This window comes from Paenibacillus assamensis DSM 18201 (assembly GCF_000422445.1).
GTDB classification, from domain to species: Bacteria; Bacillota; Bacilli; order Paenibacillales; family Paenibacillaceae; genus Paenibacillus_B; species Paenibacillus_B assamensis.
The window spans coordinates 57,672-115,342 of the sequence record NZ_AULU01000009.1; the positions used below are offsets into that span (position 1 = coordinate 57,672).

Consider the following 57,671-nt stretch of genomic DNA (forward strand, 5'->3'; position numbering starts at 1 on the left):
ATAATATTGAGCGAATAGTCAACAAAATCCAATGACTGCTGTAGCAGCTCACGGATGAAATTATTTTCTTCCTTCAACCGATTCAATAGGCCATTCAAAGATCGCTGCGCTTCTTGCAACTGCAATCGCTCTTCCGGCTGGAAGACCAGACGAGAAAGCTCTGATACCGTCAAACGAAGATTCGAGCGAATCCCCTTCTCTTGGACAAAAGCTAACGATGCCGCCACTCGCTCATCATCAGCTTCCGTTACAAGCTTCAAAATTCTATTTTCCTTCGAGGTTAAGCTTGCTAGCGCTTGAACATCGTTGCGAGTAATAACACCTTTCTTCTGTTCAGCTATTTCTAATAACTGTTCATGCAGCACGCGCAACGTGTCCAATGCTGTGATAACTCGCTGTATACTCATATCATCACCTATTTCTTCATATCGCGACTAAATATCGGCAGCAACTTCTCTGCAATTTTGTTCGCATCAACATGGTATGTTCCAGTAGAAACAGCTTGCTTAAGCTCCTGAATGCGCTCCGCTTTGCTGCTATCCTGCGTACGAGTGTTGGCGTCTAACAACTGCTTCGCTTCTGTAGAGATTGTAACCTCATCTTTGCGTTTAGCAGGCTTAGCTGTATGGGAAATCGATTGCTGACGCTGATATTGTTGAGCCGCTCCAATTCGCTGTGTATCATTTATTTTCAACGTAGTCACCTCATTTCAAATCAAAAAGCCGACGACCTTTACTAAGATTATCGGCTTGATGTCAACAATTATTTAGCTATCCAAAAAAAGAAAATTCACATTGCAGGATAAATATAGCTTGTTAGAAGCAATCTACTACGCTTTATCAATGATTCGATACGTCGCTCCACTGTTCTTATTCACAGCATTCGCTTGTGACTCTGTCTCGTTTTTCGCCTGGGAAAGATCATTAAGTAAACGGCGACGACAGCTCTCGCACATATGCCCCTCTTGAATAAAGCCTCCGCATACTTCACATGGATAAGAAAGATTAGGCATATTCAATACAGATATACGTCCCTCACGAATAAATTGAGTAATCTGCCGCACGCTAACCCCTGTATCATCCGATAGTTCGGTCATCGTCGCTTGTCTATGTTTTCGCAAATAATCTGCGCAAAGCTTGTAATCCGCTTCGATGTCTTTTAGGCAGTTGGGGCATATATCTTTATATACTTTCGCGAACAGTCGCCCGCAACGATTGCAATTGCTTAATTCCATCTTCGACACCTCTTTACCTTTATCTGATTCCATCATAACGCATGTTGGAACAGATGACGAGAGGAGCTTTTTAAACAATATTGAAAAATGTCGATCTCTGTTGGGATAAGACGGATAGAATGATATTTGCCACACCTACATAAGTAAATGGGACTGGACAGGCAAGTGAAATTGTTCCCACCCAAACAACGATTTTCAGGCACGTGCCCATGTGTAACTGCAAATAATTGATGAAATTCCATAGTTACGGAGAGCTCCCGTCAATGCTCCTGCACAAGCCCGAACAGTACTTCCCGTTGTATATACGTCATCTACGAGTAGGATATAGAGTGGGGATTTGTTTGACGTATTTATATTTACGCAAAGTGTTTGCAGAGCCTGGGTATGGCAGCAGTAAGCGCCTGATAGCGCTAGTTCTCTACCACTGCGCCCCAGATGGCTCTGCCTTCCTTGATCGGTCATCCGTGTGAGCAAAGGCATGACCGGGCAGTTCCACGCTGTTGCTAGCAGCGTAGCAAGTCGTTCTGCTGGGTTAAAGCCGCGATCTATCAATCGCTCTACCGTGGATGGAACAAAGGTGACGACGTCCGGATATGGGACAGACGGAAGCTGATACAACCAGCGCCGTAGACGCTCATAAAGAGGCAATGGCGGAACAGTGATCTGATGATGAAAGTTGGAAATTGTTGCAGCTAGCAGCTCATAACGTTGCAGCATCATGCCCGCCATGATAGCAGCATAGCCTGTATCGCCTTGAAATTTATAACGATGAAGCCATGCTTTCATCGCCTCGCTATAGGCAACGGCACTTCGATTTGCCGTAAGACCATGAACAAAGAGTGGATGTCGCTCGCAATCCGTGCAGCGAACTGCTCTCCCACAATGCGGGCAGCCAATTTGTTCAATATAAGATATGGATGATCGACATAATGCACACAATTGCCTACTCCACGATCTAACAGAATATGTCGAGGATCTGTGCGATCGACTTCTACTTTCTAGCTCCTTCTCAGTATTTCGTGCCGACACATACGGAATCTTCACCTCACAACCTATACATATACCAAAACGGGGCATACTTACACCTTCATACCAGCCTTTTGGCGCATTCATGTTGCATCTCCACCCCTTCATTCATGGATCATATCATGCATATAAGGTCTTTTTTATTTTAATAATCTCAAATATGTAACATAGAGCATGATCATCATTCCAAGATGCTAGATGCTATTTGAGATAGTAGATGACCGGTTATTCCATATTTCACAGCGCGCCCTCCGTTCTTAAATAACCTCCGCGCTTGGCAAGTCTATTCATTCGTTTAATCTGAGCCACTGCCTCTCGCTGTGGCTTAGTCCATTGTGGAGCTGCAAAATAAACGAGACCGTGCGGATCATCCTTAGACCGTCCAGCGCGACCTGCCATCTGTACAAGTGAGGATGCATCAAATAATTTGTCATCTGCATCCAATACAATAACATCACTTTTAGGGACAGTAACACCACGTTCCAAAATGGTTGTCGTGACTAACAATGTAATGGCTCCATTACGAAACTGTTGCACTTTTTCTGTCCGCCCCTCATCAGCAGCAGACGTGCCTTCAACAGCATATCCAGGCAACGCAGCACGCAGCAGGTGTACGATGCCCTCTATATGGCGAATGCGCGCAGCAAATATAAATAGCTGCGCGCCCCGCTCCAGCGACTGGTGTATCACCTTCACCAGTCGCCCATGCAGCCGCCCACCTGCAATCTGGCGGGCCACTGCTGGCATCGTGAGCCGCTCCGGCACAGGCAGCGGCTCACGATGATACCGCACAGGTACAATCGCCTGTGCGAGTCGGTTCCGCCGCACGGCGCGCTGCATCGCCTTCGGCGGCGTTGCCGACAAATACACAAACGCTCCGCCAGGCGCGCACGCCTGCCTGGCGGCTTGCTCAAGCATCGGGTTGTTGTGGAACGGAAACGCATCCAGCTCGTACACCACAACCAAATCAAACGCCTCGCGAAACCGCATCAACTGATGCGTTGTCGCAAGCGTCACCTCGCCCAGGTCCCACCGCTCTTCGCTGCCGCCGTAGAGCGTTACGACCCGTACATTTGCAAATGCTTTCGCTATACGGGGCTTTAGCTCCAGCACAACATCACGCCGCGGCGTAGCAATGCAGACGCGTCCGCCTCGATGAAGCGCATGCGCAACAAGCGGATACATCATCTCCGTCTTCCCCGCCCCCGTTACTGCCCACAGAAGAAACTCTCCCTTAGCTTCTCGCTCAAGCTGCCAGTGCTTCTCCAAGTATCGAAGTGCCAATTGGCTCGCATCACGCTGAGCAGGAGCAAGCCCAAAGCGCTCAAGTAGTTCTTTGATATACAACTCCTCCGTATCATGACTAACGGCGGCCGCTGCGACCTGATCATGTAAACGCGCGTCCTTTCGTTTTCCAATAATCAGCAACCCACATGTTCGGCTTCGTCCTAATTGCAAACAACCAAGACAGGTATAGCATCTGTCGGAACCACATCTTTCGCAGTTTGTGCCCCTCAGCTGCTCACCTCTACTACCACAGCGCCGACAACGCTCTGATCGTTGAATCAACCCCGGTCTGCCCTGTGCAGGATTAGAACATATAGCAGAAACCATTTTTCTAAACTGCCTACTCAGTGCACTTTTAGCTCCACCCTCATCACTATCGCTTCCAGTTACTCCATTTGTCAGTTCAATGTGCCCGTCCAATGCACCTTGCTGCAACAAACCTAACAGTTGCTCATCACTTAACACAAATTGATGATGCTCGACCACGCTTCTTATTTCACTTTCAAGCAGTGCTTTCCCTGACAGCAAGGACATGAAGCGATCATATACAGACATCTGACTTTCCAATGTTTCGCCTACAGCGCGCACACGTATATGTGCACCTCCATTTTTTCCAAACTCTAAGTGCTTACTACGCAGCAACTGCGCAGCCATCGCTATCATTTCACCATTGGTAAATATCCTAGCCTTAAGACATACATAACCGTTCAATCTTTTTAATTGTTCACCAAATGAGTTTACTAATGCCTCACCATACATGTTCCAACTATCTTCATCCCAACGATCCATCCCCGATTGCTGCGTAAACTTTGCCACGGCATATAAAGCTACATCAATAGGTACTTTTGAATACCACATCACTATTTTGTAATCGTCCAAGCAAACTGTCTCCTCACACGAAGTAGTTCCCCAATGACATACATCCACTCGCCAATCCAATGAAAATCTCAGTTCCCAACGTCCTACTAGCTTAATTGCGTATAGCCATAACATATGTGTTACCTCCTTATTTAGCAAAGTCATCTGAGTAAAATAAAAAAGCACACTCGCTCTGATTGCCATCAGGGCGATGTGTGCTTCACATCACTTAAATATTCAAGATATCCATACCAAATGCTCAAGTATGAGATATAAATCTCAACTACCGATTTAACTGGAGTATTCCACCATTCCAACAATTCGTATGTTATTGCGATATGCTTCTAGCTTGAAAGCATCCATTCTGCTCACATTCAATCGACCGTATGAGCAGATGCATGCTTTCATTGCAACTTGAATCCGCTCTCATCGACGCCTGCGGCGTACCCAACGACGCCAGCGCCGCCTACACCGTGCTGCCAGCCAAAAAGGGAAGCTTCCGCCAATCATCTTGACGGTGCAAATAAAGAATGATTTGCGTCTCCTCTGCTTCTTTGGCTTGCTGTAACTCCACGACACGTTCATCACGTGCCTTCACTGTTGATTCGTTCATAACATGACAAACGACTCCATATCGCCCCATCATGCGATTGACAATCAATAGAGTCTCATCCGTCGATCCGCCATCCAATACCGATATCTCCAAACGCTTGCCTTTGAACCAAGCATACCAACAGTAAGCACGTATAATCCATTCCAAATGACGCTCATCATTTTGCGCAACAATAACAACATGTATCCAAGGTTGCGGACGATTTCCCCGCAGTTTCTTCGTAAGCCGGTGTGCTAGATGAACAGCCACTGCCGCCAATCCGTAGCACAATACGATCCAACCCAACATCGTGATCATGCGGCCCACCTCCTTACTACCAAGTGTATGCCGCGAAATGCGCTACGGTGACGGACAAGCGTCGTCATTTTTCACTTTTTTTCTAGAAGTTGTACACCGCAATCGGAACTACTATCATTTGTTTCCTTTGCCCGCCAATTCTAGAAGTGAAATAAATGCATGATACAATGAAACCTCATTCTTAATTTCAGTACATATAATGGCGTGTTCCTGCCTCTTATCATCGTTCATACGTAACAAATATGTATCGACGATTACATCACATAACCTGCTTCACTTACAATGTCACCCAACCATTTTTGATCGAGTTTATAACGGCCTGCGTCCGATCATCAACTTCCATCTTCTGCAGGATGCTACTCACATGGTTTTTGACCGTCTTTTCACTAATAAATAAATATTCACCAATCATCTTATTGCTCTTTCCTTCCGCCATAAGACGAAGGACTTCAGCTTCTCGACGTGTTAGCGGATTACCTTCAATATGATTAAGTCGAACCCCAGACTCTCTCACAACATCTTCATCCATAATGCCGCGCTCATCCAACAACGTCATACGACGCAACTGCTGAATCAACTTACCTGTCACTTTTGGGTGAATAAAAGCATGGCCTGCAACAACGGAGCGAATAGCATTAATGAGTGAATCGGCTTCCATATCTTTAAGCAGGTAACCGGTAGCACCTTTGCGGAGCGTTTCGAAGACATAACTTTCATCATCGTGGATCGATAAAATAATGACCTTAACATTAGGGAATATATCTTTCATTCGTTCCGTTGCAACTACTCCATTTTCAACAGGCATGTTAATATCCATCAATACTACGTCCGGCACCTCGTGGTTGCAAAACTCTAATACCTGTATCCCATCACCGCACTCCCCAATTACTTCCAAATCATCTTCCATATTGAGAATGCGTTTCAATCCTTCACGGAACAGCTGATGATCGTCAGCAAGGAGTACTTTGATTGTACTTCTACCCGTCTTACGACTCTCCATACACTTACTCCTCTCTCTTTTCTACATTTATTGGTATAAAAAATGATAGTTGAGTTCCCTGATCTCTACTCGATCGAATCTGCATGCGGCCTTCCAGCAACTTTACGCGCTCTTTCATACCAATGATGCCGAAATGGCCTTGTTCTTTAGAAATAGACTCCAACGATTCCACATTGAACCCTTGGCCGTTATCTTCAACAACAAGTTGAACCTCATTCTCCTCGTAGGTCAGTTTACACGACACATAAGAGGGATCGGCATGCTTAGCAGCATTCGTAAACATTTCTTGTACCAATCGGAAAATAGCGGCTTCCATAGCCGACTTTAGGCGACGTTCTTGCCCTTTCACTTCCAATATCGTCTTAACTTTCATCTTCTCTTCAAAATCATGCACAAATTTGCGCAACGTTGGGACTAACCCCAGATCGTCCAACGTCATAGGTCTTAAATTGAAAATAACTTTTCGAATCTCTTCAAGACCGCCACGCAACTGTGACTTCAAATCTACTATTTCGTCCTGAACCACTTCAAATTCCTGCTTCGACAGCATTCTTTCTACAATTTCCGTCCTAAGAACTACGTTGGCCAGAGACTGAGCAGGACCGTCGTGTATATCACGAGCGATACGTTTACGCTCTTCTTCCTGGGCCAATATAATCTGAAGTCCTAGAAGCTGACGATTTTTGGCTGATTCCAAAATTCTTGTCACCTGTGTCAGATCACCAGACAAGTAGTCAAGAACTACACTCATTTGAGAACCAATCGTTTCTGCTTTCTCTATGGAAGCATCGACATTGCGCATTCGTTTGGACAGATCATCACGGCGCGTCTTCAAATAGTTCTCTTTCTCACGAAAAATCATCAACTCAACCTGATATTGAGTAGCCTTTTCATAAGCGTTCTTGCTGTCTTCCTCGCTGAATTTGGAGAAGTCACGACTAACTTCAGTTAAACGCGAACGAGCCAGACGAAATTTTCGTTCCAGCTCGTCTACCTTATCACAAATGCGGGCCGTTTCTTCCATCAGCTCCGTCATTTGATATTGAAGATTAGCAGCCTCATCACGAGCCGCCTTTAGAATTTCATAGATTTGATATTGACTATCCTGCATGACTTTCGTGGCATTCTTTATGACACGATCGATTTGGTCGACTTGATGGTCCACGCGTTCTCCGTCTCCTTGCCTTGAAAAGGGTAGTTGGATCTATCGACCTTTATCATACCATATCAGCGGATAGTAATGGACTTCGACTTTGGTTCCCAATTTACGGATAGGCCTAATTGTTCGGAAACAAGTCTTAGCGGGACTAAAGTCCTGCCACTTCGAATGATTGGAGATACTTCCGCAAGCTTACGTTGTCCATTGCTGAAGTATGACTTTTCATTAACCGTTAACTCCAAATAATCGTCTCCACGAAGAACTGTCACTTTCTTGGCTCCGTTATCCCAAGTAGCCCGGCCCCCGAATTCGTCCAATATTACTTTGACCGGTACATAGGTTGTACCACTCAACACAAGTGGAGACACATCAATTGTCTTCTTCTTGCCATTCACTGTAATCTGTTTGCTGCCAACTGTCAGCTTCATATCTGCCTTCGGCATTGAGATTGTACCGGCTGGCAGCATAGCTTTCATATTATCAAAAGCAACTTCGCCAACGGAAGCACGCTGCTCTTGACCATCTTCAAGATTAACGACATACAGACGCTTTAACGTATAAGGGCCACCACTCTTAATCTCAGACAAATCAACCTTAAGGCTCTTCCATCCATTCCAGTTCAATGTCTTAGCTACATCGACCATATGTGCTTTACCGCTGCCATCAATGACTTCAGCACGCAGCCAATTGCTGCTATTATCACTGTACACGTCAAGCGTAAATGAAGTAGGTGCTCCTCCAAGTGAAATACCCTTGCTGCCATTTACAACGGAATAGGCAAATTTATTGCCAGCACCATTCGTCATATCATAACTAAGTTTTAACACCTTGTCCGATGCACTACGTCCGTCATAACCGCCTACAACAGACGTTTGGCCTGCTGTAGTTGCTTTTGGCAATCCAGCAAAGCTTGGAGACAAGGTGGAAGCGTTAAAGTTCTCAATCAGTGTTTCCGTGCTCTCGGACAATGGAATCATCGTTTTTATACCATCGTAGCTGGCAAACGCATAGCCGATTTTCGCATTCTTATCCACAGCTGTTACATTCAGCACTCCATTTTTCACATTGCCTTGGAAGCCTTTGAATTCCCACTTAATAGATTCTGCTGGTACATTCACCGTACTTCCGTCTTTAAGCTTCGCACGTACAGGTACTGCAACTGAAGTTCCTGCTTGCAGCGGTGCCGTTGAACCAGCAATATACAACGCCTCTAGATCAGTGGCTCCGATAACATCAACGGACAGTGTTTCTTTTGAATTGCCGGATTGTGCGATAACTTGTCCTTTGCCTGATTTCTTCGCTTCAAAGGATTCTCCGTTCCATGCGAGCACGCTATTTCCAGACTTCCACGCAGCATTAAGATTCGTTGCTTCAACCGGATTGTAATATTGGTCATACGCTTTTACCGAATAACTTGCTTGCTGACCAATAAATAATTTCTTGGAACCTGAAAGTACCATACCTTTTACTTCACCTTGAGGCGCTGTTGTATACACGCCAATACCGTTAACTACATTTCGCTGAGTTTGGCCGTATTCCGTATTATGCGTCAACGTAGTGCCCTGTTCAGCTAATGGACGATGTACCATCGTTGTTGATCCGCCACCATCCAAGTTAACTGCCTTCCAACTTCCTAAGCTTACTAGAACATCTTGCAGCTCTTTAAGTGTTAATCCTTTGCTAGAATCGCTTTTCTCCGCAGTTACCATATAAACAAATCTTCCATCCTTGGAGTAGCCAATAGCAGTTCTCGCACGAGACGAGCTACCACTTATATTAGCAATTTCACGAGTATAGCCAGATGCAGCTCCATTCTCCACTAATAGTGTGTGACCGCCTACCATCATGTCGAACTGATTTGGATTAACCTGCTGGCCCGTTGTCTTAGAAAGCAAATGATAGTCTGCTTTGACTGTAGCACCAACCTGCATATGCTCTCGCATATAGTCTGCTGCTTTTCCGTGTCCGCGGATAATAAATCCGTCCTCCGGCACAACGATAGGCAAACCACCTTTATCGCCGAATTCCACTACAACCCCATCGCGCACAAGCGCTTCTGTTGCGGTTGTAGAACTGTTTTTAGGTCGCTCCTTATTTTTCCAAGCACTCGTGTAAATGTACATTTTGTTTACGTGACTGTACGAGTTATCCGGTTCCATCATATATGTTGTTTTATTTATACCTGCAAGTGGGAACGTGGCACCACTGTCGCTTGTAACGTTACCCTCGAACGTATAATGATCAATACTCGGCTTACGATCTTTGGACAAGCCAAAAGCGTACATCCCAATAAGCTCAGATGGACTGGTAATCATCTGGCCCCCAGAGATTTGAGCGCCCATTGGTGCCCCTTCTCTCTTCATATCGTAATAGTCGCCATTAACAGCGGCAACCGCTCCATTTTCCTTCGCCATACCCGATACATTTTGATGGGTATTCAATTTATTCTCTTTTCCGGTCATGACATCAAGCTTCACATATGGATTGCTCAAATCAGCACGCAAGACATGAATGTTCGTCTTGGACTTGTATTTATATTGCTGGCGCAGCACACCTGAAGTTACAATCTCTTCAGACGTTTTAGTCATGGATGAATTTGCTCGTAATGGTTGAGTCTGATACTGCTCTTCTGTTGGACTATCTGCATACGCAGTCAACCCAGCTGCTCCATTCATCGTCACTAGCATGGCTGTACTGATAAGGAACACCATCCATTTTGAATGACGAGTTGTGCGTACTTGCGTTGTTGCTTCTGTCACTTTCGATTCACTCCCCAAAGTAGTCGCGGCTTCTCCCATTCTAAATTACGCTTGAGCCACTCATTTCGATTACCTTTTAATCCTCTTTCTCCTGCCAAGAGTATTCAGTTATATGTATACTCTACTATATTCATAGTTATAGACTCCTAAATTCCATAAAAAGTTTCGTCTACTTTTCTGTATTTACTAACCATATCAATATGAATCTAGCAAAAATGCACAAAAAAGCTAGCAGAATGAAAGGGCTTCAAACTGCTAGCTTTAGTTGGCTACATGTATTGTATTTTCTCAAGCATACGTCTGATCATCGATGTAGCTTGTGCACGAGTCGCTTTCGTACGAACTCCGAACGTATTTTGGCTCATTCCTTGAATGATACCTGCCTCCAACGCCTGAGCAACGGTATTTTTGGATTTGGAAGCGAACTGACCACGATCACTGAATCGAGCGAAATAGCTATCTACAGACTTCGAGAGCTGTTGTGTATAGCCTGCCGTCTTCATCGCACGGATCATCATCATGGACATGTGCTCACGAGTAATTGGATCATTTGGTTTAAATGTTCGATCTTCATATCCTAAAATGATGCCTGCTTTAACTGCTGCTCCTATGTAAGGTGCATCAGCATGGTTTCTGGATACATCCTTGAAGCTACTAACTTGGTTCGGATCACCTTTTAGACCTAAGCCCCGCGCAATCATTACCGCAAACTCAGCACGAGTCACGCTTCGATCTGGTTGGAACTGGTTGCCTGAAGCTGCATCCGCTATAAATCTCCCGGCTAGTGCATTAATATCCCCTGCAGCCCAATGTCCAGCTGTATCTGAGAATGATCTCGTACTGTTAACAACAGCAATACGCTCATTGCTTGGTGCTTGGCTTTGAAGAACATGAGCACCTTGCTCAGACTTAATCTGAGTTGGCACATAGCCTAAACGCACGGCTAGAGAATCAAGCATAACTGCAATCGTTTTATTTTTATCAAGTGCAGTACTAGAGCGATAGTTAATGTGTGTTTTCACTTGAACATCAATCGCCTTAACTGATGGAACAGTCGTAAACGCAGATACATTGAAATCATGTACCCCTGTCACATCCTGCCCAGACTCTTTCGTCAACCAGCTTGAATACAACGAAGATTGACCTGTTTGCTTCTCAACTTGAAGCAACAACGTTGCACTTGAAGCAGAAGTATTCAGCTGATTCGAAATAGTTTGCATCGGCAGATCACGAAGTGCAATGGTGTACATCCAGTCTCCGTATCGCACACCAATTTTAAGATCTTTACCCGCACTCATGACTTCCTCAATTGGCTTGAGCGGAATTGCTACCATTGCTGCTTTCTCACTTGTCGGCACATCAACTACAACCGTATTCAATCCTTTTTGGATCGCGTACTCCATAGAGGACTTCCAGTGGTCCTGCTTGACTGTATATTTGTTTGTGTGCTGCTTATTACGTGACATATCTATGTTCTTAGTTGTTGCTTCCGTCTTAACTAACAACACTTTGGATAAGAACAATGTATAAGCAGCTTCTTCTGTGTTTGCAGGCTGACCGGCAGACGGAGAACCACCATTCCCACCACTAGTGGACCCTAGACTTAGATCAAAATTAGAGAAACTACGAATTTTATTTCCGCTCATGTCTGTGAGTGGGTATGCATATGGAGCACTGTACGTTAATTTAATGGATTGTGCATTACTAATTGCACTAAACAACGTTAGGGTTACCGTCGTGTTGTTAACTCGAACCGAACGGATGGACTCCGTCTTGTTATCTACACGCAGCGAGAAACTCGTTTGTGCCGGTACAGAGAGATTATCCAACTGCTTAGAGAATTCCAATGTCACGGTATCTCCGCTCACATAAGCTTTGTTCAGCTGAGGCTGACTCGTATCTGTTTGATTCCCAACTTTAATAACGCTAAACTCTGGTGCCTGATTACCTGCCAAATCCACAAGCCTTACCAGACCAGGTACATACGATAAAGTGACTAGGTCATTACGATTGGAAACAGATGACTTTAACGTCAAAATAACCTGATTACTTCGAACTTCAATTTTATCAACATAGCGAGCTTTATCATTAACCAGTACCGAGTAATGGCTCTTCATCGGAAGCATATCCGGTCTTAGCCCTTCATTATAAGTAAGAATAACTTTTCCACCATCTACATGAGTAGATACTAGAATTGGAGCCTTAGTATCAACCGCATTACGTAAATATAGCGGACCAAATCCTGCAATATTCGCATCGTACTTATCTTTAAGCGGATAGGTTCCTGGCTGATATTCTACCGTTACAACTTGTCCATCCGCGACAGAAATCCCAAGCGTTAATATTAATGTTGAGCTAAGTCCACCTTGGATAGAAGTTGGGGTGTACGCAATTCCATCAACGATAACTTTAAACTGAGATGTTGCTCGAGAGTCAATTTCTTTTAGTGATTCATTAAAGTTAATCTGAATAATTGCCCCTGTAACAGTTGCGCCCGAAATTCGAGACATTGATTCTTCTATCTTGTTAGTAACATCTCGATTGGAAATACTAGCTACACGATTTCCATTCCGATCTCTTAGCGGAATAATTCCTTGCGTGTAGGATACTCTAATAACTTGTCCAATAGCCACTCCACTCTGAAGCTGAATGTTTACCTTGTTTCCGTATATTAAAATTCCCGATATTGGACGAGCTTCATCATTGACCATCACCTTGAAGCTATCTACGTAAGGTGTGCTGCTGCTGTCCAAATCTTTATTATAAGTCAATTCAATCGTATTCGACTTCGACATTACGATAGATTCCAACGTTGGTGCTACCGTATCTGGAACCAATGTAGTAAAGCGCCATGCATTTGAAATGCCTGGATATGAATTCCCGGCCAAGTCTTTTACCGCATCCTTACCAACATCTACAGTATAGTTGGTACCAGAAGCTAAGAGAGAACGTGGTTTAATCCGAACTACACGTTTGTTAGCAGAATCAACACGAACATCAATAGGTACACTATAGCTACCGCTTCGTTTTAATGTGATACTTCCGCTACCCAACTGAACATCCTTACTCATCGTCATCACAAGCTCTGTATTCAACGGAACATTCCGTGACTGGTCACTTGGAGACACATAAGAAATCGCAGGTGGACTTGTGTCAGCTGATACCTTAAACGTCCATGTGTTTCTAGTATGAATACTAGCGGATGGTACATCATTTACATCCCGGAATGCCCCCTGCGGCATCAATATATAATAGCTTTCATTATCAGCCAATGCATTCTTTAAATGTATCTGGATTGTAGCAGTTCCCCCTCCTGTTATAGAGGAAGAATGCACACTGATATCCTCAATGGTTTTATCATCACTTAATCTCATAACAGAAATCGAACTAGATCCTGGATAGACCGGTCTATTAAATGTCAAACTTAACTGTGTCCTGGTAGATATGCCGCTACTTCCATTGGCAGGCATATATTGAATAACTGATAATGCGGAGGAATCTTTACCTGCCTCAGTTATAAAATTCCATACATTCGATGTAAGTATACCTTCATAAGGTACTCCATCTACATCATAAAAAACGCCTTTACCCATTAATACATAATACTCTGTATTAGGTTGTAAATCATTCACACGTACACTTACATTACGACCAGCTACCGTAACATCATTGGATTGGACATTTATCGTCTTTGTATCGTTATCACGAAGTCGCTTCACATGTATATTCCCCGACCCCTTAGTAACTTCTTCATTAAAAGAAAAAGTTATCACCGGGTTAACCGAGACTCCACCTGCTTTGTGTTGAGGATTTGTAGCAGTTAAGGTAGGAGCAACATTGTTAGCCGATACAGTGCGGAAGCTCCATTGCCCATCGACTAAACCAGCATAGTCTTGTCCGTTACCATCTTTAAGAGCACCAGGTGTAATCGTCACATGGTACGTCGTGAAATTTTTAAAATTAAACGGTCCTGCGACTCTAATCTGGCTAGTGCCTAATTGAGTGACACGCGGACTTGTTATAGCAATCGTTTCAACGGTTGCACCATTTTGATCTTTAATCACAATATGACCTTGATTGGCAAATACGACCTTATTAAAAGTAAGCTCTAACGATGTGTTTACAGGTACACCAATGCCACCATTTGCAGGAGATTGTGCTGACACTGTAATTGGACCAGTATTAGCATCTCCGCTTGTCTTAAAACGCCATTGATAGGCACCTTGAATACCCGCAAAACTCCCACTACTACCTTCAAAGGTTGCTGAATCTGTTTGAATATAGTAGTAGGTATTCGCTTGTAAATTAGGGATCCTGAACGATGCCACAGATTGATGAATGGTGACATCCTTCTTCTCAATCTTCCCTACTGCTTTGTTATCTTGCGCTTGATAAACCATAATGAACCCGTTATCCTTCATTACCACAGGTTCTGAAAATGTGATTGAAAAAACGGCATCCTTTTGTACCGCTTCATTCCCTGAGATGGGTGAATAACTAATTACTTGAGGACCACTGTTGAGAATCGTAACTTGGCCCGATTGTGCTGCTGCATATGAAGTAGTTAGATATGCCAAACTTCCTTGCAGTATAAGCATTATGGCTAGTATTGCTGATAAGTATCGTTTCATGTATTTTATCCCTCCGAAAAAAGACACTCGTACATATATTTTCGGACAAATACATCTAAATGTTTAGAGTTATGACAAGTAAGGCTATAAAAAAGAGCTTTGGACAATGTCCAAAGCTCTTTAATCATTATGATTAATGAAAAATTGCGGGTGTAAATATTATAGACCTGCTTGCTCGCGCAATGCTTCAGCCTTATCAACTTGCTCCCAAGGAAGCTCAACATCTGTACGGCCAAAGTGACCGTAAGCAGCCGTTTGCTTGTAAATAGGACGACGCAAGTCGAGCATGCGAATGATGCCAGCTGGACGCAGGTCAAAGTTGTTCTGGATAAGCTCAACAAGCTTCTCTTCTTCAACCTTGCCTGTACCGTACGTATCAACGTTTACGGATACGGGTTGTGCTACACCAATTGCATAAGCCAATTGGATTTCACACTTATCAGCAAGACCTGCTGCTACGATATTTTTCGCTACATAGCGCGCTGCGTATGCTGCAGAACGGTCAACTTTTGTAGGATCCTTACCGGAGAATGCACCGCCACCATGACGAGCATAACCACCGTACGTATCAACGATAATTTTGCGGCCAGTAAGACCCGCATCCCCTTGAGGTCCACCAATAACGAAGCGACCAGTTGGGTTAATGAAATATTTAGTCTCGCTGTCCAACCATTCAGTTGGGACAACAGGTTTAATAACATGTTCTAAAATGTCGGATTGAATTTGTTGAAGAGTAGCATCCTCAGCATGTTGAGTCGATACAACAATTGTATCTACACGAACTGGCTTGCCATCTTGATATTCAATCGTTACTTGCGTCTTACCATCTGGACGAAGGTAGCCAAGCGTACCGTTCTTGCGCACTTCGGACAAACGACGTGCAAGACGGTGAGACAGAGCGATTGGAAGCGGCATTAACTCCGGCGTTTCGTTCGTTGCAAAACCGAACATCAAGCCTTGGTCGCCAGCGCCGATATTATCGCGCTCTTCCTTAGCATCTTCTGTACGTGTTTCGATTCCTTCGTTAACCCCTTGCGCAATGTCAGGAGACTGTTCATTAAGGGAAGTCAAAACTGCACACGTATTGTAATCGAAACCATATTTCGCACGTGTATAACCGATATCTTTAATCGTGTTGCGTACGATAGATGGGATATCAACATAATCGGCTTTAGTGCTAATTTCTCCGATAACAAGAACTAATCCTGTCGCGACGGATACTTCACACGCTACCCGAGCATTCGGGTCATTAGCGAGAAAGGCGTCCAATACCGCATCTGAGATTTGGTCACAGATTTTATCTGGATGACCTTCAGTAACGGATTCGGAAGTGAATAAGTGGCGTCCTTTAATAGACATTGGACTCAACCCCCCATACCAATAATGTAGGCTATTCTCTTAGGAATGCCTATAACAAAAAAAGTACCTTTTCCACTTGGAAAAGGTTGTTATACCAGCCTTCGAGAAATCATATTACTTCATTTAGGGGGACATGTCAATCAATGTTGACAAATTTCATCTTCCTTATATTACTTATTAATTATAATTGCCCATAAAGTGTTTTCTCAGCTTGTTGAATAAGTCGTTTTGTTATCGTCCCACCAACAGAACCAGCATCTCTTGAAGATAAGTGGCCCCAGTTGTCATGCGAAGAAATTCCATATCCCGAAACTGGGATTGCCCCTAATTCAGAGCTGAACTCAGTGTCCCCCAATCCACTCTGAATGCCGTTATAAGATACAGGAAGCCCTAACTCAGCTGCAATTTCATACTTCATTCGATATAGTGCATCCTTACTTGCAGGAACCAACTTCTTTTTGTTAGCCATCAAAATTCCCTCCTTATTAGTGTACGGTGTTCACCATAAACATCAGTTGATTAGATGGTCATAGTATGTGCTGTACTTACGCATACACTCGAAGGAATCATTTCTGGTTCTTCCTATAATAAGAAAGAGCGGCATCGCTGCCGCTCTTCATTACATGTAGTACTAAAACTTTGTCATTGTCAGCATCAGAATCAAGTACTATGCGCTGTATTTAAGTTATTTTCCTGTTGATTGCTCCGTCGACTCCTCGACAGGAGCTTGCTTAACTTCATAGCCACCACGCACAGCAACGACAACTTGATTTTTAGGTGTTTCAGATGCAGTAATACCACGGCCATCTCTTGGGAATAACAATAAATGATTATTGGCTACCGTCATTCCATTCGTTAAGTCTTTACCATCTGTTAAGTCAGATACGCCACTTGCATCTGAGCTATAAACCGTTGACTTTCCAGCACGGACTACGAATTCAGCACCAGCCTTACCGACTAACATCTGACCAGACTTAATCGTTACAATTTTTAGAGATTCATCCTCAGCTTCAGGTTTGTTAGTTTCTTCAGAAGGTTTAGTACCTCCTGTTGTGCCGGAGCCATTACTACCCTTGCCTAAATCCTCCTTTAACTCCTGAATCTGTTTATCGACATAACTTTTGGTAACCAGCGGATCTTGAGAATTGCCTGGTTGGGCACTTAGTGCATTAAAGCCACCAACAACCAACATACTCGCACCTAGACATACGGTAAATATTAAGCTTTTTTTCAATCTTGTCTTATTGGACATCGTTGTACCTCATAAAGTATAGTTTTTATTTAACATTATAAGCGCGATGTTCTAACAAGAGCTTCTTAGCACCATTTACTTCTTCGTAAAGACGCAAGTTGAATCCAGATTGCCCAATACCCTTCATCGCTGGATTATCAATCGTAAAGGATTGTGGTACCTTCTCTCCAACTGCCAGGTTGCCCTCACCTAATTCAAATGACTTTGTAAATTTATTACCGTTATACTCAAGTTCAAATAGAATCTTTCTCTTCTCCAATACCTCTTCAAATGGATTATGTTCCGTCAAATTATATTCAAAGTTAAATGTAGACTGACCATTAGTATCTTCAGTTGCATTAACTTTATTGAATTTAAACGTATACGGACGCAATTCGATAGGATCTAGGATATAATCTTCTACTTTCGTCTGATTGTCTCCTAAAATTAACAATGCTCCATTAACATAACTGTCAGCTGTTTGAGTACCGGATGCATATTTGCCTTCAGTAATTCCTTGACCAACAAGAATTTTCAAATCGCTAGCTTTATATTTTTTAGGTATATCAGCCGTTACACCAACCAAATTCACACCGTCAGGAGTAACCTCTTTGTCAGTGAGCGTTATTTTCGCTGGAATCTGTACACCATTGGCTGCATCATAGTAGTATGCCACTACTTGAGGCATTTTCGCAAAGCGCCCACCTGTATTACGGTAAGAGACCAAAGTACGGATCGTGTTCGTGTTGGTTCCTTCATACAAACTCGTTTCCAGCACGTTCATTTGTGCTTCTACACCCGGTTGTTTCAATGTGTAGTAAGCCGTTGAGGCAGGGTCATACGACGGAAGCTCAGCATCCACAGCTTTAATCATAAAGTTACCCATTGTGCTTACAGGCTTGTCATTAAGCATTTCGCTTAATGTAATTTTAGCATTATCAAATTTCGATGATGCCGATACTTTTGATGTCGCAATAAATTGTGCCGACTCTCCTGGTTTGAGTCCGATAGCGCCGTCTACTTGCAACATTTGAATTTCTTTACTATCTACTTTCACGCCACTCAACCATGCATTCATTGCAAACTTCGGCAATGGTTGCGTATCTTTACCCGTGTTCTTAATCTTAATTGATGTATTAATAATATCTTTCGAATCCCAAGGTAAGCGCTCAAAGTCTCCTACGGTCACTTCATACGTACCTTGCTTATTAACATAAGTTGCTTTGGAATCCGTTGTAATCGTCGTTGTATCTGGAACCATGTATTGAGCTAACAAATAGTCATTACTCTTATCTTCATCAGCCACACGTTTTACCGCCAACTTCATATTCGTCAAAGACACACTGGCTGGAATAGAAGCTGTAATGGTTGCTTCTTCACTTACTCCAGGAAGCAAGTTCCCCTCAGGCTCTCCAACTTGTACCGGATACGATGTATCTACATTCGTTAATAATTCGAATTGCAATTTAGGTTTCTTAATCGCTGATTTACCGATATTTTTCATTGCATATGAAATAGTAACGTTATGATACTCAGAGTTCGTATCAACCATCATATTTGTTATCTTTGTATCCACATACTGATTGTCAATTAATAGCTTGTACGACTGTCCTTTAAGCGTAACAGCACCTCTAGTATCATTTGCTTTTAAATGACTATATGCGACAGGGAGATTTGCTTTTGACGCCCCCGTCCCTGCTCCATCTCCTGTTCCCGTTGGCGCTGCTCCTGATTCCTCAGCAATAAATAGTTGGTACGTTGCTTTTTTCAAGTCAGTAGGTAACTTCGAATAGAATTTAACTTGAGCAGACTCCCCTGGTAGCAGAGATTTCTTAGCCTGAACAGAATCTAAAGTATAGTATCTATTGGTATTTGTACGCAAATAGAATTTTAGTGACTCAAGATTCACTGCACTATTCGACGTATTTTTGATATTCACTGTTAATGATGCTTGAACATGATTACCCACATTCGTTAAATCTAGGTTGGACGACGAAATGACAAGTGTGTTTGGACCTTGCTTAATTTCACGTGATTTTCCCACTGGAGTTATGTAGGAATAATTTTTCGGGATATTAACAGATCCAATAACTCTTTCAAAGCCACCATTGGACATTGAGAAATCCCATTTAATAACGGATAACTTCAAATCACTAAGATTGAGCTTGCTGTCCACTTTGGCATGTATTTTAAAAGTCTTCTTTGATTTCGCTGGAACGATATTATCTTTCTTCTCAGTAAGACCCATAAGTTGAATAGGATACTTATTACCCATAGTAGAACGAACAGAGAACCAATAATCCATTAAGCTCAAAGAGCGATTACCTTCATTGTGGACCGTTACGGTGAAGTACACGTTCTTTTCACCTTCCACATGGTAGAACTGTACATCATTGACTTTCAGATAACTGCTAGATGTCAGTTTAACTGGTTTAAGGTCGGATGCCTTAAACAAAGCATTATTACTAACCGTTTGGCTCTTTGCTGGGGCCGCGGCTGCTTCATTGCTATTTATAATAGATCCATATGTAGAGACTAGTAGTGTAAGTGATAACGTTGTAGCAATAATTCGTTTTTTATTAGTCAACTATTTTCAACTCCTTAATTCAATCATATCATTGCATATACTAATACTTTACCTTTAATTGTATCAGCTGGATAGTTAAAAATAATTAATACTTTATGATTTTATTGTGATAAACAAAAAAAGTGGCTAACAGGAGACCCTGTTAACCACCTTTAATTTAGATATTATTACTCAACTACGGAGATTACCAAGTCAATACGCTCACCATGAACTGCAACAGTTGCATAGATGTAGTCGCCTTTTGCAAGGGAACCTGTAGCAAGTGTTACGTTCGAAGTGCCTTCGCCATTGAACTTAACTGTCTTGTCAGCTGCTTCAACTTTGTTGATAACAATTGCAGTAGCTGGAACAGTGTTCAGATGACCTTTCAAGCCATATTGATCTTCAGCTTTAAGAACAGAAAGGATTTCGTTGAACGTGAAGCCTGCTTTAACTTCGATCAATTGACCGTCAACTTTTTTCACGTTACCTTTAACTGCATCTTTATCTGTTTCGATCTTCTTAACAGTTTGAGCTTTGTTAGATACTGTAATTGTTTGCTCAAGTGGCACGGAGTTTACTTCGTTACCTTTAACAAGAACTTGCAATTTCACATCTACAGACTCGTTATCTTTCAAGTTAACTTTGTTAGCTTTAAGTGTTTTACCGTTCTCTACAGTGATGTAGTTAGAATCAGCAACAACAACGTAGTCAGATGGGCTCAATACTACCTTAGTACCGTTTGCACGTTTACCAATTACTTCAAGATCCTTGGAGTAAGTAGCACCCGTTACACCGAAGATGTTAGTGTCGCCAGCAAACAAGCTGCCCACAGCTTTAACTTCGTAAGAGCTGATGTTTCCTTTGTCAACTACACTTACAGCAGCAGTTGTTTGAGAATCAGGGATGATTGTGAATACGCCTTTGTCATCCTTTTTGTAAAGAGCCAACTCGAAACGAGCGTCACCTTTGTTTACAGTAGTGAACTTGATTTCAGCGTTAGATTTACCGTTGAAGAACAATTTTCCATCTACTTCATAAGTAGTACCAGTTACAGTACCTTTATCAAGTTGATTTCCTTTGTCAAGAGCTGCGTAGTTCTCGATAGCGATGTAAACATCGTCTGCAAGTTTGTCAGCTTTGATTTCACGGGAATACTGATCGATTACATCGATGCTACCTGGCTTGATTGTGAATGTAGCATTTGTACCGTAAGCAGTGTTGAACTCTTTATCGAATCCTTTAACTGCATCAGCATGAGCTGCTTTCTTAACATCAATTGTGATGGAAGAAGTACCAGCAGTGTTGTTTACTTGAGTTGCGTAAAGTGCTACGCGTCCTTCTGCTGTAGGAACTGCGAACTCGAAGTAACCTTCACGAGTCTTCTTATCTTCTTTAAGTTCCAAGTTGGAGCTTAGTTGAAGAGTTTTATCAGTTTTAACATATTTGTTCAAGTCAGCAAATTTAGTAACTTTGTTACCTTTTGCATCGTATGCTTCAAATGGAATCTTCGCAGTTCCATCGCCAGCAGCTACTTCAGCTTCAGGTTGAAGTAGTTTAAAGGATTTCAATTCAGTACCTTGACCAACAGACACCTTGTGGGAGAACTGTTTGCCGCTACCGAATGCAGTCACTTTAATTTCTACATCGCCTGTAGTACGGAACATGCTGCTACCAGGGTTTTTGAATTTGATAGCGAAGCTATCGCCATTCTTACCTGTGTCGATTACTGCTTTGTTATGAACATCCAACAACATAGGGTTGGAAGATACAACCAACAAGTTGTCTGCTACATCTTTCTTCTCAATGCGGTTACCGTATTGATCTTTAACGTCGATCAAAAGGTAGAACTCATTTTTCTCGAAATCAGTAGTGGAAGTAATCTCAGTTGCACCATCGATGTTGTAGATTTCTTTGAATTCTACTTCAGATGCACGAGCTGGGAATCCAACGTTAACTGTTTTGTTTTCAACGATACCAGCGTTATTATCATAGACCATGATAACGATTGGCTCATTGTACATGAACTTGTTGTCAGTAGGAGCAGCAACAGTCAAAAGACCATCTTTAGCTTGCTTCAAAGAACCTTTGGAAATAGTCCAGTTCAAGTTAGCAATTTTGGAAGCATCTTCACCATATTGGTTCAATACTTTGTATCCAATTTTAAGCTCTGTGTAATCGTTGTTTGTAGCAGCTTTGTCGCCAACGATTTCGATGTCAACAACTTTTTCTGCTTCAACTTTAGCTTTAGCAGAGACAGTTTTGTCGCCTACTACCAAGTTGATTGTGTACTCACCTTCGGAAAGCTTGTTGGAAGCTTCAACACGGTAAGTCAATTTATCTTCGGAGTAAGTAGCAGTTTTCACGTCGATAGCCGTGGAACCACGCTTAACTTCGAATTTAGCTTTAGCTGTATCAACTGTACGGTTTAGCTTAACTTCGAAAGTTTTAGCACCTACAGTTTTAGCTTCGATTGCAAGAGCTTGCAATGTAACTTTAACTTGGTGTTTAGCACCTTTATGTGTAACTTCTACAGTAGTCTCTTTACCTTCTACAAGAGCAGTGTCAAGAGTATGTTTTACAGTTTCACCGTCAGTGAACTTAACTTCGATTGTTTTCTCGTCGATTACTTTAACGGAATCAACTTTAACAGAAGTTTTTTGCTTAACATCGTAAGCAGCTTCTACCAATACAGAACGTTGAACTGCAACGTTCCATTTACCGTTTACGGAGAAGTCAAAGCCAGCTGCTTTGATTGCTGCAACGTAGCCGTATGCCCATTTGGACACGCCTTCTACTGCTGGAGCATCTTCAACTTTTTTCAAGCCAAGAGCCAATGTGAAAGCTTTAGCCATTTGCTCGCCTGTTACTTTACCTTTAAGGTCGAACTTATCTTGACCTACGCCGGACATGAAGCCAGCTTTAGTAACAGCTTCGATGTAGCCTTTAGCCCAGCTAGTGCTGTAGCCTTTGTCTTTGAAGGAGTTGCCTTCTTCTTTGGACAAACCAGCAGTAAGAGCCAAGATCTTAGCGAACTGTGCACGGTCAGTGTGCTCGTTAAGTTTTGGATCGATGTTACCATCTTTGTCTTTAACGCCAGCAAAGATACCATCTTTAACCAACGCTTCGAATTTTTCTTTAGTTGTGAGTTGTGCTTCAGCACCGAATGCTACGTTTGCGAACATAGAGAACGCCATAGCAACGGAAAGCAGCATAGCCAATCTTTTCTTCATAACCTTTTTTTCTCCTCCTCTAAATTGCTTCGGTTGTTGAGAGTGTTGCTCTGAAAGATTTCTCATTTCCCTCATCGCCGATTCACCCCCTTCCTATAAGTAGAGCGAAATGGTTTATAAAAATGAAGTCTGTAACACACGAGATGTGTCACAGAAACTCGTAATCGAATTGGGATTAAATAGAGATAATTCTTCCACTCTAGACATTATACATGTACCAAAGCCTAGCGTAAAGCATATTTTTGTGAAAAACAGGGAAGACTAATAAATTATTTCCGCTTGTTTTTCGACTTCATGTAATTAAACGCGCTAGTTGCAAAAAAGTTGCGGCTAGAGCAAAAAAACTTTTAATTTTTCGAAAACCTCTGTAACTATCAGACTTTTGGCTCTACATGACAGCCTCTTCAAACTAATCCCAACACTATACAAGTCAATGTAATTACATAATAAACCATAGTAATTATTAAACTTATGAATATTTAATCATCCTAATACAATAATAAAAATCCTTTTATAATTACTAGAGAGCCGAAGCAACTAACACTTCGACTCTCCATTAAGTCACTCCTAATCAATCTATAAAAGCAAAAAGAAATCACTAAACTTTTAAGACATCTTAGGCAGTTTCTTCAAATCAATCATGACACGCGCGATTACAACTGCAGCATCACCACGCAACATGTTCGCTTCGGGATTGAACATAAAGCCCTTCTCTGGATCAGATGGATCTACTGGCATACCTTCAATAAGGCCCTTCTTCGCAATAGCTAGCACTGCTGGTTGAGCATAGTAATCGATCTTGTCAGCATCCTTAAAGAACTTCAGCAAGTCTTTGCGAATCTTAGAACGATCTGTTTCCATCTTCAAGTTCATCGCTTTTGCGAGCATTACACCAGCATCTTGACGAGTCAAATTGGAGTCTACGCCGAATACGTTTGGTGAAATACCACGCACGATCCCTTCACGAGCTGCCGTCTCAATATATCGAAAATCCCATAATCCCGCAGTATTTACTTGACTCAAGTCCTGGTCAGAAGGCCAATCTGCATCATCAAAGTGACGCGGCCCCTCATAATTAAGAGGCAAATCAAGAGCTCTTACGATCATACGAGTAAACTCTGCTCGAGTTACATACATATCTGTTCCGAATGAGGTCAACGGTTGTTCAGGGTTCATTACCCCTTTTCCAAGAACAGCTTCAATATAATTACGTGCATATGGATGTTGTACAACATCGTTATAAGATGAACCCAACTTAGCTACAACATAGTATCCAAACTTACGGAACGGGACTGTAATCGTACGTTTCTTATCATCAACAACACCGCCGATATTTTCCCACTGTTTCAATTCTGGGTCGAAACGGAATACAGTAACAAGCTTACCTCCGTCTTGCGCCATGTTCTTGTCATAAGACAACGTCAGCTTTCCTTCCTTAGAAGGCACTAACTCCCGGTCCATCGTACGGTTATAGAACATACTGACAGGAGAGTTCGGGAATTGATACGGATCACTACCGTGCTCAATAGGATCAAATTGTTTCTTCGTCATCAGATCATCCGCTAGTCCTGGATCGATCCAATAAACGGGGCTTGCTTTGATAAAGCTTTCTGGGAAACTGCCACGGAATACGTTACCCGCTTGATTCATCTCTAAGTCAAAGTTCGCTGGAAGTTGGTCCGCTTCAAAGTCATACTGATTTACACGGCCATTTTCCGGGTTAGCAATAGAAAATAGCATTTGGTTACCAGAGTATACTTGATGCTTAAACTCCTCAGACTTAGTTGCATCGCGACGTATGAGTGATGTTCCTTTTGCAAAAGTAAGTCGTAGACTGTTATCAAACGCTTTATGAGAAGACTTCATCGTTTCCATGTACTGTGCACCCGGAATACTTGTTGGTACGTACTTGACCATAATATGAGCCTTTTCAATATCGTCACCACGAGTAATGGTAAATTCAATCTTATTCTCACGATTTGGCTTCAAACCTGTAACAACCGTACGGAACGCATCTTCATAAACAATTCTTCCGTCATAGAAGCGATCGAACTTTTGTCGCTTTGCTTCTACTTTATTAATAACTACTTTATCAGCTCCTGGAGAGTGAATAACGACTTCCAAGAAGTTTTGGTTAATTGTACGAACTTGGTCTACAGGCTGTACAATCATGTACGGTACGTTAATTGGAACAACTTCAATCCGATATGTCGCTCTCGGACCACCTTCACCGTTGTTGTAAGCAGTAATATTCAATACGACAGGGCTTCCGTCGATCGGAATATTCATGCCCTTGATTTTGAAAGCAAAGCTCTCGGTCTCTACAATGTACTGCACTTCAACATTAGTTGCAGGAGCATTAGCCTTGCTAGGTACATCCATTATCTTAATTCCATTTTCAATAACCTGGAATTCATTACTTAATGTCCATGTCAATTTATCTTTCAAATTTGGAGAGCTAATAACAATCTTGTATTTATCAGAATTGTCATTCGAGTTTCTAAGCTTATCAATCTCCGATGAAATTTGTGCGCCTGTTTTACCTAAATCGTAAAAATCAAATGTACCGTATACATTCATCTTACTCTCACGTGTATAGAAGATATCGCCTTTTTTCTCGAACTTAGCTTTCTCAGGCTTAGGAATCAACACATCTTGATTCACGCTATACGGAAACACTCCATCCGTCTTAGGAACTGGAATAACCGGAATGTTAAGCGGAATGATTGTAACTGTTGTTACCTTTTCATAGATAGCTTCCTTCGTCCGATAAACGAACTTGATTTTGTTTTCACCGATGAACAGCGCTTTAGTCGCAGCATCAACGCTGGCTGCATCAAGTCTAAATTGCGTCTTATCTGTACCGTTTTGCTCCAATATAAGCTCTGTATTATTCAAGTAAAGGAACACATTACGCTTCTCTGTAGCTGAAACATCCTTATAGCGGATAGAATTCGGATCAGAGACATTCAACAATGAGCCTTCAAAGTTTTTAAAGAATGTATCCAGTGTAATGATATCTTGCAAATTTCCTGTTGTAGTATCAAATGGGATCGATCTTCCATCGTAAACCGTATCGAACTTCATAAACGGACCATATAGCAATGTTACCGTTGCAAAGTAAGATGTACCTCCAAGATCGAACTCAATTGTCTGCTTACCGCTGATCGGCAATGAGTTCAGCTTGTAAATAACGCGTGTAAGCGTAGTCGGTACACCGTTAATGTTTTCAACTACAGTACCGCCCACAATTTTCCCAGCTAGGTCTACTTTTTGCAAAGGATTATTTGCAGAATCTTTAATACCTTTAATAGCAATATCTTGAGAACCATAGTTTGCTACTAAGAATTCAATAGCCGTTGGCATAGAGGACAGTTCAGCTTTATCCAACTTGCTGCCTGAAAGATTCAATACATCGCTATCTGACATACCGTCACGATAATTCCCTAAGTAACGAATTTCATGAATAATAGGCATACTCGCATCCGTCAATGTAAAGCTCATAGCTGTTCGATCTTTGGTACCAGAGACCAGATTCGTCCCAGCCAACTCCAAACGAAGCAATTGATTCAGCTTGGTACCTAATTGACCTGTTAGATCAATATCAAATTCTACGTGAACATAGTCATCTATAATTTGTTGATTTCTAATTGTGATAGGTGCCGGAGCAGTCATTCCTGTTAACGTGTATTCTAAACTCACAACAGGATTCGTTGTTCCTTTTTGAATCGGAATAATTGCTTTACCATGAATGACTTCGCTTCCTAGGTTTAGCGTTGGATTGGATGAAAGATCGATCTTATCCGAACCATTCAAAAAATGAACGTCGTAGAAAGTAACTGTATTGTTATACAGCGCCACTTCACGTACGGTTTCTACAACTTGCGTACCGTTCAAAGCACGAATTTTAACTATATTTTTACCCTTTGTTAGCAAAATAGGAGAGGCAAAGAACTCCCAATTGTTATTTTTCGAGACGTTAAACGTCCAACTGTTGTTATTTACGACAACTTGAACTTTCTCTGCATTCTTGGCTTTACCTGTAATACTAACCGAAGCTGTGTTGCTATTGTTTGGAGACTTTGAATTGACGATCGTTGTCTCTAATTCTTTCAATTCTTGACGGGCGCCGTTCAAGGATACTTGCAGATCGGAAAGTGTTGGTCCATTACGATACTCAACATAAATGGAATCGTACACTTCCGTAGAACCTTGCAAACCTTTGAACGTAATACGGTTCAAACCTGAAAACAATTGAAGATTAAACACTTTCAAGTTTGTACCGTTCACAATAATATTCGCCGTTTGCTCATCACGGGAAGTGACCACATGCTCTTGCCCGCCTGGCGTTATCGTAATTTGTTGCACGCTATATGAGATTCCCTTTGCGCTCACACCGTTAATTGAGCCGTCCAAGGTGATACGTTCGTCACTAGTAACTCTAGCGCTTTTTGCGTCATACTGCTCATTTGGGAATACGAAAAATCCCCCGCCCGCAGCTTGAGCTACCGAACCAAATGGCAGTGGCACCATCGTGATGAGAAGGGCTAATGTCAGCATAATCGCTAAGCATTTCTTCAAAGCGGGTGTCTTTCTTAGTGCTATCATTATCTTCGCTCCTTACCTAATAATTTGTGTACTCATGTTATCGGTTAGAAACGTCGAATTGTTTAGATTCGGATGTAAGCCGATTACAAAAAGCGACAAAATACAGTAATAAATAGCACCTAAGAACTACATAGAAAACACAAAAAAAAACCTCCTCTCACTAGCTGTTCACTAGGAAAGGAGGCTGTACGTCTTAATGGTTATCAATCTTAATCTGAACGCGACTCAACTTTAACTCGAATACGATGAAGCATATCCAACATCGGTCTTCGTTTCTTACTTACAATACCGATGACTTCAGCTCCCAACTGCAACGCAACCAACAGAATGCAGATGACTACAAAAGTAACCCAGTTCGCATGATGCGAAGCAGCAACGGACTGAACAATAGCAAGTATACCGAAGAACGTTGCGATACCGTAAATAATGAGTACCGTCTTGCGATGACTAAAGCCTAATTCACGTAAACAATGATGCAAGTGGCCTTTGTCAGGTGCAAAAATTGGCTTCTTCTGCAACCAACGACGAACGATGGCAAAGAACGTATCAGATAATGGCACTCCAATAATAAGAAGCGGTGTAACGAAAGATACGATTGCAACTTGCTTAAATCCTAACATAGATAAGACCGCGAGACTAAAGCCTAAAAATAATGAACCCGAGTCCCCCATAAAGATGCGGGCCGGATGAAAGTTAAAGAACAAAAATCCAATAATACTGCCTAGCAGCAACGCACATAATAGAATGACTACTGGATTACCCATAAATACAGCCATCACAAGCAGCGTAGCAATTGAAATACCAGATACGCCAGCGGCAAGCCCGTCCAATCCGTCAATCAAGTTGATTGCATTTGTCACACCAACAATCCAGAAGATAGTGAGTGGAATTGCAATCCAATCATCGATAGACAAATATTGATTGCCAAAAGGTACATTTACGAAGTTGACCGTAAGGTCGAATCCAAATACAACTACACATGCTGCAATAATTTGTCCAAGGAGCTTAACTTTAGCAGACAACTCATAAAGGTCATCCAATGCTCCAATCAATACGATAATCGAGCCACCAGCTAGAAGACCCCATACGAGGTTGCTGTCTCGCTCGGTAGATAACAATAGGTCAGGTGCAACAACCATTAAGCCTAACAGTGTTATTACAAATGCACCGAAAATGCCGAGTCCACCCATGCGAGGCATAATCCGAGTGTGTACTTTTCGAGCATTAGGTACATCAACTGCTCCGATCTTAATAGCAAAAGCTTTAACTAACGGTGTTAAGCCAGTGGCTAAAAGCAATGCCAGCAGCCCACCAAGTACATATACGGTTACCATCGGTTATTATCAACCTCCATTTGACTCCGGATTGAATTATACTCCGTTCGAAATGGAAACACCAGCGCCCAAATCAGCAGGAAAATAGGCGAAATCTTGAGATTATAGGCGAATTCATTACTTTTTCTTCACCTTTCCTTTGTCACGCACCACTTTCCACACAAATCTAGGAAGCGCAAGCATTCGCTTATAGCGCCAAGGTTCTTTAATTAAGCGATAGAACCATTCTAGACGTAAAGAACGCATCCATTTCGGAGCTCGTTTCAACTTTCCAGAGATAACATCGAAGCTTCCGCCAACACCCATCATAATCGGAACATTTAACTGTTCACGATAGCGGGCAATCCACGGTTCCTGAGTTTCAGCTCCCCTAGCGACAAATAGCAAATCAGGTTGAGCCTGTATGATCTCGTTAATGACGGCTTCATCTTCCTTTTCAGTAAAGAATCCATCACGGCATCCAACGATCTGTATACCTGGATACAGCTGCTGCAATCGACTGGCAGCGGCCTCGACCACTTCTGGAGCTGCTCCAAGCATATATACTTTCCAACCCTTTTCATTACCCTGCTTCATCAGTTCATAAAGCAAGTCAAATCCTGTAACTCGCTCCCGCAAAGGATCTCCGATGTAATCAGCTGCCCATACGATACCTGTTCCGTCAGCTACAATAATGTCCGCTTGCTCCATAATCCGCATATGACGCTCATTTTCAATTGCATTCATCAGAATAATCGGATTCGCAGTAATGACATGAGTAGGTCTCCGCTCTGCAATAGCAGAAGCCATCCAGTCAACCGTTTCCTGCATCGTCATTTTAGAAAATGGCACTCCATATATGGAGACTGTTGCATAATCCCTTGTCGGGTTCATCATATCACCTAGTTCGTTTGACGCAGTAACTGCACCACTTGTTTCGCTGGCAGCTCTGCTTCTTGTATAAGTTGCTGAATAACCTCTTGATGCTGCTCACGCCATCTTTCTGTATTGCTTAATATAGAAGACGCTTGTTCTGCCGCATGCTGAGGATGAAGCTGCTTCGTCGTTCCGATCGCTTGCTCACCTAAGCGATTAAGAAATTGGTCGATCTTAGGGTCGTAGGATATTCCCAATACAGGTACGTGCTGAGATGCTGCATAAATGAGCGAGTGCAGCCTCATACCAACAAGTACACGGCAACGACTTACTTCCTTTAGCATGTCCAAAGGATGTGGATATATCGGACTGATGCTGACAGCCGAGCCATGCTTGTCTACATTGCTAAGACGATCCATGACATAACGGGATGCCGCCTCATCCGATTGACCATGGAACGGAAGAAAACGAATATGCAATTGCTGTTGCTCCATCCACTGCTGCAGCATTTCCGCAATGCGATCCATATCCGAACGATCCTCATTCCAAAAACGAACGGACACACCGACAATCGGTCTTCCTTCTTCATCCAATCCAGATGATTGTGGTGTGCCAGATGGAAGTCGCATTCCCATAACAGGATCAGGCACAACTTCAATAGAGCTCTTATTGAGACCCATTTTCTCCAGCAAAGCAGCAGACTCTACATCACGTACAGAAACATACGCAGAACGTGAAAATACATTTTTGATGAACGGATAGAACAGCTTGCGCTGAACGGGTCCGATTCCTTGTGCATATATAAATGTCGGCTTGCCTAGCCACTGTGCAAGTTTAATAACTCCAAGGTAATAAGGAATCGTCTTCGCACTAGTTGCATCTTGGAGCAAGCTTCCGCCCCCACTAATGAGGGCGTGACTGTTCTTTAACGCTCGTCTAACTTCACCAATCTTCATACGATGTACAGCACGAACGCCATACAATGCTGTCGTAGCAGCAGGATCTCCAGATAACACAACAGGTTCAATGCGAATTCCAGCCTCCCGACCTGCACGCTCCAACGCATTCAGGATCGAGTTAAGAACTGCTTCATCTCCACTGTTATTGAAGCCGTAGTAGCCAGATATGACTACTGTTCGAACTTCGGACGCCATGCCTCCCAACACCTTTCTACCACAGTCCAAATTACAATTGCAATGACGCCGATAATTAAGCCCAGCCCCATGCCAAGCAGCGTACGCGCCAACGAAATCATAACCGGAGTATGAATGTGGGCGAAAGTATCTACCATGGACAATTGCCCAATTACCGCGATAATAAATAAGAACGAACCCCAACGATAACGAAGTGCGATAAACGCACCAGCTAACAACATCGGGTGTGCCAATAAAAATTCTTTGTTACGTGGACGGACACCAAATGTACTTTCAAGGAAAGTACGGAATGCCATCTCGAGAGAGCTTACTGAACCTGCGTTACCTGTACGAGACAAGTAGTACATCCCGATAATACCAATTACGCCTAATGACAATACCCAAAGGACGGTAATTGGCATAGCAAGCCAACGCTTCGCCTCCTTGAATACGGACTCGCCACGATAGAGGAATACATACAAAGCTGTCAATGCTATTGGTGCAAGATGCAATAAACTTACGCCGCGGAACTGGTTGAGCACGAGACTGTAAGTAATATTGTTCAGCAATGCAATGACGAAAGGAACTGCAATTAACGATATAAGCGAAGTTCGTACGAACAAAGCAATCGCCAAGCCAAGTCGACGACCAATTGAAGTGACTCGTGGCGACATCTCGATACGTCGTATCGCCAATATCATTGCGATAGTCGGTGCACTAATTGCTGCACCAAGCGCCAAGGCCTGTTCCAGCAATCCTGACTTCTTCAATACAAACAAGCCAGCGGCTCCTACTAAGCCTAACACGAATGCAGGCAGCATAACAAATGGAACAAAATATGAAAGGAGGAGCGCAATTAGCGCTACAGCACCTACAACAACAAGTGCTTTTGCATACCGCTGCCAACTAGCATCCACAACTTCAAACGGAACTGCTTGTCCAAATGAGAATCCGTCTTCTGCAATCATAGCCAAACCTTTACCCGGTTCTTGCATCGAACGAATCAAATTGTCTGTAGAATCAATAACGATGTTCTTCTTTGCGTCACGCTTCACCATCGCGTTCAAATAGAACATACGAATGTTGCGATCCTTAACAGCAAGTGCCATACGATCCCCTAGCACTTCTGGCTCATTGAAAGATTCTGATTCTCCAATGGAGTGAATTCGAACTACATTATAGTCAATCAAGAAAGCCAGACGATTAAAACCTTTCTGTGGAGCTTTCAAACCTTCGATCGTAGCAATACCAATCTGATGCTTCTTCAAAAGTTCAGCAAAGTTCGCCAAACTTTTCTTCTCTACATCATCCGTGAATCCTTTTACCGATTCACCATCGAATAAAATTCGCTTCACACCTAGCTGCGCAAATTGTTCCAACTGCTTATCCACTTGCTCCGCATCGTATGGAATAGAGTCAGATAAGCGAGGCACAATTGTAAATCCTTTACTTGCCAGTAATTCCAACGCTATCGGATCATGCGGCAATGCTTGCAACGTTGCAAATTCCATTGGCGTTTCAAGAACAAGACCCACTTTGTCCTCCAGCTTCCAATCGCGGACCGCCACCTCAAGCTGAGTAAAGGTGCTGCGAATCATCGGAGCCAGTTGCTTCGCCTCTTCTTCGCTGTTAAATAACACATAAGTATAGTTTTCAGTCATAGATGGCAGCTTGCCTTGAAGCATAGCTACCTGACTTGAGTTATACAAATAAATACGTTTGGCACTCTCAAGCTCACGTAAGGAGCTCTCGAACACGGCCATCGATTGAACACCAGCTTCTTTTAGCAAATCCAGTCGTTCATTTAGATACGCTTTTGGATTTACTTGGTACAATGAGACATCAATCAGGTCGCGGTAATCCATAACAACTTCAACCTGCTTGGATGATTGCTCAGTCTGCACACGTTGTACCGTAACCGCTAATGAAGCAATCACACCGATAATGACAAGAAGCCATAACCACTTCTTCGCACCACGGTTCCACTCTTCTAATTTATTAAGCACGTATTTCCCTCCTTGAAACGTTCCACCCAGCTGCCGTGCTCGCTGCTCTCTAGCAGCTTTTCTATTCAGCTTCGTTTCTCATGTATGCTTTACACATAATACGAACTGTTCATTTTATACTGAACTGGAATTGGCGCAACGCTGAATTAAGATTCTGACTTAGCAAGAGCAAACGTAATATCAGCTTCTGCTACGACTTTGTCTCCAACTTTTGCAACCCCTCTTCCTTTACCAACAGTTCCCTTTATGCGTGTGATTTCAACTTCAAGTTGAAGCGTATCACCAGGAACTACTTGCCCACGGAAACGACAATTGTCGATACCGCCGAAAAATGCGATGCGTCCACGATTTTCTTCTTTAATTAGCATCGCTGCGGCACCTACCTGTGCAAGTGCCTCAATGATAAGTACCCCCGGCATTACAGGGTATCCAGGAAAATGTCCAGCAAAGAACGGCTCGTTTATCGTGACATTTTTAATTCCTACCGCACGTTGGCATTCCTCAATCTCGATAATTCGATCTACAAGCAAAAAAGGATAGCGGTGTGGAATGATTTCTTGAATTTGTTGAATGTTAAGTTGCATCATTATTGGCTCCTTCCTGAATAAAAAAGCTTGAATAGGCAAACACTAAGAACATCCTTCATCGACTGCAGGCGTGAAGGTTGAGATAAGGAGCTTCTTTAAGCGGTTCGGCCGTTCATAAGAAGCTCTTTTCACCTGCACATTGACACATGCAACTGCATTTCATTTCATTATGTAACAACGATTGCAGCAAACCATTTAATGAACGGCATCCTTCGTATGACTGTTTACCCTTATAATTTGTATTACATATAAGAGCGATGTTAAGTAAGAAAATCCGATTACGATCCACAATACTGTTACTGCATACTGCCATTGGAAATAAATCATGACAATTGCTGCATACAGCAGCACCGTTGTCAGCTTACCCATAGTATTCGCCGCTAATGTCTTCTTACCCCTCAAATAGAACCATAACGAGCCAAGAATCATACCTCCATCTCGAACAAGCATGGCAGCCACTGCCGCAATCGGCATGTCCTTAGACCACAGTAAAGAGAACATTACTGCCAAGATCATGAGCTTATCTGCAAGCGGATCCAACATTTTTCCTACAAAGGTGATTTCATTGCGCTTACGCGCTAGATAACCATCCAGCACATCTGTGAATCCTGCAAATAACCACACAACAAAAGCAATATACCGTTCTCCAACAAAGAAGAGCATTAAGTAGACGGGGATGAGCACAAATCGAATCGCTGTCAGAAAATTCGGTACATTCACCCCAAAACCTCCAGTAACCCCCATTTTCTTCTTTCCTTCAACCTATTATACATGCCCCTACTCAAAAATAAAACCGCACAAAAAACACCCTGTAACACACGGGATGAACGCCCGAAATCGTCACAAGGTGTGTATTTGTCATTCATAGAGCACTAACCAAACACAAGATTATATACATGTATGAGAGGCTTTAAAGATAACGCCTCGGATAATTGCCCATTACCGATCACAACATAGCCAAGAGCCAAACCGATATATGCCATAAGCAGACAAAGCATCGGTACAACAACAAGTCGAAACACCCATTTTAACGTCGAGGATTTCTTGCCGACATCGTTAGACTGAGAATGCTGCCCCTTCTTATTGGCTGATTCTGTATTGGCAGAGGAAGGAGACTTACTTCGTTCCAAACCGCCTTCTTCTTTATAACGATTAGAGCGGCTCAACGGTTGTGAATTCGTCATTATTCGCTCTTTCCCGTTCTCCATTAACTATTCACCTGCTTCGCTTTAGCCCCTCAGGCTGTTCGCTAATCCCCACATGGTATCACCAGAAGTGAGCGCCCGAGCTGCCATCTGATAGGCGCGTTGGGCTTGAATAAGATCCGCCATCTCATCCGTTAATGAGACGTTAGATTTCTCCAACATACCTTGTCGCACCGTCAATGGCAACATACCATCTGGTGGAATATTCGTCAAGTTCAACGTCGTTACTACCATTTCTCTTGGCGTCCCTGCTGGAATAACATACAAATTGTCATCTGCCTGCATAAGCAGTTCAGGCTTCGTAGGCTCGACAATTTTCAACACCCCTACTTGAATAGGGTCGCCTACAGCACTGTTGTATTCAAATACTCTTCCCAGAGAGTCAACACGCAGCTCAAACCCATTTCGAATTCGAATAGGCTGATCGTTAGCGCCCAAGACAACATGGCCTTGCTTTGTCGTCAAAATGCCGCCTGGGGCAGCACCAGCACGTTCATCTGGCATGAGCTGAAATTGTCCTTCTCGAACGAAAGCATTTCCTTCCGCGGTTTGAACTTCGAACAAGCCGTTCCCCTGCAGCGCTATGTCTGTATCCACACCTGTTGATACCAGTTCACCTAATGAGAAATCACGCTGAATACTGTTCAACTTTGAACCATATGCCATCGTATACCCAGAAGGAGTAGCGCGGCCAGGTCGTTCGAAATCATCACCCTGCTGAAGAACATTTGTCATTACATCAGCAAAAGTAGCGGTCTTCCGCTTGTATCCATTTGTATCTACGTTAGCAACATTATCCGCAATAACATCTAATTTATTTTGCAAACCATTCATCGCAGTCGATGCAGTGATCATAGAAATGTTCATATCAACACGCTCCTACCCTTACGTATTCGTGACTATACACGGCCGATCTCGTTGACGGTCTTCTCTAACGTCTTGTCATAGAATTGAATCATCTTATGATTCGCTTCATACGCTCGGAAGGCAGACATCATATCTACCATCGATTGTGACGTATCCACGTTCGAACGCTCGAGATAGCCCTGTTCTACACGAACAAGTTCAGGAGCCACTACAGCTGCTTGACCATTCTCCAGACGGAAACTTCCATGTCCTGCTCGAATCATATCATTTGGATTCTCCACCCGTGACAGCAATAAGCGCTGCCCCAAATCTGCACCCGTACGTGCATTGAACATTCGTCCTTGAGGGTCGACACGCAAATCCTGAATAGGCGTATCAACTAAAATAATTGGAGCATTGTTAGCACCCAACACAAGAGCTCCATCTGCCGTAACCAACTCTTGATCTTGGTTCACTGTAAAATGTCCATCTCTTGTGTAGAGAACTTCTTCCCCTTGTTGAACGGTAAAGAATACTTCCGGCTTATAAGTCACGTTCCCTTGCGCATCAATGGACTTGCCAGAAGCATCAAAGTTCATGCCAGGTACTTCGATATCAGATACGAGGGCAAAGTCTCCCATCTGTTTCGTCTGCATCAGATCGCCCTGAACGAACAACATTTGACTTTCTTCCCCGAACACACCTGTACCTAGCTGGCCAAGCTGAGCACCAGCTGCTTTGTCACTGCCCATAAGACGAATCATCATCTCAGGGAATGAGCGCACAGAAGTATGTACGGATTTGAAGCCAGGGGTCTGTGCATTTGCAATATTATTCGTAATCGTATCATGTCGACGCTGCTGCGTGATCATACCAGAAGCTGCCGTATATAATCCACGGATCATGCTACATCTTCCTCCCGTAACACCTTACCTTATGAGGGTACAAGGCATCGCATATAGATATATAATCTATATATCGGATTAGAAACGCTTTTTCTTAACGACACGATCAAGATTGTCCAACATAATACCTGTTCCTTTTACGACACAGTGCATCGGATCTTCTGCAATAAGTACAGGTACTTTCAATTCATCCGCCATTAGCTCGTCCAAGCCATCCAGCATTGCTCCGCCACCAGTCAATATAACACCACGATCAATAATATCTGCAGATAGCTCAGGTGGTGTCCGTTCTAATACCGACTTGGATGCCGAAACAATAGCCGAAACCGAATCCCACAGCGCTTCACGCACTTCAGCAGATGTTATCGTCACCGTATACGGAAGACCAGACACCATATCACGACCACGAATGTCCATTTCCTGCTTAGTACCTCCGGGACGAACAGAGCCGATTGTAATTTTGATATCTTCTGATGTACGTTCACCAATGAGCAGCTTATATTTATGTTTAATATAACGCATAATAGCAGCATCAAACTTATCTCCAGCTACTTTAATGGACGAAGCTGTTACAATGTCTCCCATAGATAATACCGCCACGTCTGTCGTACCGCCACCGATGTCAACAACCATATTGCCACTAGGCTCAAAAATGTCCATGCCCGCACCAATAGCGGCTGCCTTTGGCTCTTCCTCTAGGAAGACTTCCTTGGCGCCGCTACGCTCAGCCGCTTCTCGAATTGCTTTTTGCTCTACAGATGTGATGTTCGTCGGCGCGCAAATTAATATACGCGGATAGGAATACCATTTGCGACCGCCGACACGTTGAATAAAATGCTTGAGCATTGCTTCTGTCACTTCGAAATCTGCAATGACTCCATCCTTAAGAGGACGGATAGGTATAATATTTCCAGGTGTACGCCCCACCATTTTACGAGCTTCTTCACCGACAGCCAATACGCGTTTGCTATCGCTTTCAATCGCGACTACTGACGGCTCATCCAAGACGACTCCTTTCCCTTTCACATGAATGAGAACATTCGCCGTTCCTAAGTCAATTCCGATATCCTTGCTCAACATAGCATCGAGAGCCTCCACATTCCATATTTCTTCTAAATTACGATCATTTCCGACCATTTCCAGCAATTTATTTACTCGATAAAGATATCATATATTAAGCTCTCGGTTCAATGACTAATGAGAACGTGTACGATATTTACGGAACGGACAAAGGCGTACTGCTGTTCACATGAAGCGAGCAAGTCAAGACTTGCCGGCTGCAAGCACCTCACGCTTCTTGCCAGTGGTCTTCTTGTATTTAATCTTGGTTGCTTCTCCCCCTCGCAAGTGGCGAACGGACTTGTGGTATTCGAGAATGTGCTTGACTTGGTCCGCCAAATCCGGATTTATTTCCGGCAGCCGCTCGGTCAGGTCTTTATGCACCGTACTCTTGGATACACCGAACTCCTTGGCAATGGTGCGTACCGTATGTTTGGTCTCCACGATACAGCGGCCGATTTTAATAGTCCGTTCCTTGATGTAATCGTGCACGTTCCCGCCTCCCCTACTTGACTTAGTTTGGTACATTATATGAGGGGTCTTCCCACTTATGCTTTATAACCAAGCCTGACAAGCTTAGGGACATTGTAATTTTTTTTGGAAGCAAAAAAAGAGCCGCCCCACTGAGGCAGACGCGCTTATACGCCACACTCGGGACAGCTCCGTTTATTTTATTGATTTTTCGTTAGCAAAGTTGCCGGGTTAACAGGCTTATCATTTTCATACACACTAAAGTGTACATGTACCCCTAAGCCTTTTTCCTGCTCACTCGTACCAGCGATCGCAAGGGCGTCGCCCTTTTTGACAGCATCGCCTTTTTTCACTTTAACGTCCGTCACACTTTGATACAATGTCTTAAGTCCATTGCCGTGGTCTATCTCTACCACATTCCCCATTGTTGGGTGTGCTTCTGCTCGAACCACTGTTCCGCTCAATGCTGCCACTACATCAAAAGGCTTTTGATCTTTTCTAGCCAAATCGATGCCAACATTCGGTGTAAACGTTTGGTTATGCTGTACAACTGCTTTTTCTTGCTCTTCTTTCGTTGCATTTGCATCATAGAAGCCCATGACGACATCAACGGCTTGCGCATCTAGTACAGGCCAGCCAAGCACTTCATTGCCCGCCATTACTTCTACAGCTTCTCCTGCTGCTTGCTCTGTAGTACTCTCCGTCACTGTCTTACCCTCGGTTTGAACCGCTGCTGGGTTCTGCTTCAGCTGCTGATTGGATCCTTGGTAGACCCATACTAACGTTAAGATAAGGGCTGCTGCGGTGACATACAAGGCTGGAAATACCCACTTCTTAGACAACAGCTTTCTCCATCCAGTTGCTGGAACCGCTGGAGTTCCTGAAAGCTTCGAAGCTTCCACAGAAGACGGTTGCGTGCTAGACGAATTCATTTTCGAACCTTTGTTATTTTGGTTCTGTTCACTCATTGGTATCACCTCAGTAACCATTGTTACCGCGGCTTTTCCTTTTATACGTATTCATTTGATATTTTCTAAGTTTTCTAATTTTCACGCTAGCAAGATACGAAACTAGCGAGATAATTAGCCAACCCTTTGCCAGAATGATCAAGGCTTCTTCGGCCACACATCCTCTATCGTCTTCAACGTGGTGCCGACATAATAGTAGGTTACAATCTGCTCAGCCTTGCTGCCTTTCAACGCCATCCCCTGTGCCCCATACTGGCTCATCCCTACTCCATGACCGTAACCGTAAGAGGTGAACACCACTTTGCCACCTTCCCACTTCCACTCTACTGCACTAGACGTTAATCCAAGGCGTTCGCGCAGCTGCCGCCCGGTTAGCTTGGTATCGCCGATGCTTAGCTCGGCGATACGTTGGCCCTTTGTGCGTGAGAGCACCTTAATGCTCTCACGCACTGTGCGGCTTCCTTGCTCTGAAGCCGCATCCTCGTCCGCCGCGAGCACTTCGAAGGCGGGGACGGTGGACGAAGCGACGCCCAGTTTGCGCAGCATATCAGCTGCGTCAAGCTTGACGGTGTTCGTGAAGCGGGGAGATATCGCACGATCCCAGGGGCTCGGCACACTTCGCAAATAGGGGATTGGCGGGGAAGCCCAGTAGTCTTCTGCATTCTCTGTATGACCATTGCTCGTGGAGAAGTATGCCGCTTGGATAGGCTCATCCTTATAAGTAAGGATCAGGCCTGCCGTTTCATTAACCGCGCGGTTCAACTTCTGCCGAATCGAATTATCGCGATCTTCTAGTTTACCTAACGGTTTATAGGCTTGATGCGCGACTGAACCAAGCACATCGGCACCTTGAGGCACTCCGTCGTTCTTGGCGTGCATAAGCCGACGAACAATAAACGTTCGCGCTGCGATCGCTTGCGCCTTGAGCGCTTCTAGCTCGAAGCGCTCCGGCATCTCTGCTGCTACAACGCCACGAACGTATATTTCCAAAGGCACACGCTCTACCACTTGCTTGTCCGCTAAATATACGCCTACATAAGGCGCTTGATCGCGAGGCTCTTTGATCATTTCGGCAGCGCTGGAACGCTCTTGAACCAAATCATTCGGCCGCTCAGTGAATTTCTTCTGTTCAGGGTTTGATATAGCATTACGCTTAGAAACTGCCTCTGTTGGTGTGACCTGCTTATCAGTATGTACATTTGCTCCTGCCTTGTTGCCCGCTTCATACTTACTTGGTTCGACAATACTTAATGGCAGAAGCATTAGGATAAGTACGAGCAGACAAGCACCTGCCGTTATAGCGAGGAACTTGCGTTTCTTCTTTTTCCAGTACCGCGAATACAATTGCATAGCAACTTTTGATTTTAGAGTCTGCCTAAGCCTCCAACGTCTCGACATCCGCTGCCTCTCCTTTTCTACTTCTCTTCACTCTCTTATTACTAATTCTATGTTCAACAATATGCAAGATTAAGAGGAGGTAGAACCAATTAGCGCTTACCCTATGGACCTGACGTTCTATTTATCGTAAAAATATGGAACTATATAGGCGACTCTCGCGTCTATATAAGTAGAGAGCTGCTGACATCAATTGCAACACCTTATCCAATCATTGAACTATATAAAAAAGCCGTCCCCTAAGGAAACGGCTTCTCCATTCAAATATGATTTAATGATGAACAACCATCATTAATAGTATCTAACCTAACTCAGCTTAAGCCATCGTTGACTTAACTCGCGATGCTTCACTGCTTTTGATACTTCCTTCTTCATCAGCAGTAGTTGACTCTGCATGTACACGCCAAATATCTGCGCCTAAAGCAGACAACTTCTCAGCCAAATGAACATATCCACGATCGATATGGTGCGTTCCGCCGACCTCTGTCGTACCTTCCGCTACCAAACCTACACAGATTAGTGCTGCACCTGCACGAAGATCGGTTGCAGTAACTTTAGCTCCTGTCAACTTCAATCCGCCAGTAACGACAGCTGCGCGACCATCAACTTTGATATTTGCACTCATCAAGTTGAATTCATCAACATGCATGAAGCGGTTCTCAAATACAGTCTCTGTAACAACCGAAGTTCCTTCAGCTGCCAAAAGAAGTGCCATCATTTGAGATTGCATATCTGTAGGGAATCCTGGATACGGCAATGTCTTCACATCTACAGCCTTAAGCGGTTTGTCCGCAATAACACGGATACCATTCTCGTCCGGCTGAACCGTAACACCCATCTCTTCCATTTTCGAAATAACAGGACCTAGATGATCAGCAATTGCACCTTCCACATAAACATCTCCGCCTGTCATCGCAGCAGCAACCATGTACGTTCCAGCTTCAACACGGTCTGGAATAACCGTATGCTCTGCTCCGCGCAGACGCTCAACACCCTCGATACGGATAACTCCTGTACCAGCACCACGAACTTTAGCACCCATCTTGTTCAGATAGTTCGCGAGATCAACGATCTCTGGTTCACGTGCTGCATTTTCCAGTACAGTAGTACCTTCAGCAAGCGTAGCTGCCATAATGATATTCTCAGTTGCGCCAACACTAGCTACATCTAGATAAATTTTTGTGCCTTTTAAACGGCCGTTAATTTTTGCTTCAATATAACCTTGTCCAAGTCCAATTTCGGCTCCCATTGCTTCGAAGCCCTTCAAGTGCTGATCAATCGGTCTTGATCCGATTGCACAGCCGCCTGGCAGTGAAATACGTGCTTTGCCAGTACGAGCTAGAAGCGGTCCCATTACCAAGAAAGAGGCGCGCATCTTGCGCATCAATTCATAAGGAGCCTCATGAGAAACTAATGTTTCTGCATTGATTCTAACGGTTTCGCCTTCATAACTTAGGCTCGCACCCAACTTTTCAAGTACTTGATGTATCGTCTTTACATCCTCAAGTGGAGGAGCATCGTGAATAACACTGATGCCTTCTTCTCCGAGCAACGAAGCCGCAAGAATGGGAAGAACTGCATTTTTCGCGCCACTAACACGCACAGTTCCTTTCAGTCGCTTGCCTCCGCGGACGATAAATTTACTCATCCTATTTCCCTCCGCGCTATTTTTCCGCCCCATCTAATCTTTATATCTATACATAATGGTACGTGTTCTAAATGTCCACCTAACATAATAACATTCTCGTTGAAAGATGGACAAGCGTAAATTTCGACAACAGCATTCCACAAGTTTCTAGCAGTTACCACCATTGTTGACAACTACACCATTTGTTATTCGACATGTTTCCATTTTTGGCTAAAGTAAAAAGCGAAGCGCATTCGTCCAAGTCAAATAATCAATGAAAAAACTTGCTACAGCGCGCCCCATAATAATCGCCAACAAAAGTCGAATAACTCTACCCTGTGGACCTTGGGGCTGCCTAATAAACAGGTCCAGCTTCAGATGCTGCAACGCCCACCAAGAAAGGGCAATACAAACCAGCGCAATAACTATGTTCACAATACCGCTCATCCCAGCGGCCATAGATACATCTCGCAGCGTATCCTCCATCGCCTATCCCCCTTATGCAACCTGCCATAGCTGTATCATTTGTAAGGAGAACCATACAACTTTCAGCATGATGCTCTTCCTATTCTACATAATTACCAAAGCCAGTTCAAAAAGACGAACCATAATCGCAATCGATCCGCTCTGGTCATTATGGAGCTTGGAGCATCTCCTTGGCTCGATTGCAGCGTCATTTCTTCATCCGTATCAAGAGGAAATGGCTTCGCATTCAAAGAGCTCTGCTCATTCGACGACCCATCACCAATAGATGCAGTTGAGGTTGCGGTCAGTTTATCCAGTTCTAAACGCAGCTTATAAGGCTGATGAGAGAAAGCAGCATCGGCTCTAACTTGAATGTAATAAGTGCCCGGTTCTAATTTCGTCCCTGTGACTAGTTTCGTTTGTCCTCGTTCATTCCTAGCGCCTACCAATTTTTCTTGCCTCTTCGTCTGTAGGCTAACATCCATTTTCCGCCCTTGCGGAATTTGGCTTACACGTAAGGACGCATTTACAGGCTCGGTAACTTTAAATTGGTACCAGTCCTCATCCTCAGGCGCATGGACAACGGCTGAATAGTCATACTGCGGCACAATCGATATCGCCTCATACATTTTGTTGTTAGGCTCATTCGGATCCGAATACTGAGGAAGTATCTCTACCTCCATTTTATAGAGTCCGCTTGCAGGCTCAGAACGAGACGTAACTGCATTTTGAATTTTGATATCATATTTCCCTGGATTTAGTCCTTCCAAGACAACCGTTTCTGTCTCACCTTCACGAGTCTCATCAAAAAATTGAGATTCCTTCCACTCCGTACTCTTCATTGTGATGAGCGGGTCAATTCGTGCTGTTGTAGTCGTTACTTTCAGTTTTAATGTCGTCTTCGTATCAAGTTGAATGCGATACCAATCCGCATCTCTTGTATGACTGAACGTACCGACAATTTGCTGATTACGTGCTGGTAACATATGTGCTTTGTACTGTTCATCATTTGGTTCGAACGGATCTTCATAAATAATAAACCGAGACGATATTTTGTACGCAAAAGGCTGCCCAACAGTTGCTTGCTCTTGACGAATTCGAATGTAATGTTTGCCTTTTTTCACAGGAAGACTTATTGAGCGGCTAATTCCACTATAGTGCCTCACCTTCTGGGCTTGCTCATGTTCATGGCGAATTTCTATCGTTCCATTCCCCACAATTCGCTCCAACTTCAATTGCAACGTTCCATCATAGGGAACATCCACTCGATACCAATCGGAACGACCATTATCATCTATATACCCACTCCGGCTTGTATCAATCGGAAAAATAGTGGCTTTATTTTTAGTCCTATTATCTACGCCAGCCTCGCGCTTAATTGGCTCTTGTACAACACGCTCTGCACGCAGCAAGCCATATCCACTTGAAGGATCCCATCCCGCATCTTCAATATCCTCAGCTGTCATCCGTAAATGATCCCTAATCTGATACGGCTTCAGATCAGGATGCTTATTCCACAACAAAGCTGCCACCCCAGCCACTTGCGGGGCAGCCATCGAGGTACCTTCCTGTTCACGGGTACCTCCACCAAGCGCTGTCGTGTACACATGCCACGGTGCTACGATATCTACTTCAGGTCCGCGATTGGATCGTGCCTCTACACGGTTGAGCGGCGTTACTCCACCAACCGCCAGCACAGTAGGATACGCAGCCGGATACTTAACAGCAGCACGTTCTTCAAGCTTCATCGCATCGTTTCCTGTCGCAGCAATTAGCAGCACACCCTTTTGCTCCGCATAGTCAACGATGTCCTGCATGTACTTGGAGTACCGGTAAAGTCCTACAGACATGACAACAATTTTTGCACCGTTATCCACCGCATACAAAATACCTGCACCTAGCTTATCCTCGTCGCCATATCCACGTGAATCTAGTGCCTTTATAGGCATTACCTTTGTGTTCCAACTTACGCCGGCAATCCCTTTAAAGTTATTTCCCACCGCAGCGATAACTCCCGCTACGCTCGTACCATGTCCATTGTCATCCTTCGGCAATCCATCATGAAGTAGATTAATTCCTTTTGTCAGATTCGGCTTCAGATCAGGATGTTCTAGGTCCACACCTGTATCAATTAACGCAACGGTAAGATTAGAACTGTTCATTGCTTTATTTTCACTGTGTAAATAATTCCACGCTTGATCGACACCTGTCTGTTTTAAATAATATTGACGGTTATAATATTGATCGTTCGGCTCCGCATGCACTGCCAATGTCTGCACTTGTTGATTCGGTTCTACATATTGCACATCTGGCGAAGCATGAAGCAATTTCATCCACTGCTTCAGTTCCACTCCCTCAGCGGGCTTCATAACCGAAATATTCATCGTTTCCTGTACACTCAACACACTGCTGCTACTCATAACGGCAGGGTCGGGACTGCTCCCTGACTTCCATTTCACAATCCAACCCGCTTCCTCGTTCGCATGCTTACTGCGCGAAGACGCTAACTCCACAGCTGAGAAGTTCGATGGATACCCATCATTCCCCCATCCCAGCTTCGAATTGGTTGGACCTACACTGCTTAAAATCGTCGTTAACAGCAGTACAACAACCCATACGAGGAGCATACTTCTACTAGATCGTGCCCACATTGATTTCACTTCCCATGATGTTCTACCCGATATTCCCTATTTCAATAATGCCTACCTAATTCACATACGTAACCATTCTTCACAACATCTCTCAATCCTGTCTGCCACTGCGATTTTAGTCCGATAGTCCTGTTATGCAGCTTTCATCTGGCATGAATCGTTAAGAATAGGCATCATTATATCATATTGCCAAGCACCATACCCCTTCTTTCAAAATATGGTAGTAATTTATTGTTTATTCCAAAATATCAATTCACAGCAAAAAGCCTGAATCACATCGTAGTACGGGCTGCATCAGTTGAACGAAACCATTCATGTACCCTACTTGGGTCAGCAGATCATTCAACGAATCTTGAAAGGATGATCAATTATCCTTTTACCGGACGTACTATCCGTGTGTTCAGGCTGCTGCTTCAGCTACTTATCATTACCACCACATAGAGCAAATTCAAACGATAATGTACAAATTAAGAAGCTGCATAAATATCGTTCGCAAGAGATAATAGCGTATTTACCCAAGTCATTAACTCATTTGGAAAAATGGCCAATATAATGACAGCCGCCGCACTACACGCAACCACAGCGCCCGAGGCGACAGACACGTGAATACGTTTAAAACTAACAGGTCCAACATGTCCTTTGGGTGATTCTAATCCTACTTCAGATTCTAGTTCAAAACTTTGAGGCTGGGCAGTCTGTAAGTGTGACACGCTTTCACAGTCACGCATAAACATGTGCCGAATAAAACCAAAATACACATAAAACGAAATGACACTCGTCACCATCATAATAATGGCCAGCCACAATGCATGTGTCGCAACTGCTCCTAGCAAGATGTATAGCTTGCCAAAAAATCCAGCTGTTATCGGAATACCTGCCAGAGACAGTACAAATATGGTCATAGCTACGGCCAGCCATGGCGCCCTATAGTACAATCCAGCAAAACTTTTAAGCTCCTCATGCTCAGTTCCTCTGCACACCATTGCTAAAACCGCAAAAGCACCAATAGTCGTAAATGCATAGGCAATCAAGTAATACCAGAATGTTGAAAAGTTTGAACTATACCACGCAGTAGGTTGAAAAATATTCAAACCTAACGGCACAAGCAAATAACCCGCATTAGCAACACCAGATAGAGCGAGAAGACGCTTCACCTTTACCTGTCGAAGTGCCATCGTTGTGCCTACGATCATAGATAGTGCTGCAATGGATAAAAGGATGAGGGATACGTCTTCGTTAATGAAAGCACCCGCAGACGAAAGGTAGCCCAACCCATCGGCATACTGAAAGCCAAATAAAATATGAAATACAAGCCGAAATAATAATGCAAGAACAGCACCTTTGGATACGACAGATAAAAAGGCTGCAATTGGAGTTGGGGCTCCTTCATATACATCTGGCGACCAGGCGTGGAAAGGAGCAGCAGCTATTTTAAATCCGAAACCGACAAGCAGAAGCAACATACTGAGATAGAGGAGAGGAAGGAATTGATCCGCATTCTGAGCGAGCGCCTCCGCAATTTGTCCAAGATGAGTCGCGCCTGTCATCCCATATAAAAAGGACATTCCATACAAAATAAATGCGGATGCTGTACTGCCTAGCACAATATACTTATAAGCCCCCTCTGTGGAGCGACGATCCCGCTTACGTATCGCCACTAATAAATAAGAGCTAATACTTAACAATTCTAAACCGACAAATAACGTAATCAGATCAGCGGAGGATACCAGTACAAGCCCACCAAGCACCGCTGGCAGCAGTAAATAGTAGTATTCGCCACGGTGCTGAATATCAGATTCACGAATATGGCCGATACTTATCAGGATCACAAGTGCAGTTCCAATTAACAGAACAACCTTTATCAGCAGCCCGAAATCATCGATCCGATAACTGCCTCCTAATAACTCGATCACACCAACTTTATGGCCAGCAATCGCGTCTTGGTAACGATCTACTAGTGTCCAAATAACCGTTCCTAGCGATACCAGCACCGCAATAAGAGACATTCCACCGATCCAGCTGCGATTGATGCTCCGAGGAAGCAGCAAGTCAACGATAGACATGACGATCACTGCAATTACGAGCGTCAGCTCTGGTGCCATTAACAGGAGGTCACTCCCTTGCAGCGGTTGATACAATTGTGTATTCATGCTCTTACCTCCCCGCCTGGATTATGTGGATAATATGCTCTATTCCTTGCTGAACTGGCATGGTAACAACGGCTGGCAGCACACCTATTACTATAATAGCAAGCGTCAATATAACAGCGGGAACTGCTTCAACAGCTCGTGTATCTTTAAGCTGTGCAAATCGCATATCCAGTGGCCCATACGTAATGGCCAATACGCCGCGCAAGACGTATACCGCACTCAAAATGATGCCAAGCCCTCCTACAATGGCAGCCCACGGCAGTTGGCCATACAAGCCTAACAGAGATAATAGCTCCGCCATAAATCCTGATAGTCCTGGGAGACCTAGCGAAGCTAGGCCCGCTAGCAGCAGCATAGCACTTAAGAATGGGAGTCGCTTTGCCAACCCTCCTAGCTCATCAATACGACTTGTACCTGTTCGCTCTAACAAGCAGCCTACCAACAAGAAGAATAAGGCTGAGATAAAGCCATGTGATACGATTTGCAAGACAGCTCCTTGCATGCCAATATCGTTCATTGCCGCAATCCCAAGCAAGACAAATCCCATATGACTGATGCTGGAGTATGCCAGTAAAAGACGAAGTTCCTTTTGAACATAAGCAAGAAGAGCTCCATAGACGATGTTAATGAGGCCAATAATAGCAAGTACCGTAGACCAAGACACAAATGACTGCGGTAGCAAGGCAACGCCGAATTGAATCAGTCCATACGCCCCCATCTTCAGCAATACTCCTGAGTGAAGCATGACCACTGGTGTCGGGGCTTCCACATGGACACGCAGCATCCACGTATGGAAAGGAAAAATCGGAAGCTTAATACCAAAAGCTAGAAGGAGTAAAACAAAAGCTGTCGTTCTCCAAGCTTCAGACAAGTAAAAAGGATTGAAGCTGCTGGCTGGTCCAGGCAGCGTATTGACGAATGATTGTGCATCACTTAGCTGACGAATCATTTGCTCAAGGTCACCGCTGTATACGAGATGCAACGGCGCTCCTGCTTCCCCGCGAACAGAAAGACCTGCTGTTGCAGTTAGGATAAGAAAGGCTACCAGCAGCAAGGCAGAGCCTAGGCCGTTGTATACAAGAAAACGATTGGCTGCCTTCTCGCGTTTGGCAAACCCCCATATCCCAATCAAGAAAAACATCGGTACGAGTGTCCATTCGAAAAATAAGAAAAATAAAAACAAGTCTCGTGCCATAAACACACCTAACATGCCTACCTCAAGCAGCAAAAACCATATGTAATAGCTCTTCACACGCTGCTTGATTGTTAAGGAAGCCCATGCCGCCATAGCTGTCACAATCGCTGTCATCACCACAAGCGGAAGTGACAGCCCGCCGATGCTCAAATGGTAATCGATCTCGAATGACCATGACTGTACATAAGGCTGTATCGCCTCAATATTTAATGGTATGGCAATCCAGTTGTATCGCTCAGTTAAGCTGCTACCTTGCCCTCCAACATTCACATAGGTATAGATGAAAAGGGCTAGCAACAAAGGCAGCAGAGCTGCTGCAATACCGATGCATCGCAGCAGCTTCACACGTTCATGAGGTACTAAGCTAAGCAGCAGCACACCAACTAGCGGTGAGAAGGCAAGTAAAGTTAACCATGGCACCATCTACCACAACCCCTTTCCGAGCAGCAGCAGTAAAAGCAATAAGGCGGAAAAGCCGCACACTGATAGCAAGCCATATGACTGCAATTGACCGTTTTGCATCCGTGTAAACAGCTTACCGAATTGAACCGTGCAGCTTGCTGTATACCGAACAAGCCCATCGATTATATAACGATCGAAAACATCAAGTACTTTTCCCAGCACTTTGAGGGGGTAGACAGCAAACAGTTTATACAGCTCATCCACATAATACTTGCGCTCCACGAGGTAATATAACGGCTTAATCACGCTGCTCCACTGATCTTCTCGAACCCCATTCGGCCCATAGATGAAATACCCGAGCCCAATCCCGCTTAATGCAACAAGGGTAGAAACAATGATCACGATTACATTCGTATGGTCACTAGCCGCCACTCCAGTAAGCCATGTTTCGAAGCCGCTATAAAACGGCGTATAAACGAAGCCTGCCACCACGGCCAGTATAGCTAGCACAACCAAGGGTATCGTCATCACAGCTGGTGACTCGTGAATAGGAGAATCGACACTTTCTGTATGTACACGCTTTGTTCTTGTAAACACGATAAAAAATAGCCTCGACATATAAAATGCCGTCAAAAATGCGGTTACTACGCCAATTACAAATAACAGTTTGTTGCTTTCCCAAGCCACACTCAGTATCGCATCCTTCGACCAAAAGCCAGACAATGGCGGCACTCCGGATAAAGCCAATGCGCCGATGGCGAAGGTCCATGCTGTTATTTTCATATGGCGAGCACGCCCATTAATTTTAAAAATATGTTGGGTATGTACCGCATGAATGACACTACCTGCCCCCAGAAACAATAACGCCTTAAAAAATGCATGGGTAAATAGATGAAATATCCCCGCTGTAACAGCGCCTAATCCTAGCGCGAGCATCATATAGCCCAATTGGCTTACTGTAGAATAAGCCAATATTCGCTTCATATCCCGTTGAGCAACAGCAATCGTCGCGGCAAATATCGCTGTAAATCCCCCTACAGAAGCTACGATGAACATGGCAGTTTGAGACACCTGAAAAATATCAAAAGTTCGAGCTACCAAATAGACGCCAGCCGCCACCATCGTTGCTGCATGGATGAGCGCTGAGATGGGTGTCGGTCCTTCCATTGCATCAGGGAGCCATGTATGAAGCGGGAACTGGCCTGACTTGCCTATTGCCCCTAAAAAGATAAGAGAAGCGATCCAAGTCGCTAAACCTGCTGATATACCGAATTGGGACATCGTATCCACACTAGCAAACACCTGCGCAATCGACTGAAAATCCAACGCATGGTTCGGCATTTGCCAGAACAAGATCAGGATAGCGATAAGCAGGCCGACATCCCCAATTCTCGTCATAATAAAAGCCTTCTTGGCCGCAGCACGCGCCGCTGGACGTTCATACCAGAATCCGATTAGGAGAAATGAGCATACGCCTACTAGCTCCCAAAATACATACAGCTGCAGCAAGTTAGGTGAAATGACCAACCCTAGCATGGAGAAGGTAAACAAGCCTATATACGCAAAAAATACAGTTTGGCGCTCATCATCTGCCATATATCCTTTAGCATAAAGATTGACGAGTGTACTAACTACTGTAACGATGACCAGCATAAGCGCATTCAAGTTAGTCAGCTCATAACCGAGTTCAAAGTGAACCGTTCCGAAGCTCAACCATTCTACGTTCACTGTGTATACATCTGTATTCGCCATTAACCTTTCTAGCAGTATAAGAATAGACAAGACACAGGCTATCAATGAGCTGCCAACACCAATAAAGGCTGCACTTCCTTTAACTACGCACCTCGCCAACGTCAGCACGAGGAACGCAAGTAAAGGAACCATGGGAACAGCCCACACATACTGCGCATAGACGCTCTCCATATCATCACCCTCCTTTCCAGTTAATTTCGCAGTTCATTAAACTCATCCACATTCGTCGTGCCTCGATTGCGGTACAACGCGATCAAAATAGCAATACCAACAGCTACTTCTGCTGCGGCAATCGCGATATTAAACAACGAAAACACTTGTCCCTTTAAGCTCGGTACAACCCCATATTTCGAGAATGCAATTAAATTCAAGTTGACAGCATTCAACATTAACTCAATCGACAGCAATACAATGACAGCACTTCGCTTCGTTAGCACCCCATATAGTCCAATACAAAATAAAATAGCAGCCAAAGTTAAATAGGAGGCCAGCATCGAACTCATTTACTCCGCCTCCTTTTGAGATGGAGAGCTTACTGCTTCGCTTTCCTCTGCATCTTCATGCTTAGCCACAACGATGGCTCCGATAAAGGCAACCGTTAGCAGCACAGACAACAACTCAAATGGGATAACGTGTGCTGTGAAAATCTGCTTTCCTAATTCCAACGTATTGTCCTCAGCAAGCGGCCCTGTTGCAGGTGCCGTTGGAAATGAAGTGCTGCGAATAGCGAAAAATATAGCCACAAAAAGAGCTACACACCCCAACGCAGCGAATACTCCTTTCCATTGGATGCGAGGTGACTCTTCTAACTCGTCATGCTTGGTCATCATGATGCCGAATATCATTAAAATAGAAATGGCCCCTGCATACACAAGAATTTGGACAGCCGCTACAAATTCTGCCTCCAGCAGCACATACACACCTGCTAGACCAACAAACGTGAAGGCCAGCGATACGACCATGTGTATAATTTTGCTGAAGTTCAACATGAATACTGCACCAGAGATCACACATACAGCCAAGATGAGAAATAATATCGAATGACCATTCCATACGAAACTAAGATCAAACATCTTTTTTCCCGCCTCCCTTCGGAAGCATTGAAATATTGTCGTAGCGAATGCGCTGATCATTAGCATGTAGCCACTCTCGATCCTTGAACAACGTATCACGACTGCATGTAGCCAGCTCAAAGTTGTTCGTCATCATAATCGCCTCTGTGGGGCATACTTCCGTACACAAATCGCACAAAATGCATATTTCAAAATTAATATCGTACGTATCGATAACCTTTCCCTTTTTAGTAGGGTCTGGATGCGGCTTACCAGTCAGCGTGATGCAGTCCGTAGGACAAATACGCGCGCAGGCGTTACAAACGATACATTTGTCAGGATCAAAATGCTGGACTCCACGGAATCGCTCAGGCATCTGCATCGGTACATCAGGATAGGCATACGTAACTTTTTTGGATGTCATGGCTTTCAGCGTGACCGCCAATCCTTTGAATAACCCTTTCACAGACTTCCCCCCATTTCGGTGGTTCTCCTCGTGTACCCGCTTCAGCTGCGGGTTTGCAGATCTCTCTCACTTACTTCAAGAACAACTCGATGTACGCAGCTGTGACGAAAATATTGATTAAAGCAAGCGGCAGCAGCACCTTCCACCCAAAACTCATCAATTGATCGACACGAATCCGCGGCATCGTTGCACGCAGCCAAAATAAGAAAAATACAACAAACACAAACTTCAACATGAACCAGAGCAGACCAGGTATAAAATCCAATATCGCGAGAGGTGGATGCCAACCGCCAAGAAACAACACCGTTGTTAAGCTTGCAATGGCGAACACGTATACATACTCTGCCAGCATAAAGAATGCAAAGCGGAATCCACTATATTCCACGTGATAGCCCGCCACCAGCTCTGACTCTGCTTCAGGCAAGTCAAACGGAGTTCGATTCAATTCAGACACAGCAGCGATCATAAACACAACGAAGCCAATCATTTGAGGCAGCAGATTCCATTCCCAAAAGTTATTCCCCTGTCCTTCTACAATTGTGCGCAAGCTTAAGCCTCCGCTAAGCATAACGACGCCAACTACAGATATAACGAGAGGAATCTCATAACTTATCATTTGTGCGGCAGAGCGCATGCCCCCGATTAAAGAATATTTATTGTTGGAGGCCCATCCGCCCAAAATAATACCGATGGTGGACAAGCTTGAAAGAGCTGCATAATAGAGCAACCCTACATGTAAGTCTGCAAAATACAAGGAAGGTGTGTACGGGATGACAGCCAATACGGCGAACGCTGGTACAAATGTAATAATGGGAGCTAGTATGAATAAGGCACGGTCTGCCTTTTGTGGGATGGTATCTTCTTTGATGAGGAGCTTTAACACATCTGCTACCGATTGGAGCAATCCTAAGGGGCCGACACGAGTTGGGCCATGTCTGAATTGCATCCAGCCGATAACTTTGCGTTCAAAATAAATAGCATAGGTCACGAATCCGAGTACGATAAACAGAAACAAGACTGCCCAACCAAGGAAAATAAGGCCGTTCTGCCAAGTTAGTGCCTGTTGAAGCAATTCCGTCACTAGCAATCCACCTCCCCAACTACGATATCGACTCCACCAAGAATCGTAATTAGATTGGTCATCGACTGACCAACGAGCAATTCAGGCAAAATTTGAAGGTTCACAAATGAGGGCCTACGAAATTTCAAGCGGTACGGTTCTGCCTTGCCTTTTGAAACGATGTAACAGCCGATTTCACCGCGAGGCGATTCAATCCGAGCATAGACTTCACCAGCAGGTGGACGAATGACGCGTGGTACTTTACCCATGGTCTCACCCTCGGATGGGAACTGCTCTACCGCCTGTTCCAAAATGCGCAAGCTCTGTACGATTTCCTCAATTCGAATTCTATAGCGATCATAGCAGTCTCCGTTGAAGGACAGCGGCACATCAAAGTCAAAACGCTCATAAAGGCTGTATGGCTCCTGCTTCCGCAAATCCCAGTTCACGCCTGTACAACGCAAATTAGCACCACTCAACCCATAAGCAATTGCCGTCTGTGCATCATATATACCTACTCCTTTAATCCGTGCAAGGAATATTTCATTTCCGCTGACCAACTTGTCGTATTCTTTCAATCGCTTGCGCATGTAAGGAATGAAGTCACGCACCTTATCGATCCAACCGCTCGGGGCATCCCATTTCACACCACCTACACGCATGTAATTGTAAGTAAGTCGCGCACCGCACAGTTCATTGAATAGATCAATGATTACTTCACGATCACGAAACGCGTATAAAAATGGACTCATCGCCCCGATATCCAGTAAATACGTGCCCCACCATACTAGATGGCTAGCAACCCGCTGCAGTTCCATGACTATAAGGCGCATGAATTCTGCCCGTTCTGGAATTTCGATGTTCATCATCTTCTCCACAGCATGCACGAGCACATAATTGTTCGTCATCGCAGAGACATAATCCATCCGGTCGGTGTAAGGAATGATTTGTGTATAGTTCAATTGTTCCGCTAATTTCTCTGTGCCGCGGTGTAAATAGCCCATAACAGGAGTTGCTTCTTTAATGATTTCACCATCCAGCTTCAGTACAATTCGAAATACGCCGTGTGTACTCGGATGCTGAGGGCCGACGTTTAACAACAATTCCTCCGTGCGAATCAATGGGGTTACACCTCCGTATCTGACGGATCATAATCTTTACGCAGTGGATGACCCACCCAATCATCCGGCATCATGATGCGTCTCAAGTCTGGATGTCCAGGGAAATCAATTCCGAGCAAGTCATACACTTCACGCTCATTCCAATTCGCCGTTGGCCACAGTGGAGTTACAGAAGGTATCCATGATTGCTCCCTCTCTGTCTTCACATGAACCGCAATCTCCCGCCTAGTTTGCAAGCTAATTAGATGATAAACAACTTCAAGCTCATCTCCCTGATCGACGCCAGCTACATTTCTTAAGTAGTCGCATGACCACTCCTCTTCCACTTGAAACCATCGAGCAACAGCAAGCCAATGCTCCTTTTTGACAGTAATTGTTGGCAGTTGTCCGTTTACTTCGTTAATAATAGCTTCATCCACCACATCTTCCGCTATATCATGCTTCAATTGTTCAACTAACTGCTCCAGTCTAGATTGAGGAGTATCTACTGCACGTTCAAATGATTCTGCTTCCTGATTAATTGGAGTTCGTTCCGTTTGCTCGGTCTGAGGTGATTGCACATTGAGCTCCTCCGGCTTATCACTCATCGGATTGTCACCCGTCTTCCTGTCTTTGCCTCGTAGCGTATTTTCTCTTGCAGCTTATTGATTCCATAAATTAAAGCGGCAGGGTTCGGAGGACAGCCCGGAATATACACATCAACTGGCACAACCTGATCAACACCATTTACAACCGAGTAAGACTTCACATAAGGCCCTCCGGCCGTTGCACATGAACCCATCGCAATAACCCACTTTGGTTCAGGCATCTGATCGTATAAACGACGCAGCAGTGGCGCCATCTTTTTTGTTACAGTACCAGCTACAATCATGACATCCGATTGGCGAGGCGAGGTGCGAAACATAACTCCAAAACGATCCAAATCATAATGAGAAGCGCCTGTCCCCATCATCTCAATCGCGCAGCAAGCAAGTCCGAATGTCAATGGCCACAGCGAATTGCTGCGGGCCCATGCCTTCAACTGCTCCAGCGTTCCCATAAACACGTTACGTTCAAGCTCACGACGTTCATCAGCGGATATCGAATCTAACGCGAATTCCATTTCAACACCTTCTTTTTCCAGGCATACATCAACCCAACAAGCAGCATGGATACGAATATTAACATTTCAATTAATGCAAATAAGCCCAAGTGATTGTAGGCGACAGCCCAAGGATATAAGAAAACGGTTTCCACATCGAAAATAACGAACATCAACGCAAATAAATAATAGCGAATGTTGAATCGGACTTGTCCCGCCCCCACAGGCTCATTCCCACTCTCATAAGTCGTCATCTTCATCGCTGTTGGCCTATTCGGCCGTAAGTACCTTCCAAGCGTAAGTGCAGCAATCGGCAGCAAAATGCCTAATGCTATAAAAATAACTACCAAGACATAATTGTTAAAATAGGCCATAATCATCTCCTCCGCCTGACAAATAATCGTATTTCTTATTTGCCCGTCGTTCACCTGCATAGAGATAGCCAAACAAGCCACCTATTAAAGATGTATATGAAGCTCGCCCAAAATGAGAATAAAATCTTCACTTAATAAACATGAACAAATCGAATTGGAGTAATTGGATGGGTTTGAAAAGAATAAGAGGGATATATGTAAACTTCCGAGAATAAAAAAAGGACCGCGGCTACCACCCGCGGTCAATGGAGGATGAGGAAACTACCTTACAACCAACCTACTGCAACGTCTGACCAAGAAGTAAGTCTTAACTGATAAGGGGGGATAATCCGTTCTCAATTTTGTCCTTGAGAATGATTATCAATCTTAACTAAACTCAGTATATGATAATCTTTCTCAATTGTCAACACATCTGAATGTCATTTTTTAATGAATATTTAGAGGCACTATATAACCTTTTTGTTCTTGTTTCAGCTTTTTATATTTCGATTTTGTTTGTATATGGTATAATTATGTAAATACTTACATTGAGGTGAGTGCTTTGTCTTTACGCTACAAGGAATACGGACATAAGCACGCTCCCCTTATGGTGTTTATCCATGGCGGTGGAGCTAGTGGTTGGATGTGGAATAAACAAGTCGAGCACTTTAAGAACTTTCATTGTCTAGTTCCTGATATGCCGGAACAAGGACAAAGCAGTGATGACCGTCCATTCACCATTACTAATAGTGCAGACCAAATCATTGCGCTAATTGAGGAAAAAGGGCAAGGGAAAACCATCATAGCTATCGGGTTTTCTTTAGGAGCTCAAGTGTTAATAGCTATTCTCAGCAAAAGACCTGACTTAATCCAATACGCCATGATAAATAGTGCTTTAGTAAAACCCATCTCCTACGCAAAAATATTTACAAAATCGCTAGCGATTGTTCATCCACTTACGCGTAATAAAACATTTTCCAAAATCCAAGCCAAGTCGATGTACATAGATGAAGCACTCTATGGAACTTACTATGATGAAAATTCCCGGATGACCAAGGACACGCTAGCCAGAATACTAAGCGAAAACATGTCGTTTACGATCCCAAAAAATTTTGGACAAGCAAATGGAAACATACTAGTCACGGTTGGTGAAAAAGAAAAGAAAATGATGAAAGACTCCATGATTAAAATTATATATAGCAACCCTAGATGCCAAGGTTTTGTATTTCCTAAAATGGGTCACGGTGCTTCTTTAGCAGATCCTGAACTATTCAATCAAGTGACTGAAAAATGGATTCAACATGATTCCTTGCCCCTATCGACTGAATACATACGAACGAATTGAGCTGCTTGATCTGCCTTTTACAATTATACATCTGAGTGATTGATTTACTGCCATCCTATTCTTAGGATGGTTATTTGTATTCCTTAACTACACCATTCCAATTGTTATTACTTTACCCGATCAAACCTTTGTTCTTTTTTTCACATAATGTTCACAACTGTTACTGAAAACCCTATTGAGAATCTTTTCACGTGGTATATACTATGGATATGCAAGAGGTTGTGATTAATATCACATAGTAAGCCGAACGACGTTAGTTCACATTTTTTATTTAGCTTTATTAGTGAATGTTTTCACTTTCACTAATACTAATTCATTTATTAAAA

Annotated in this window: 44 protein-coding genes (1 of these 44 only partly in view); 1 reads left to right on the forward strand and 43 read right to left on the reverse strand. The window is 43.7% G+C overall.

Annotated features, from left to right (window positions below; genetic code table 11):
* The 43 genes from H580_RS0104940 to H580_RS0105150 form a co-directional block, all read right to left on the reverse strand.
* Window positions 1-407: the 5' portion of a flagellar protein FlgN gene (locus H580_RS0104940; protein WP_028593798.1), read on the reverse strand. It extends 91 nt beyond the left edge of the window; only the first 407 of its 498 coding nucleotides appear in the window; its start codon is at window positions 405-407; the stop codon falls past the left edge of the window.
* An 8-nt stretch (window positions 408-415) separates the two neighbouring features.
* Window positions 416-694 (reverse strand): flagellar biosynthesis anti-sigma factor FlgM, encoded by a 279-nt coding sequence (gene flgM, locus H580_RS0104945; RefSeq protein ID WP_028593799.1) that lies wholly within the window; start codon window positions 692-694, stop codon window positions 416-418.
* A gap of 135 nt (window positions 695-829) precedes the next feature.
* The gene (locus H580_RS0104950; RefSeq protein ID WP_028593800.1) at window positions 830-1,234 is read right to left on the reverse strand and encodes a TIGR03826 family flagellar region protein; all 405 of its coding nucleotides are present in this window, start codon (window positions 1,232-1,234) and stop codon (window positions 830-832) included.
* Between the two features lie 195 nt (window positions 1,235-1,429).
* The gene (locus H580_RS0104955) at window positions 1,430-2,173 is read right to left on the reverse strand and encodes a ComF family protein (RefSeq protein ID WP_157282699.1); all 744 of its coding nucleotides are present in this window, start codon (window positions 2,171-2,173) and stop codon (window positions 1,430-1,432) included.
* Between the two features lie 324 nt (window positions 2,174-2,497).
* Complete coding sequence (locus tag H580_RS0104960) at window positions 2,498-4,540, reverse strand: ATP-dependent helicase ComFA (RefSeq protein WP_036604671.1); 2,043 nt, start codon at window positions 4,538-4,540, stop codon at window positions 2,498-2,500.
* Between the two features lie 331 nt (window positions 4,541-4,871).
* Window positions 4,872-5,315: a glycosyltransferase family 2 protein gene (locus H580_RS0104965; protein ID WP_028593803.1), complete on the reverse strand. Its 444-nt coding sequence runs from the start codon at window positions 5,313-5,315 to the stop codon at window positions 4,872-4,874.
* A gap of 277 nt (window positions 5,316-5,592) precedes the next feature.
* Window positions 5,593-6,315 carry a response regulator gene (locus tag H580_RS0104970; RefSeq protein ID WP_028593804.1) on the reverse strand — a complete coding sequence of 241 codons (723 nt, stop codon included), beginning with the start codon at window positions 6,313-6,315 and terminating at the stop codon, window positions 5,593-5,595.
* A 4-nt stretch (window positions 6,316-6,319) separates the two neighbouring features.
* Complete coding sequence (locus tag H580_RS0104975) at window positions 6,320-7,480, reverse strand: sensor histidine kinase (RefSeq protein ID WP_028593805.1); 1,161 nt, start codon at window positions 7,478-7,480, stop codon at window positions 6,320-6,322.
* A gap of 62 nt (window positions 7,481-7,542) precedes the next feature.
* The gene (locus tag H580_RS23425) at window positions 7,543-10,233 is read right to left on the reverse strand and encodes a stalk domain-containing protein (RefSeq protein WP_245583495.1); all 2,691 of its coding nucleotides are present in this window, start codon (window positions 10,231-10,233) and stop codon (window positions 7,543-7,545) included.
* Window positions 10,234-10,502: 269 nt separating this feature from the next.
* The gene (locus H580_RS0104985; RefSeq protein ID WP_028593806.1) at window positions 10,503-14,864 is read right to left on the reverse strand and encodes an Ig-like domain-containing protein; all 4,362 of its coding nucleotides are present in this window, start codon (window positions 14,862-14,864) and stop codon (window positions 10,503-10,505) included.
* Between the two features lie 159 nt (window positions 14,865-15,023).
* Window positions 15,024-16,223: a methionine adenosyltransferase gene (metK, locus tag H580_RS0104990; RefSeq protein WP_028593807.1), complete on the reverse strand. Its 1,200-nt coding sequence runs from the start codon at window positions 16,221-16,223 to the stop codon at window positions 15,024-15,026.
* A 181-nt stretch (window positions 16,224-16,404) separates the two neighbouring features.
* Window positions 16,405-16,692, reverse strand: coding sequence for an alpha/beta-type small acid-soluble spore protein (locus H580_RS0104995; protein WP_028593808.1), 288 nt, complete (start codon window positions 16,690-16,692; stop codon window positions 16,405-16,407).
* Window positions 16,693-16,908: 216 nt separating this feature from the next.
* Window positions 16,909-17,475, reverse strand: coding sequence for a hypothetical protein (locus H580_RS23430; protein ID WP_051217264.1), 567 nt, complete (start codon window positions 17,473-17,475; stop codon window positions 16,909-16,911).
* A gap of 25 nt (window positions 17,476-17,500) precedes the next feature.
* The gene (locus H580_RS0105005) at window positions 17,501-20,041 is read right to left on the reverse strand and encodes a hypothetical protein (protein WP_028593809.1); all 2,541 of its coding nucleotides are present in this window, start codon (window positions 20,039-20,041) and stop codon (window positions 17,501-17,503) included.
* A 167-nt stretch (window positions 20,042-20,208) separates the two neighbouring features.
* Window positions 20,209-23,253, reverse strand: coding sequence for an S-layer homology domain-containing protein (locus H580_RS0105010; RefSeq protein WP_169449349.1), 3,045 nt, complete (start codon window positions 23,251-23,253; stop codon window positions 20,209-20,211).
* 606 nt (window positions 23,254-23,859) lie between these two features.
* Window positions 23,860-27,861 (reverse strand): S-layer homology domain-containing protein, encoded by a 4,002-nt coding sequence (locus H580_RS0105015; protein WP_051217265.1) that lies wholly within the window; start codon window positions 27,859-27,861, stop codon window positions 23,860-23,862.
* Between the two features lie 209 nt (window positions 27,862-28,070).
* Window positions 28,071-29,195: an MraY family glycosyltransferase gene (locus H580_RS0105020; protein ID WP_028593812.1), complete on the reverse strand. Its 1,125-nt coding sequence runs from the start codon at window positions 29,193-29,195 to the stop codon at window positions 28,071-28,073.
* Between the two features lie 117 nt (window positions 29,196-29,312).
* The gene (locus tag H580_RS0105025) at window positions 29,313-30,071 is read right to left on the reverse strand and encodes a WecB/TagA/CpsF family glycosyltransferase (RefSeq protein WP_157282701.1); all 759 of its coding nucleotides are present in this window, start codon (window positions 30,069-30,071) and stop codon (window positions 29,313-29,315) included.
* A gap of 5 nt (window positions 30,072-30,076) precedes the next feature.
* Window positions 30,077-31,204, reverse strand: a complete 1,128-nt coding sequence (gene csaB / locus H580_RS0105030) for a polysaccharide pyruvyl transferase CsaB (protein ID WP_028593814.1) — start codon at window positions 31,202-31,204, stop codon at window positions 30,077-30,079.
* The gene (locus tag H580_RS0105035; protein ID WP_028593815.1) at window positions 31,180-33,189 is read right to left on the reverse strand and encodes a DUF5693 family protein; all 2,010 of its coding nucleotides are present in this window, start codon (window positions 33,187-33,189) and stop codon (window positions 31,180-31,182) included. The genes csaB and H580_RS0105035 overlap by 25 nt, the downstream gene beginning before the upstream one ends.
* A 146-nt stretch (window positions 33,190-33,335) precedes the next feature.
* On the reverse strand, window positions 33,336-33,776 hold the full coding sequence (gene fabZ, locus H580_RS0105040; protein ID WP_425414110.1) for a 3-hydroxyacyl-ACP dehydratase FabZ: 441 nt from the start codon (window positions 33,774-33,776) through the stop codon (window positions 33,336-33,338).
* Between the two features lie 195 nt (window positions 33,777-33,971).
* On the reverse strand, window positions 33,972-34,496 hold the full coding sequence (locus tag H580_RS0105045) for a CDP-alcohol phosphatidyltransferase family protein (protein ID WP_028593817.1): 525 nt from the start codon (window positions 34,494-34,496) through the stop codon (window positions 33,972-33,974).
* 152 nt (window positions 34,497-34,648) lie between these two features.
* A complete protein-coding gene (locus tag H580_RS25380) occupies window positions 34,649-34,984 on the reverse strand; it encodes a DNA-directed RNA polymerase subunit beta (protein ID WP_051217266.1) in 336 nt (111 codons plus the stop codon).
* A 21-nt stretch (window positions 34,985-35,005) separates the two neighbouring features.
* On the reverse strand, window positions 35,006-35,848 hold the full coding sequence (locus tag H580_RS0105055) for a flagellar hook-basal body protein (protein WP_028593818.1): 843 nt from the start codon (window positions 35,846-35,848) through the stop codon (window positions 35,006-35,008).
* Between the two features lie 32 nt (window positions 35,849-35,880).
* Window positions 35,881-36,732: a flagellar hook-basal body protein gene (locus tag H580_RS0105060; RefSeq protein WP_028593819.1), complete on the reverse strand. Its 852-nt coding sequence runs from the start codon at window positions 36,730-36,732 to the stop codon at window positions 35,881-35,883.
* A 78-nt stretch (window positions 36,733-36,810) separates the two neighbouring features.
* On the reverse strand, window positions 36,811-37,812 hold the full coding sequence (mreB, locus tag H580_RS0105065) for a rod shape-determining protein (protein ID WP_028593820.1): 1,002 nt from the start codon (window positions 37,810-37,812) through the stop codon (window positions 36,811-36,813).
* A gap of 183 nt (window positions 37,813-37,995) precedes the next feature.
* Window positions 37,996-38,283, reverse strand: coding sequence for a sporulation transcriptional regulator SpoIIID (gene spoIIID, locus H580_RS0105070; RefSeq protein WP_028593821.1), 288 nt, complete (start codon window positions 38,281-38,283; stop codon window positions 37,996-37,998).
* A gap of 179 nt (window positions 38,284-38,462) precedes the next feature.
* Window positions 38,463-39,230, reverse strand: a complete 768-nt coding sequence (locus H580_RS0105075) for a M23 family metallopeptidase (RefSeq protein ID WP_028593822.1) — start codon at window positions 39,228-39,230, stop codon at window positions 38,463-38,465.
* Between the two features lie 138 nt (window positions 39,231-39,368).
* Window positions 39,369-40,628: a stage II sporulation protein D gene (gene spoIID, locus H580_RS23440; protein ID WP_051217267.1), complete on the reverse strand. Its 1,260-nt coding sequence runs from the start codon at window positions 40,626-40,628 to the stop codon at window positions 39,369-39,371.
* A 313-nt stretch (window positions 40,629-40,941) separates the two neighbouring features.
* A complete protein-coding gene (gene murA / locus H580_RS0105085; RefSeq protein ID WP_028593823.1) occupies window positions 40,942-42,273 on the reverse strand; it encodes a UDP-N-acetylglucosamine 1-carboxyvinyltransferase in 1,332 nt (443 codons plus the stop codon).
* A gap of 210 nt (window positions 42,274-42,483) precedes the next feature.
* Window positions 42,484-42,738 (reverse strand): DUF1146 family protein, encoded by a 255-nt coding sequence (locus tag H580_RS0105090; protein ID WP_028593824.1) that lies wholly within the window; start codon window positions 42,736-42,738, stop codon window positions 42,484-42,486.
* A gap of 92 nt (window positions 42,739-42,830) precedes the next feature.
* The gene (locus H580_RS23445; protein ID WP_051217268.1) at window positions 42,831-45,368 is read right to left on the reverse strand and encodes a S8 family peptidase; all 2,538 of its coding nucleotides are present in this window, start codon (window positions 45,366-45,368) and stop codon (window positions 42,831-42,833) included.
* Window positions 45,369-45,835: 467 nt separating this feature from the next.
* Window positions 45,836-47,518, reverse strand: a complete 1,683-nt coding sequence (locus H580_RS0105100) for an NADH-quinone oxidoreductase subunit N (RefSeq protein ID WP_028593825.1) — start codon at window positions 47,516-47,518, stop codon at window positions 45,836-45,838.
* A gap of 4 nt (window positions 47,519-47,522) precedes the next feature.
* A complete protein-coding gene (locus H580_RS0105105) occupies window positions 47,523-49,136 on the reverse strand; it encodes a complex I subunit 4 family protein (protein WP_028593826.1) in 1,614 nt (537 codons plus the stop codon).
* A complete protein-coding gene (gene nuoL / locus H580_RS0105110) occupies window positions 49,137-51,038 on the reverse strand; it encodes an NADH-quinone oxidoreductase subunit L (protein WP_028593827.1) in 1,902 nt (633 codons plus the stop codon).
* 20 nt (window positions 51,039-51,058) lie between these two features.
* Window positions 51,059-51,370, reverse strand: coding sequence for an NADH-quinone oxidoreductase subunit NuoK (nuoK, locus tag H580_RS0105115; protein ID WP_028593828.1), 312 nt, complete (start codon window positions 51,368-51,370; stop codon window positions 51,059-51,061).
* Window positions 51,371-51,940, reverse strand: a complete 570-nt coding sequence (locus H580_RS23450; protein ID WP_051217269.1) for an NADH-quinone oxidoreductase subunit J — start codon at window positions 51,938-51,940, stop codon at window positions 51,371-51,373.
* Complete coding sequence (nuoI, locus tag H580_RS0105125) at window positions 51,933-52,385, reverse strand: NADH-quinone oxidoreductase subunit NuoI (protein ID WP_028593829.1); 453 nt, start codon at window positions 52,383-52,385, stop codon at window positions 51,933-51,935. The genes H580_RS23450 and nuoI overlap by 8 nt, the downstream gene beginning before the upstream one ends.
* A gap of 70 nt (window positions 52,386-52,455) precedes the next feature.
* On the reverse strand, window positions 52,456-53,466 hold the full coding sequence (gene nuoH, locus H580_RS0105130; RefSeq protein ID WP_028593830.1) for an NADH-quinone oxidoreductase subunit NuoH: 1,011 nt from the start codon (window positions 53,464-53,466) through the stop codon (window positions 52,456-52,458).
* A complete protein-coding gene (locus tag H580_RS0105135; RefSeq protein ID WP_028593831.1) occupies window positions 53,466-54,566 on the reverse strand; it encodes an NADH-quinone oxidoreductase subunit D in 1,101 nt (366 codons plus the stop codon). Before H580_RS0105135 ends, nuoH begins: the two co-directional genes overlap by 1 nt.
* A 5-nt stretch (window positions 54,567-54,571) precedes the next feature.
* Entirely contained in the window at window positions 54,572-55,153 is a 582-nt protein-coding gene (locus H580_RS0105140; RefSeq protein ID WP_028593832.1) for an NADH-quinone oxidoreductase subunit C, read from the reverse strand.
* Window positions 55,150-55,668, reverse strand: coding sequence for a NuoB/complex I 20 kDa subunit family protein (locus H580_RS0105145; protein WP_028593833.1), 519 nt, complete (start codon window positions 55,666-55,668; stop codon window positions 55,150-55,152). The genes H580_RS0105140 and H580_RS0105145 overlap by 4 nt, the downstream gene beginning before the upstream one ends.
* Window positions 55,653-56,021, reverse strand: a complete 369-nt coding sequence (locus tag H580_RS0105150) for an NADH-quinone oxidoreductase subunit A (RefSeq protein ID WP_028593834.1) — start codon at window positions 56,019-56,021, stop codon at window positions 55,653-55,655. The genes H580_RS0105145 and H580_RS0105150 overlap by 16 nt, the downstream gene beginning before the upstream one ends.
* Before the next feature lie 586 nt (window positions 56,022-56,607).
* On the opposite strand from H580_RS0105150, the gene H580_RS0105155 reads away from it, so the two are divergent.
* Window positions 56,608-57,345, forward strand: a complete 738-nt coding sequence (locus H580_RS0105155) for an alpha/beta fold hydrolase (RefSeq protein ID WP_425414112.1) — start codon at window positions 56,608-56,610, stop codon at window positions 57,343-57,345.
* Window positions 57,346-57,671 lie beyond the last annotated feature (326 nt).

What these genes read in the sequence shown, in the direction of transcription:
- H580_RS0105140 (WP_028593832.1), bottom strand. Translation starts at nt 55,153, where the DNA reads ATGAGTGATAAGCCGGAGGAGCTCAATGTGCAATCACCTCAGACCGAG.
- H580_RS0104985 (WP_028593806.1), bottom strand. Translation starts at nt 14,864, where the DNA reads ATGAAACGATACTTATCAGCAATACTAGCCATAATGCTTATACTGCAA.
- H580_RS0105090 (WP_028593824.1), bottom strand. Translation starts at nt 42,738, where the DNA reads ATGGAGGATACGCTGCGAGATGTATCTATGGCCGCTGGGATGAGCGGT.
- H580_RS0104960 (WP_036604671.1), bottom strand. Translation starts at nt 4,540, where the DNA reads ATGTTATGGCTATACGCAATTAAGCTAGTAGGACGTTGGGAACTGAGA.
- H580_RS0105150 (WP_028593834.1), bottom strand. Translation starts at nt 56,021, where the DNA reads ATGGCCTATTTTAACAATTATGTCTTGGTAGTTATTTTTATAGCATTA.
- H580_RS0105055 (WP_028593818.1), bottom strand. Translation starts at nt 35,848, where the DNA reads ATGAACATTTCTATGATCACTGCATCGACTGCGATGAATGGTTTGCAA.
- nuoK (WP_028593828.1), bottom strand. Translation starts at nt 51,370, where the DNA reads ATGAGTTCGATGCTGGCCTCCTATTTAACTTTGGCTGCTATTTTATTT.
- metK (WP_028593807.1), bottom strand. Translation starts at nt 16,223, where the DNA reads ATGTCTATTAAAGGACGCCACTTATTCACTTCCGAATCCGTTACTGAA.
- H580_RS0105015 (WP_051217265.1), bottom strand. Translation starts at nt 27,861, where the DNA reads ATGATAGCACTAAGAAAGACACCCGCTTTGAAGAAATGCTTAGCGATT.
- H580_RS0105145 (WP_028593833.1), bottom strand. Translation starts at nt 55,668, where the DNA reads ATGGAATTCGCGTTAGATTCGATATCCGCTGATGAACGTCGTGAGCTT.
- H580_RS23450 (WP_051217269.1), bottom strand. Translation starts at nt 51,940, where the DNA reads ATGTTTGATCTTAGTTTCGTATGGAATGGTCATTCGATATTATTTCTC.
- H580_RS0105155 (WP_425414112.1), top strand. Translation starts at nt 56,608, where the DNA reads ATGGTGTTTATCCATGGCGGTGGAGCTAGTGGTTGGATGTGGAATAAA.
- H580_RS25380 (WP_051217266.1), bottom strand. Translation starts at nt 34,984, where the DNA reads ATGGAGAACGGGAAAGAGCGAATAATGACGAATTCACAACCGTTGAGC.
- H580_RS0104965 (WP_028593803.1), bottom strand. Translation starts at nt 5,315, where the DNA reads ATGATCACGATGTTGGGTTGGATCGTATTGTGCTACGGATTGGCGGCA.
- H580_RS0105075 (WP_028593822.1), bottom strand. Translation starts at nt 39,230, where the DNA reads ATGAGTGAACAGAACCAAAATAACAAAGGTTCGAAAATGAATTCGTCT.
- mreB (WP_028593820.1), bottom strand. Translation starts at nt 37,812, where the DNA reads ATGTTGAGCAAGGATATCGGAATTGACTTAGGAACGGCGAATGTTCTC.
- H580_RS0105010 (WP_169449349.1), bottom strand. Translation starts at nt 23,253, where the DNA reads ATGAAGAAAAGATTGGCTATGCTGCTTTCCGTTGCTATGGCGTTCTCT.
- H580_RS0104950 (WP_028593800.1), bottom strand. Translation starts at nt 1,234, where the DNA reads ATGGAATTAAGCAATTGCAATCGTTGCGGGCGACTGTTCGCGAAAGTA.
- H580_RS0105025 (WP_157282701.1), bottom strand. Translation starts at nt 30,071, where the DNA reads ATGATGAACCCGACAAGGGATTATGCAACAGTCTCCATATATGGAGTG.
- nuoL (WP_028593827.1), bottom strand. Translation starts at nt 51,038, where the DNA reads ATGGAGAGCGTCTATGCGCAGTATGTGTGGGCTGTTCCCATGGTTCCT.
- H580_RS0105060 (WP_028593819.1), bottom strand. Translation starts at nt 36,732, where the DNA reads ATGATCCGTGGATTATATACGGCAGCTTCTGGTATGATCACGCAGCAG.
- H580_RS23445 (WP_051217268.1), bottom strand. Translation starts at nt 45,368, where the DNA reads ATGTGGGCACGATCTAGTAGAAGTATGCTCCTCGTATGGGTTGTTGTA.
- spoIID (WP_051217267.1), bottom strand. Translation starts at nt 40,628, where the DNA reads ATGTCGAGACGTTGGAGGCTTAGGCAGACTCTAAAATCAAAAGTTGCT.
- H580_RS0104970 (WP_028593804.1), bottom strand. Translation starts at nt 6,315, where the DNA reads ATGGAGAGTCGTAAGACGGGTAGAAGTACAATCAAAGTACTCCTTGCT.
- H580_RS0104995 (WP_028593808.1), bottom strand. Translation starts at nt 16,692, where the DNA reads ATGGCTAACAAAAAGAAGTTGGTTCCTGCAAGTAAGGATGCACTATAT.
- murA (WP_028593823.1), bottom strand. Translation starts at nt 42,273, where the DNA reads ATGAGTAAATTTATCGTCCGCGGAGGCAAGCGACTGAAAGGAACTGTG.
- H580_RS23430 (WP_051217264.1), bottom strand. Translation starts at nt 17,475, where the DNA reads ATGTCCAATAAGACAAGATTGAAAAAAAGCTTAATATTTACCGTATGT.
- H580_RS0105100 (WP_028593825.1), bottom strand. Translation starts at nt 47,518, where the DNA reads ATGAATACACAATTGTATCAACCGCTGCAAGGGAGTGACCTCCTGTTA.
- fabZ (WP_425414110.1), bottom strand. Translation starts at nt 33,776, where the DNA reads ATGATGCAACTTAACATTCAACAAATTCAAGAAATCATTCCACACCGC.
- H580_RS0105020 (WP_028593812.1), bottom strand. Translation starts at nt 29,195, where the DNA reads ATGGTAACCGTATATGTACTTGGTGGGCTGCTGGCATTGCTTTTAGCC.
- csaB (WP_028593814.1), bottom strand. Translation starts at nt 31,204, where the DNA reads ATGGCGTCCGAAGTTCGAACAGTAGTCATATCTGGCTACTACGGCTTC.
- H580_RS0105105 (WP_028593826.1), bottom strand. Translation starts at nt 49,136, where the DNA reads ATGGTGCCATGGTTAACTTTACTTGCCTTCTCACCGCTAGTTGGTGTG.